Source organism: Burkholderia sp. F1, assembly GCF_050813845.1.
Taxonomy (GTDB): domain Bacteria; phylum Pseudomonadota; class Gammaproteobacteria; order Burkholderiales; family Burkholderiaceae; genus Burkholderia; species Burkholderia ubonensis.
Genome location: NZ_CP172421.1, coordinates 3,604,386 through 3,660,317 on the forward strand (window position 1 = coordinate 3,604,386; position 55,932 = coordinate 3,660,317).

The 55,932-nt window shown below is 68.2% G+C and carries 52 protein-coding genes and 1 tRNA gene (2 of these 53 running past the window's edge); 26 read left to right on the forward strand and 27 right to left on the reverse strand.

The genetic code is table 11. The features are described 5' to 3' along the window. The 6 genes from ACFIMZ_RS16990 to ACFIMZ_RS17015 all read left to right on the forward strand — a co-directional run. Positions 1–1,458 carry the 3' portion of an RNA polymerase factor sigma-54 gene (locus ACFIMZ_RS16990; protein WP_431820527.1) on the forward strand. 48 nt of this gene lie to the left of the window's left edge, so 1,458 of the gene's 1,506 nt are visible here — the last part of the coding sequence; its start codon lies beyond the left edge, outside the window; its stop codon occupies positions 1,456–1,458. A gap of 158 nt (positions 1,459–1,616) precedes the next feature. Further along, complete coding sequence (gene hpf / locus ACFIMZ_RS16995; protein WP_010090666.1) at positions 1,617–1,985, forward strand: ribosome hibernation-promoting factor, HPF/YfiA family; 369 nt, start codon at positions 1,617–1,619, stop codon at positions 1,983–1,985. A 189-nt stretch (positions 1,986–2,174) separates the two neighbouring features. Beyond that, positions 2,175–2,687, forward strand: coding sequence for a PTS sugar transporter subunit IIA (locus ACFIMZ_RS17000; protein WP_029226338.1), 513 nt, complete (start codon positions 2,175–2,177; stop codon positions 2,685–2,687). 131 nt (positions 2,688–2,818) lie between these two features. Next, a complete protein-coding gene (gene hprK, locus ACFIMZ_RS17005) occupies positions 2,819–3,787 on the forward strand; it encodes an HPr(Ser) kinase/phosphatase (protein ID WP_010090664.1) in 969 nt (322 codons plus the stop codon). Between the two features lie 76 nt (positions 3,788–3,863). After that, positions 3,864–4,772, forward strand: coding sequence for an RNase adapter RapZ (rapZ, locus tag ACFIMZ_RS17010; RefSeq protein WP_431820528.1), 909 nt, complete (start codon positions 3,864–3,866; stop codon positions 4,770–4,772). Positions 4,773–4,798: 26 nt separating this feature from the next. Continuing rightward, on the forward strand, positions 4,799–5,437 hold the full coding sequence (locus ACFIMZ_RS17015) for an LON peptidase substrate-binding domain-containing protein (protein ID WP_076480349.1): 639 nt from the start codon (positions 4,799–4,801) through the stop codon (positions 5,435–5,437). A 27-nt stretch (positions 5,438–5,464) separates the two neighbouring features. Here ACFIMZ_RS17015 and mutY read toward each other — a convergent pair whose 3' ends face one another. Both mutY and mutM read right to left on the reverse strand, forming a co-directional pair. After that, positions 5,465–6,571, reverse strand: coding sequence for an A/G-specific adenine glycosylase (gene mutY / locus ACFIMZ_RS17020; protein WP_431820529.1), 1,107 nt, complete (start codon positions 6,569–6,571; stop codon positions 5,465–5,467). A gap of 24 nt (positions 6,572–6,595) precedes the next feature. Then, complete coding sequence (gene mutM / locus ACFIMZ_RS17025) at positions 6,596–7,426, reverse strand: bifunctional DNA-formamidopyrimidine glycosylase/DNA-(apurinic or apyrimidinic site) lyase (protein ID WP_431820530.1); 831 nt, start codon at positions 7,424–7,426, stop codon at positions 6,596–6,598. Between the two features lie 87 nt (positions 7,427–7,513). Between mutM and ACFIMZ_RS17030 the strand changes: the two genes are divergently transcribed. The 8 genes from ACFIMZ_RS17030 (at position 7,514) to hisC (ending at position 14,604) form a co-directional block, all read left to right on the forward strand. Next, positions 7,514–9,340 (forward strand): tetratricopeptide repeat protein, encoded by a 1,827-nt coding sequence (locus tag ACFIMZ_RS17030; RefSeq protein WP_431820531.1) that lies wholly within the window; start codon positions 7,514–7,516, stop codon positions 9,338–9,340. Then, on the forward strand, positions 9,340–9,957 hold the full coding sequence (lolB, locus tag ACFIMZ_RS17035; RefSeq protein ID WP_431820532.1) for a lipoprotein insertase outer membrane protein LolB: 618 nt from the start codon (positions 9,340–9,342) through the stop codon (positions 9,955–9,957). Before ACFIMZ_RS17030 ends, lolB begins: the two co-directional genes overlap by 1 nt. 31 nt (positions 9,958–9,988) lie before the next feature. Further along, positions 9,989–10,870, forward strand: coding sequence for a 4-(cytidine 5'-diphospho)-2-C-methyl-D-erythritol kinase (ispE, locus tag ACFIMZ_RS17040; RefSeq protein ID WP_431820533.1), 882 nt, complete (start codon positions 9,989–9,991; stop codon positions 10,868–10,870). Between the two features lie 52 nt (positions 10,871–10,922). Continuing rightward, positions 10,923–10,999, forward strand: a tRNA-Gln gene (locus tag ACFIMZ_RS17045). 45 nt (positions 11,000–11,044) lie between these two features. After that, positions 11,045–12,001: a ribose-phosphate pyrophosphokinase gene (locus ACFIMZ_RS17050; RefSeq protein ID WP_084906715.1), complete on the forward strand. Its 957-nt coding sequence runs from the start codon at positions 11,045–11,047 to the stop codon at positions 11,999–12,001. A 160-nt stretch (positions 12,002–12,161) separates the two neighbouring features. Continuing rightward, positions 12,162–12,767 (forward strand): 50S ribosomal protein L25/general stress protein Ctc, encoded by a 606-nt coding sequence (locus ACFIMZ_RS17055; protein ID WP_431820534.1) that lies wholly within the window; start codon positions 12,162–12,164, stop codon positions 12,765–12,767. 108 nt (positions 12,768–12,875) lie between these two features. Next, positions 12,876–13,478 (forward strand): aminoacyl-tRNA hydrolase, encoded by a 603-nt coding sequence (pth, locus tag ACFIMZ_RS17060; RefSeq protein WP_042586348.1) that lies wholly within the window; start codon positions 12,876–12,878, stop codon positions 13,476–13,478. A gap of 58 nt (positions 13,479–13,536) precedes the next feature. Next, entirely contained in the window at positions 13,537–14,604 is a 1,068-nt protein-coding gene (gene hisC, locus ACFIMZ_RS17065; RefSeq protein WP_431820535.1) for a histidinol-phosphate transaminase, read from the forward strand. Between the two features lie 41 nt (positions 14,605–14,645). On the opposite strand, the gene ACFIMZ_RS17070 is transcribed toward hisC, so the two are convergent. The 3 genes from ACFIMZ_RS17070 to rsmD form a co-directional block, all read right to left on the reverse strand. Continuing rightward, entirely contained in the window at positions 14,646–14,915 is a 270-nt protein-coding gene (locus tag ACFIMZ_RS17070) for a YfhL family 4Fe-4S dicluster ferredoxin (RefSeq protein ID WP_010090650.1), read from the reverse strand. Between the two features lie 59 nt (positions 14,916–14,974). Continuing rightward, the gene (coaD, locus tag ACFIMZ_RS17075; protein ID WP_431820536.1) at positions 14,975–15,475 is read right to left on the reverse strand and encodes a pantetheine-phosphate adenylyltransferase; all 501 of its coding nucleotides are present in this window, start codon (positions 15,473–15,475) and stop codon (positions 14,975–14,977) included. 111 nt (positions 15,476–15,586) lie between these two features. Then, positions 15,587–16,201, reverse strand: a complete 615-nt coding sequence (gene rsmD / locus ACFIMZ_RS17080; protein WP_431820537.1) for a 16S rRNA (guanine(966)-N(2))-methyltransferase RsmD — start codon at positions 16,199–16,201, stop codon at positions 15,587–15,589. 202 nt (positions 16,202–16,403) lie between these two features. Between rsmD and ftsY the strand changes: the two genes are divergently transcribed. Continuing rightward, positions 16,404–17,576: a signal recognition particle-docking protein FtsY gene (gene ftsY, locus ACFIMZ_RS17085; protein WP_431820538.1), complete on the forward strand. Its 1,173-nt coding sequence runs from the start codon at positions 16,404–16,406 to the stop codon at positions 17,574–17,576. Positions 17,577–17,641: 65 nt separating this feature from the next. On the opposite strand, the gene maiA is transcribed toward ftsY, so the two are convergent. After that, positions 17,642–18,286 (reverse strand): maleylacetoacetate isomerase, encoded by a 645-nt coding sequence (gene maiA, locus ACFIMZ_RS17090; protein WP_431820539.1) that lies wholly within the window; start codon positions 18,284–18,286, stop codon positions 17,642–17,644. 237 nt (positions 18,287–18,523) lie between these two features. Here maiA and ybiB point away from each other — a divergent pair, with 237 nt between their 5' ends. Both ybiB and leuA read left to right on the forward strand, forming a co-directional pair. Further along, positions 18,524–19,507, forward strand: coding sequence for a DNA-binding protein YbiB (gene ybiB, locus ACFIMZ_RS17095; protein ID WP_431820540.1), 984 nt, complete (start codon positions 18,524–18,526; stop codon positions 19,505–19,507). 451 nt (positions 19,508–19,958) lie between these two features. Then, positions 19,959–21,605, forward strand: coding sequence for a 2-isopropylmalate synthase (gene leuA, locus ACFIMZ_RS17100; protein ID WP_431820541.1), 1,647 nt, complete (start codon positions 19,959–19,961; stop codon positions 21,603–21,605). 152 nt (positions 21,606–21,757) lie between these two features. Here leuA and ACFIMZ_RS17105 read toward each other — a convergent pair whose 3' ends face one another. Together ACFIMZ_RS17105 and ACFIMZ_RS17110 are read right to left on the reverse strand one after the other, a co-directional pair. Continuing rightward, positions 21,758–22,141, reverse strand: coding sequence for a nuclear transport factor 2 family protein (locus ACFIMZ_RS17105; RefSeq protein WP_431820542.1), 384 nt, complete (start codon positions 22,139–22,141; stop codon positions 21,758–21,760). Positions 22,142–22,186: 45 nt separating this feature from the next. Continuing rightward, positions 22,187–22,753 carry an acyloxyacyl hydrolase gene (locus tag ACFIMZ_RS17110; RefSeq protein ID WP_431820543.1) on the reverse strand — a complete coding sequence of 189 codons (567 nt, stop codon included), beginning with the start codon at positions 22,751–22,753 and terminating at the stop codon, positions 22,187–22,189. Between the two features lie 361 nt (positions 22,754–23,114). On the opposite strand from ACFIMZ_RS17110, the gene rpoH reads away from it, so the two are divergent. From rpoH to ACFIMZ_RS17140, 6 genes are all read left to right on the forward strand, one after another. Then, positions 23,115–24,050 carry an RNA polymerase sigma factor RpoH gene (rpoH, locus tag ACFIMZ_RS17115; RefSeq protein WP_059758635.1) on the forward strand — a complete coding sequence of 312 codons (936 nt, stop codon included), beginning with the start codon at positions 23,115–23,117 and terminating at the stop codon, positions 24,048–24,050. Between the two features lie 302 nt (positions 24,051–24,352). Then, entirely contained in the window at positions 24,353–24,625 is a 273-nt protein-coding gene (cydP, locus tag ACFIMZ_RS17120) for a cytochrome oxidase putative small subunit CydP (protein WP_431820544.1), read from the forward strand. After that, a complete protein-coding gene (locus ACFIMZ_RS17125; protein WP_431820545.1) occupies positions 24,615–26,195 on the forward strand; it encodes a cytochrome ubiquinol oxidase subunit I in 1,581 nt (526 codons plus the stop codon). Before cydP ends, ACFIMZ_RS17125 begins: the two co-directional genes overlap by 11 nt. Positions 26,196–26,226: 31 nt before the next feature. Next, a complete protein-coding gene (cydB, locus tag ACFIMZ_RS17130) occupies positions 26,227–27,363 on the forward strand; it encodes a cytochrome d ubiquinol oxidase subunit II (protein ID WP_431820546.1) in 1,137 nt (378 codons plus the stop codon). A gap of 53 nt (positions 27,364–27,416) precedes the next feature. Next, positions 27,417–27,542, forward strand: coding sequence for a cytochrome bd-I oxidase subunit CydX (cydX, locus tag ACFIMZ_RS17135; RefSeq protein ID WP_431820547.1), 126 nt, complete (start codon positions 27,417–27,419; stop codon positions 27,540–27,542). Positions 27,543–28,114: 572 nt separating this feature from the next. Beyond that, positions 28,115–30,598, forward strand: coding sequence for a family 20 glycosylhydrolase (locus ACFIMZ_RS17140; protein WP_431820548.1), 2,484 nt, complete (start codon positions 28,115–28,117; stop codon positions 30,596–30,598). 162 nt (positions 30,599–30,760) lie between these two features. Here the strand turns inward: ACFIMZ_RS17140 and nagE are convergent, their stop codons facing one another. The 11 genes from nagE to ACFIMZ_RS17195 form a co-directional block, all read right to left on the reverse strand. Then, positions 30,761–32,515 (reverse strand): N-acetylglucosamine-specific PTS transporter subunit IIBC, encoded by a 1,755-nt coding sequence (nagE, locus tag ACFIMZ_RS17145; protein ID WP_431820549.1) that lies wholly within the window; start codon positions 32,513–32,515, stop codon positions 30,761–30,763. Positions 32,516–32,608: 93 nt separating this feature from the next. Beyond that, on the reverse strand, positions 32,609–35,191 hold the full coding sequence (gene ptsP / locus ACFIMZ_RS17150) for a phosphoenolpyruvate--protein phosphotransferase (protein ID WP_431820550.1): 2,583 nt from the start codon (positions 35,189–35,191) through the stop codon (positions 32,609–32,611). 16 nt (positions 35,192–35,207) lie between these two features. Next, on the reverse strand, positions 35,208–36,224 hold the full coding sequence (locus tag ACFIMZ_RS17155) for an SIS domain-containing protein (RefSeq protein WP_431822519.1): 1,017 nt from the start codon (positions 36,222–36,224) through the stop codon (positions 35,208–35,210). Continuing rightward, complete coding sequence (gene nagA, locus ACFIMZ_RS17160) at positions 36,217–37,320, reverse strand: N-acetylglucosamine-6-phosphate deacetylase (protein WP_431820551.1); 1,104 nt, start codon at positions 37,318–37,320, stop codon at positions 36,217–36,219. The genes ACFIMZ_RS17155 and nagA overlap by 8 nt, the downstream gene beginning before the upstream one ends. Positions 37,321–37,420: 100 nt before the next feature. Further along, entirely contained in the window at positions 37,421–38,155 is a 735-nt protein-coding gene (locus ACFIMZ_RS17165; RefSeq protein WP_431820552.1) for a GntR family transcriptional regulator, read from the reverse strand. Between the two features lie 312 nt (positions 38,156–38,467). After that, entirely contained in the window at positions 38,468–41,686 is a 3,219-nt protein-coding gene (locus ACFIMZ_RS17170) for an error-prone DNA polymerase (protein ID WP_431820553.1), read from the reverse strand. A 6-nt stretch (positions 41,687–41,692) separates the two neighbouring features. Beyond that, positions 41,693–43,171, reverse strand: a complete 1,479-nt coding sequence (locus tag ACFIMZ_RS17175; protein ID WP_431820554.1) for a Y-family DNA polymerase — start codon at positions 43,169–43,171, stop codon at positions 41,693–41,695. Beyond that, entirely contained in the window at positions 43,104–43,811 is a 708-nt protein-coding gene (imuA, locus tag ACFIMZ_RS17180; protein WP_431820555.1) for a translesion DNA synthesis-associated protein ImuA, read from the reverse strand. The genes ACFIMZ_RS17175 and imuA overlap by 68 nt, the downstream gene beginning before the upstream one ends. Positions 43,812–44,042: 231 nt before the next feature. Continuing rightward, positions 44,043–44,837, reverse strand: a complete 795-nt coding sequence (locus ACFIMZ_RS17185; protein ID WP_431820556.1) for an ABC transporter ATP-binding protein — start codon at positions 44,835–44,837, stop codon at positions 44,043–44,045. A gap of 1 nt (position 44,838) precedes the next feature. Then, complete coding sequence (locus ACFIMZ_RS17190) at positions 44,839–45,735, reverse strand: ABC transporter permease (RefSeq protein ID WP_431820557.1); 897 nt, start codon at positions 45,733–45,735, stop codon at positions 44,839–44,841. Positions 45,736–45,873: 138 nt separating this feature from the next. Then, positions 45,874–46,839, reverse strand: a complete 966-nt coding sequence (locus ACFIMZ_RS17195) for an ABC transporter substrate-binding protein (RefSeq protein WP_431820558.1) — start codon at positions 46,837–46,839, stop codon at positions 45,874–45,876. A gap of 214 nt (positions 46,840–47,053) precedes the next feature. Between ACFIMZ_RS17195 and ACFIMZ_RS17200 the strand changes: the two genes are divergently transcribed. After that, entirely contained in the window at positions 47,054–47,359 is a 306-nt protein-coding gene (locus ACFIMZ_RS17200; RefSeq protein ID WP_431820559.1) for a VF_A0006 family four-cysteine protein, read from the forward strand. Between the two features lie 84 nt (positions 47,360–47,443). On the opposite strand, the gene ACFIMZ_RS17205 is transcribed toward ACFIMZ_RS17200, so the two are convergent. Further along, positions 47,444–48,259: a MetQ/NlpA family ABC transporter substrate-binding protein gene (locus tag ACFIMZ_RS17205; protein WP_431820560.1), complete on the reverse strand. Its 816-nt coding sequence runs from the start codon at positions 48,257–48,259 to the stop codon at positions 47,444–47,446. A 201-nt stretch (positions 48,260–48,460) separates the two neighbouring features. Further along, positions 48,461–50,086 (reverse strand): methyl-accepting chemotaxis protein, encoded by a 1,626-nt coding sequence (locus ACFIMZ_RS17210; protein WP_431820561.1) that lies wholly within the window; start codon positions 50,084–50,086, stop codon positions 48,461–48,463. 191 nt (positions 50,087–50,277) lie between these two features. Between ACFIMZ_RS17210 and ACFIMZ_RS17215 the strand changes: the two genes are divergently transcribed. Next, positions 50,278–50,568, forward strand: coding sequence for a YciI family protein (locus tag ACFIMZ_RS17215; RefSeq protein ID WP_059719472.1), 291 nt, complete (start codon positions 50,278–50,280; stop codon positions 50,566–50,568). Between the two features lie 104 nt (positions 50,569–50,672). On the opposite strand, the gene ACFIMZ_RS17220 is transcribed toward ACFIMZ_RS17215, so the two are convergent. From ACFIMZ_RS17220 to ACFIMZ_RS17240, 5 genes are all read right to left on the reverse strand, one after another. Further along, on the reverse strand, positions 50,673–51,290 hold the full coding sequence (locus tag ACFIMZ_RS17220; RefSeq protein WP_431820562.1) for an SCO family protein: 618 nt from the start codon (positions 51,288–51,290) through the stop codon (positions 50,673–50,675). A gap of 18 nt (positions 51,291–51,308) precedes the next feature. After that, positions 51,309–52,211: a heme o synthase gene (cyoE, locus tag ACFIMZ_RS17225; RefSeq protein WP_431820563.1), complete on the reverse strand. Its 903-nt coding sequence runs from the start codon at positions 52,209–52,211 to the stop codon at positions 51,309–51,311. Between the two features lie 8 nt (positions 52,212–52,219). Then, positions 52,220–53,332, reverse strand: a complete 1,113-nt coding sequence (locus ACFIMZ_RS17230; RefSeq protein ID WP_431820564.1) for a COX15/CtaA family protein — start codon at positions 53,330–53,332, stop codon at positions 52,220–52,222. A gap of 26 nt (positions 53,333–53,358) precedes the next feature. Continuing rightward, positions 53,359–53,979 (reverse strand): SCO family protein, encoded by a 621-nt coding sequence (locus ACFIMZ_RS17235; protein WP_431822520.1) that lies wholly within the window; start codon positions 53,977–53,979, stop codon positions 53,359–53,361. A 63-nt stretch (positions 53,980–54,042) separates the two neighbouring features. Beyond that, positions 54,043–54,753 carry an SURF1 family protein gene (locus ACFIMZ_RS17240; RefSeq protein WP_431820565.1) on the reverse strand — a complete coding sequence of 237 codons (711 nt, stop codon included), beginning with the start codon at positions 54,751–54,753 and terminating at the stop codon, positions 54,043–54,045. An 84-nt stretch (positions 54,754–54,837) separates the two neighbouring features. Here ACFIMZ_RS17240 and ACFIMZ_RS17245 point away from each other — a divergent pair, with 84 nt between their 5' ends. After that, on the forward strand, positions 54,838–55,047 hold the full coding sequence (locus ACFIMZ_RS17245; RefSeq protein WP_431820566.1) for a twin transmembrane helix small protein: 210 nt from the start codon (positions 54,838–54,840) through the stop codon (positions 55,045–55,047). A 178-nt stretch (positions 55,048–55,225) separates the two neighbouring features. On the opposite strand, the gene ACFIMZ_RS17250 is transcribed toward ACFIMZ_RS17245, so the two are convergent. After that, positions 55,226–55,932: the 3' portion of a cytochrome c oxidase subunit 3 gene (locus tag ACFIMZ_RS17250; protein WP_059612909.1), read on the reverse strand. The gene runs 151 nt beyond the window's last position; 707 of the gene's 858 nt are visible here — the last part of the coding sequence; the start codon falls outside the window, past its right edge; it ends in the stop codon at positions 55,226–55,228.

A 55,932-nucleotide genomic window follows, 5' to 3' on the forward strand; every position in this document is an offset into this window, starting at 1 on the left:
CCGCAACTGCAGCAGTCGATCCGGCTCCTGCAGCTGTCGACGCTCGAACTGCAACAGGAAGTGGCGATGGCGGTCGCCCAGAATCCGCTGCTCGAGAGCGACGACGAATGGATCGCGAGCCCGCTGCGCGTTGCCGCGGATGGTTCGCTGATCGCGCAGACGCCGCCCGCGTCGAACCCCGAGCCGATGGCGGCCACGAACGGCGCCGGCCAGACCGGCGAGCGCACCGAACGCGACGAGCCGGCCGCTGCGGACGACTATGACGGCTACGCGTCCGGCGACAGCGACGGCCCGCAATGGAACCTCGACGAATTCGGCCGCGCGAGCGGCGCGTCAGATGACGACGACCTGCCGCCGCTGCAGGTCCAGGAAGCGGCGACGTCGTTGCGCGACCACCTGTCCGCGCAGCTGCGCGTCACGCAGGCCGGGCCGCGCGACCGCGCGCTCGTGATGTTCCTGATCGAATCGCTCGACGACGACGGCTACCTGACCGCAACGCTCGACGAGGTGCTCGCCGACCTGCCGCCCGAACTCGAAGTCGATTGCGACGAACTGAACGCCGCGCTCGCGCTGCTGCACAGCTTCGACCCGGCCGGGGTCGGGGCCCGCTCGGCGTCCGAGTGCCTGAAGCTGCAGCTGCTGCGGCTCGATCCGTCCCCGACGCGCACGCTCGCGCTCGAGATCGTGTCGCAATATCTCGAGCTGCTCGCCGCGCGCGACTTCACGCGGTTGCGCAAGCACCTGAAGGCGAACGACGACGCGCTGCGCGACGCGCACGCGCTGATCCGCTCGCTGGAGCCGTTCCCCGGCGCCGCGTACGGCAAGGCCGAAGCGGACTACGTCGTGCCCGACATCATCGTGAAGAAGGTCGGCCAGGGCTGGCAGGCGGAGTTGAATCCCGAAGTCGTGCCGCGCCTGCGGATCAACAATCTCTACGCGAACATCCTGCGCAACAGCCGCGGCGATCCGTCCGCGGGTTCGCTCAAGCAGCAGCTGCAGGAAGCGCGCTGGCTGATCAAGAATATCCAGCAGCGGTTCGACACGATCCTGCGAGTTGCACAGGCTATTGTCGAACGTCAGAAGAATTTCTTTGCGCACGGCGAAATCGCCATGCGCCCCTTGGTTTTGCGGGAAATAGCTGATACGCTGGGCCTACACGAGTCGACTGTCAGCCGTGTGACAACCGGGAAGTACATGCTGACCCCGTTCGGGACGCTTGAATTTAAGTACTTCTTCGGATCTCACGTCTCGACCGACACAGGTGGCGCCGCATCGTCGACTGCCATCCGTGCCCTCATCAAGCAACTGATAGGAGCCGAAGACCCAAAATCGCCTCTTTCGGACAGCCGAATTGCCGAACTGCTGGCAGAACAAGGCTTCGTGGTCGCGCGCCGCACGGTTGCCAAGTATCGCGAAGCCCTCAAGATCCCGGCAGTAAATCTGCGCAAGTCTCTTTAAGCCTGCTGCCTGCCCGGCGGCAGGCGTGTTCCGGCCACCGCGCATACGGGGAACTGGCCGGGCGACCTGTCCGCCATCTGCCGCACCGTGCGGCACGGGCATGTCGACCGGAGCGCCGCCTCGATGCGGCCGCGTGGTCACTCGCTTGGAGAAGCACTATGAACCTGAAGATCAGTGGACATCATCTCGAAGTCACGCCTGCAATTCGCGAATACGTGATCACCAAGCTGGACCGGGTGCTACGGCATAGCGATCAGGTGATCGATGGCACTGTGATCCTCTCGGTCGACAACCACAAGGAAAAGGACAAGCAGCAACGCGCGGAAATCAATCTGCATCTGAAGGGCAAGGATATCTTCGTCGAAAGCGCAAACGGCAACCTGTACGCAGCAATCGACCTGCTGATCGACAAGCTGGACCGCCAGGTCGTGAAGCACATGGAGCGCCTGCAAACGCATGCGCATGATCCGATCAAGCTTCAGCCGGCGGTCGAGCAGTTCGAACAGATCGAAGTGCCGCCGCAATAACCTGCCATGCCGCATCGCCACGCCGCCCGGTTCGCCGGGCGGTTTTTTTTGTGTCCGGCGCAGCGCCGCCCGCATCCGCGCCACGCTCGCGCCCGTGTTCTATAATGCTTCGGTTATTGCCGGGGGGCGTTGGGTACGGTCGCCGTGCCTTGCAGGTCTCCATCGCCTAACGCCTTGATATTGCCAAACATGGAAAATCAGTCTGCCGCCGCGAGGAGACCCCAGGCCGCCCTATCGCCTGCCAACATGAATCGCCTAGCCAAAATCCTGCCCCTAGAGAACGTCGTCATCGACCTCTCCGTCACCAGCAAGAAACGCGTCTTCGAACAAGCCGGGCTGATCTTCGAGAATCAGAACGGCATCGCCCGCAGCACCGTCACGGACAACCTGTTCGCGCGCGAGCGCCTCGGCTCGACCGGGCTCGGCGAAGGCGTCGCGATTCCGCACGGGCGCATCAAGGGCCTCAAGCATCCACTCGCCGCGTTCGTGCGGCTCGCCGATCCGATTCCGTTCGAGGCGCCCGACGGCCAGCCCGTTTCGCTCCTGATCTTCCTGCTCGTTCCCGAGCAAGCCACCCAGCAGCATCTCGAGATCCTGTCGGAAATCGCACAGCTGCTGTCCGACCGCGATGCGCGCGAGCGTCTGCACAACGAACCGGATCGCGCCGAGTTGCACAGCCTGCTCACTCAGTGGCAACCTTGAGTTGATCCGGGCGGTACATTTTCCCGAACGAGGCGGCACGCGCCGCCGTCCCGGGCCGCCCGGCGCCGGCCCGGCGTGGCGACGACCGTCGCCGCCACGCGCGCGCACCGGCTCACTGGAGTGACGGACTCATGGATACGTCCAGCATCAACGCCCAGAGCATCTTCGACGACAACGCGGCCACGCTGAAGCTCAGCTGGCTGACGGGGCATGAAGGCTGGGAACGCGGCTTTTCCGCGGATACCGTCGCCAATGCGACGTCGAGCGCCGACCTCGTCGGCCACCTGAACCTGATCCACCCGAACCGGATCCAGGTGCTAGGCGAAGCCGAGATCGACTACTACCAGCGGCAGACCGACGAAGACCGCTCGCGCCACATGGCCGAACTGATCGCCCTCGAGCCGCCGTTCCTCGTCGTCGCCGGCGGCGCCGCGGCGCCGCCCGAACTGGTGCTGCGCTGCACGCGCTCGTCGACGCCGCTGTTCACGACGCCGATGTCCGCCGCCGCGGTGATCGACAGCCTGCGCCTCTACATGTCGCGCATCCTCGCGCCGCGCGCCACGCTGCACGGCGTGTTCCTCGACATCCTCGGGATGGGCGTGCTGCTGACGGGCGACTCGGGCCTCGGCAAGAGCGAACTCGGCCTCGAACTGATCAGCCGCGGTCACGGCCTCGTCGCCGACGACGCGGTCGACTTCGTGCGCCTCGGCCCCGATTTCGTCGAAGGGCGCTGCCCGCCGCTGCTGCAGAACCTGCTCGAAGTGCGCGGCCTCGGCCTGCTCGACATCAAGACGATCTTCGGTGAGACCGCCGTACGGCGGAAAATGAAGCTGAAGCTGATCGTGCAACTGGTGCGGCGCCCCGACGGCGAGTTCCAGCGCCTTCCGCTCGAAAGCCAGACGGTCGACGTGCTCGGCCTGCCGATCAGCAAGGTCACGATCCAGGTCGCGGCCGGCCGCAACCTCGCGGTGCTGGTCGAGGCGGCGGTCCGCAACACGATCCTGCAGTTGCGCGGCATCGACACGCTGCGCGATTTCATGGATCGGCAACGACTCGCGATGCAAGATCCCGATAGCCAGTTCCCCGGCAAGCTCGTGTAACCGGCACCGGTGCGGGCGCGCGGCGCGGGCGCGTCGTGCCGGTGCTATGATGAAACGTCAGGATTTTCTGCTTCCCATGCGCATAGTTCTCATCACCGGCATTTCCGGCTCCGGCAAGTCCGTCGCGCTGAACGCGCTGGAGGACGCGGGCTACTACTGCGTCGACAATCTGCCGCCGCACGTGCTGCCCGAGCTGGCCCGCTACCTGGCCGAGGAAGGCCAGGGGCGGCTCGCGGTCGCGATCGACGCACGCTCGAGCGCGTCGCTCGACGAAATGCCCGGTCTGATCCGCGCGCTGTCGCGCGAGCACGACGTGCGCGTGCTGTTCCTCAACGCGAGCACCCAGGCGCTGATCCAGCGTTTTTCCGAGACGCGCCGCCGCCATCCGCTGTCCGGCTCGCCGTCGCACGACGCCGACGTCGGCCTGCTGTCGTCGCTCGAGGAGGCGATCGAGCGCGAGCGCGACCTGGTCGCGCCGCTCGCCGAATTCGGCCATCAGATCGACACCAGCAACCTGCGCGCGAACGTGCTGCGCAGCTGGGTCAAGCGGTTCATCGAGCAGAAGAACGACGACCTGATGCTGATGTTCGAATCGTTCGGCTTCAAGCGCGGCGTGCCGCTCGACGCGGACCTGATGTTCGACGTGCGCGCGCTGCCGAATCCGTACTACGACCACGAGCTGCGCCCGCTCACCGGGCTCGACCAGCCGGTCATCGCGTTTCTCGACGCACTGCCGATCGTCCACCAGATGATCGACGACATCCATGCGTTTCTCATCAAATGGCTGCCGCACTTCCGCGAAGACAATCGCAGCTACCTGACCGTCGCCATCGGCTGCACGGGCGGGCAGCATCGCTCGGTCTTCATCGCGGAAACGCTCGCCACACGCCTCGCGGCCGAGGCGAACGTGATCGTGCGGCATCGTGACGCACCGGTGGATGTCGGCGCGTCGTCGCGGCTCGTGACCGCGGTCGCAAGACCCTAGCGACGCCGCTTCCCCATCAGCGCGCCATGTCCTCTCTCTCTACCACCCTGCTCGACCTGCCGCTGTTTCCGCTGCATACGGTGCTGTTTCCCGGAGGGCTGCTGCCGCTCAAGGTGTTCGAGGCGCGCTACCTCGACATGTCGCGTGCGTGTCTGCGCGACAACGCGCCGTTCGGCGTCTGCCTGCTGAAGAGCGGACCGGAAGTCGCGCAGGAAGGCGCGGTGTCGGTACCGGAAACGATCGGCTGCATGGCGCGCATCGTCGAATGCGACACCGGCGAATTCGGGATGCTGTTTCTGCAGGCGATCGGCACGCAGCGCTTCGAACTGCTGTCGCACCGCGTCGAGGCGAACGGGCTGCTCGTCGGCATCGCGGAGCCGCTGCCCGACGACATTCCGCTCGAAGGCGAGCAGGCGCTCGCGCAGTTCGGCGCGTGCGCGGAGGTGCTGGAGCGCATCATCGATGCGCTGAAGCAGAAGAACGAGCCGGACAAGCTGCCGTTCTGCGAGCCGTTCCGGCTCGACGATCCGAGCTGGGTGTCGAACCGTCTCGCCGAACTGCTGCCGCTCGATCTGCGCGCGCGGCAAAAGCTGATGGAGTTTCCCGACGTCGGCGCGCGCATCGACGCCGTGCATCATGTGCTGAACCGGCACGGCTGGCTCTGACCGCCCGCCGCACGCGTTCCGCGCGAGTTACAGCAGCGACCCGCTCAACGCGTCGAGCAGCTTGCGCACCGGCGCGGGCACGCCGTACGCGTCGAGTCCGCTCAGCGGCACCCATGCGGTTTGCGCGTCCTGCGCGACGACGGCGCTGTCGCCGCGCCCGCCCATTTCGCTCAGCCGCGGCTCGATCTCGAGCTTGAAATGCGTGAACGTGTGCGTCAGCGACGCGAGCGGCACCGGCCCGCCGCCGCCCAAGCCGCGCGCGCGGTCGGCAAGCGCGGCGTCGCCGTCGGCTTCCGGCAGGCTCCACAACCCGCCCCAGATGCCCGCCGGCGGCCGCCGCTCGAGCAGCACCGCGTCGCCGTCGCGCAGCACGAGCATCCAGGTCTTGCGCGTCGGCACCTTCTTCTTCGGACGCGCGGCCGGCAACTCGCGCTGCCGGCCGGTGGACTGCGCGACGCAATCGCCGGCGAACGGGCAGCGCGCGCAATCCGGCTTGCCGCGTACGCACAGTGTCGCGCCGAGATCCATCAGGCCCTGCGTATACGCGCTCACGTCAGCGGCATTCGCGGCATCGGGCAGCAGCGATTCGGCCAGCGCCCACATGTCGTTCTCGACGCGCTTCTCGCCCGGGAAGCCTTCGACGCCGAACACCCGCGCGAGCACGCGCTTCACGTTGCCGTCGAGAATCGTCGCGTGCGCGCCGAACGCGAACGACGCGATCGCCGCCGCGGTCGAGCGGCCGATGCCGGGCAGTTCGGCGAGCGCGTCCGGCGTCGCCGGGAACGCGCTGCCATGGTCGGCGGCCACCACCTGCGCGCAGCGGTGCAGGTTGCGCGCGCGCGAGTAGTAGCCGAGGCCCGCCCATAGCGCCATCACGTCGTCGGCCGGCGCGGCGGCGAGCGCGGCGACGTCCGGGAAGCGCTCGAGAAAGCGCAGGTAGTACGGCACGACGGTCGACACCTGGGTCTGCTGCAGCATGATTTCCGACAGCCAGATGCGATATGGGTCACGCGTGTTCTGCCACGGCAGGTCGTGGCGTCCGTGCGCGCGCTGCCACGCGATCAGGCGCGTGGCGAACGTGCGGTGCAGCGGCGTGACGGGAAACGGAGCGGGAGCGGTACGGGGCGGCTTCAAGATGAAAAAAAATGGCGAAAGGTTTCAACGCTGGCACGTCGGACAGAAATAGGTGGACCGCTGGCCCTGCACGATCTGCCGGATCGGCGTGCCGCACACGCGGCAAGGCAGGCCCGCGCGATCGTAGACGAAGCAGTCGAGCTGGAAGTAGCCGCTCTCGCCGTTGCTGCCGACGAAATCGCGCAACGTGCTGCCGCCGCGCTCGATCGCGTCGGCGAGCGTCGCGCGCACGGCATCGGCCAGCCGCTCGTAACGCGGCAGCGACACCTTCCCGGCGGCGGTGGTCGGCCGGATGCCGGCGCGGAACAGGCTCTCCGACGCATAGATGTTGCCGACGCCGACGACGATGTCGCCCGCGAGCAGCGCCTGCTTCACCGACACCGTGCGCCCGCGCGTGCGCGCATGGAGCAGCGCGCCGCTGAAGGCCGGCGAGAACGGTTCGACGCCGAGGCTCGCGAGCAGCGGGTGCGCGTGTACGTCGCCGGCCTCGCGCGGATGCCACAGCACGGCGCCGAAGCGGCGCGGATCGCGGTAGCGCAGCACGAATTCATCGAAGATCCAGTCGATGTGGTCGTGCTTCGCGGCGGCGGGCAGCGCGCCGGCGGTCGGCAGCACGCGCAGCGTGCCCGTCATGCCGAGATGCACGATGAACCAGCCGGCGTCGACCTCGAACAGCAGGTACTTGCCGCGCCGCTCGACGCCGAGCACCTCGCGCGCGCGCAACTGCTCCGCGAGCCCGGCCGGCACCGGCCAGCGCAGCATCTCGGTACGGACGTCGACGCGCTCGACGCGCCGCCCCGCGACAAAGGGTTCGATACCCCGGCGCGTCACTTCGACTTCTGGCAACTCTGGCATGTTCTGCGGGTCTCAAGCTGGTAGTCGTGATTGTGCGTGTATTGTAGCGAGCGCGTTACAATCGACCGAAACATCGAACGGATTTCCATGACCCTGCCCTTGAAGCTGCTTCAGAAGCGCCCCGCCGCCGACGCGCGCGGCTTGCGCGCCTTCCCGGTCCGCCGCGTGCTTGGCGCCGCGCTGATCGTCGCATGGACCTTCGCCGCCGTTCCGGCCCATGCGCAGATGCCGGCGCCGGACGACGACGAACCGCAGGGCGCGTTCGACCACGTGTTGCCGGACGAGAAAAAGAATCTCCCGAGCGTGCCGCTGACGAGCCAGATCGTCTACCAGGTGCTGGCCGCCGAAGTGGCGCTCCAGCGCAACCAGCCCGCGCCGGCCTTCCAGACCTATCTCGCGCTCGCGCGCGACACGCGCGACCCGCGCATGGCGCAGCGTGCGACCGAAATCGCGCTCGCCGCGCAGAGCCCCGCCGATGCGCTGTCCGCGGCGAACCTGTGGCGCGAGTACGCGCCGGATTCGAATCGCGCGTCACAGGTCGACGCCGCGCTGCTGGTGCTCGCCGGCAAGCCGGCCGACGCGCAGCCGATGCTCGCGCGCGAACTCGCGCGCGCGACCGGCGACACGCGCGGCCCCGCGATCCTCGCGCTGCAGGCGCTGCTCGCGCGCGGCGCCGACCGCGTCGGCGGCCTCGCGGTGCTGCGGGACATGCTGAAGAACGACATGAACCGCCCGGAAGCGCAACTCGCGATCGCCCGCCAGCAGCTCGCCATCGACGACAAGGACGGCGCCGCGCAATCGCTGAAACAGGCGCTGCAGATCCGGCCGGACTACCTGCCCGCGGCGCTGATGCTGTCGCAGATGGGCCCTGCGGAGCGCGCGGCCGGCATCGCGTCGTTCGAGAAGTATGTTCAGCAGAATCCGAAGTCGCGCGACGCGCGGCTCGCGCTGTCGCAGCTGTATCTCGCGGACGAACGCCTCGACGACGCGCAGAAGCAGTTCGAGACGATGCGCAAGCTCGACTCGAAGGATCCGACGCCGCTGATGGCGCTCGCGCTGATCAAGATCCAGCAGAAGAAGCTCGATGACGCGACGTCCTACCTGAAGCAGTACGTGCAGCTCGGCGGGAAGCAGCCGAACGCCGACGTCGGCCAGGGCTACATCTACCTCGCCCAGATCGCGATCGACCAGGGCAACGACGCGGCCGCGTCGCAATGGCTCGACAAGGTCGACCAGACGAGCCAGCACTACCTGCCCGCGCAGATCACGCGCGCGCAGCTGCTGCAGAAACAGGGCAAGACCGACGAAGCGCGCAAGGTGCTCGACAACCTGCCGGTCAACGATCCGCGCGACGCCGCCGTGATCGCGCGCACCGACGCGTCGATCCTGTTCACCGCGAAGCGCTACGGCGAAGCGGAGACGCGCCTGTCGCGAGCCGTCGACGATTTCCCGGACGATCCGGACCTGCGCTACGACTACGCGATGGCGGCCGAGAAGACCGGCCACTACACGACGATGGAAAAGCAGCTGCGCGAACTGATCCGTACGCAGCCCGACAACCCGCAGGCGTACAACGCGCTCGGCTATTCGCTCGCCGACCGCAACCAGCGCCTGCCGGAAGCCAGCAAGCTGATCGAGAAGGCCGTCGCGCTCGCGCCGAACGACGCGTACATCATGGACAGCCTCGGCTGGGTGAAATTCCGGATGGGCGACACCGCCGGCGCGACGAAGGTTCTGCGGCGCGCGTACGACCTGCAGCCGAACGCCGAAATCGGCGCGCATCTCGGCGAGGTGCTGTGGAAGAGCGGCGCGCAGGACGAGGCACGCACCGCGTGGCGCGCGGCGCAGAAGCTCGAACCGGACAACGACACGCTCGTGCAGACGCTCAAGCGCCTCCAGATCAACGGCCTCTGATGCGGATGGCCCGGATGTTTTCCCTGTCCTCACGCGCGGCGCGCGGCATCGCCGCGGCGGGCGCTGCGCTTGCGCTCGCCGGCTGCGCGAGCACGCCGCCGTCGGCGAGCGCGCCGGGCGGTGTGCTGCAGACCGCCGCGACGCACGCCTATCACGGCCGCTTCGCGGTGCAGTACAACGACCGCCTCGGCAGGCAGCAGAACGTGTACGGCAACTTCGACTGGCAGGAGCGCGGCGACGACGTATCGCTCGAACTGCGCAGCCCGCTCGGCCAGACGCTCGCGATCGTGAAGTCGTCGCCGAGCACGGCGTCGCTCGAGTTGCCGAACCGCCAGCCGCAGTTCGCAACGGACGTCGACCAGCTGATGCAGAACACGCTCGGCTTTTCGCTGCCGCTCGCCGGGCTGCGCTACTGGCTGCAGCCGACGCCCGCCCCCGCCTCGCCGGCCGCGACCGTGCGCGACGCCGAAGACGGCGCCCGCATCAAGCAGATCCGCCAGGACGGCTGGACGATCGATTACCTCTCGTACGCGGATGCGCCGGCCACCGGCGTCAAGCGCGTGAACCTCGTGCGCGCGACGCCGCCGCTCGACATCAAGCTCGTGCTCGACCAGTGAGCACGCGCGCCTAGCCTGACACGACACCAGCATGACCGACTCGACCCGCTCGCTGCGCAATTGCCTTGCGCCCGCGAAACTCAACCTGTTCCTGCACATCACCGGCCGCCGCCCGAACGGTTATCACGACCTGCAGAGCGTGTTCCAGCTGCTGAACTGGGGCGACACGCTGCACTTCACGCTGCGCGACGACGGCAAGGTCGCGCGCGCGACCGACGTGCCGGGCGTGCCCGAGGAAAGCGACCTCGTCGTGCGCGCCGCCAACCTGCTGAAGGCGCACACGGGCACGACGGCCGGCGTCGACATCGAGATCGACAAGCGCTTGCCGATGGGCGCGGGTCTCGGCGGCGGCAGCTCCGACGCGGCGACGACGCTGCTCGCGCTGAACCGTCTGTGGCAGCTGAATCTGCCGCGCGCGGAATTGCAATCGCTCGCGGTGAAACTCGGCGCGGACGTGCCGTTTTTTATTTTTGGAAAAAATGCGTTCGCAGAGGGTATCGGAGAAGAATTAGCTGAGGTACAATTGCCGACTCGCTGGTTCTTGGTTGTGACGCCAAGCGTTCATGTCCCGACCGCTGAAATATTTTCAGATGAGTTGTTGACAAGAGATTCAAAGCCAGTCACAATTACAGACTTTCTTGCACGACAAAGCAGCGACGCAGGATGGCCAGACAGTTTCGGTCGGAATGACATGCAGCAAGTTGTGACAAGTAAGTACGCGGAAGTTGCGCAGGTGGTCAAATGGTTGTATGATGTGACCCCCGCGAGGATGACCGGCTCCGGAGCAAGCGTGTTTGCAGTGTTTCGCAGCAAGCACGAGGCAGAAGCGGTGAAAGCCAAGCTGCCCGCCGGTTGGAACGGTGCAGTTGCCGAGAGCTTGAACGAGCATCCGCTCTTCGCTTTCGCGTCATGAAGTTTTACTTTGTCGGATGACCTACAGTCCGGTGAAGTTATCAGTTAAGTGTAGGGGAGTCGCCAAGTTGGTCAAGGCACCGGATTTTGATTCCGGCATGCGAGGGTTCGAGTCCTTCCTCCCCTGCCAAAAATTTTCCCGCATTTTCCCGCCCAAGCCCGAAGCAGGTGCATGATGAGCAGCCATGACGGCCTGATGGTTTTTACTGGCAACGCGAATCCCGCGCTTGCTCAGGAAGTCGTCAATATCCTTGGTATCCCCCTCGGCAAGGCAATGGTCAGCCGTTTCTCCGACGGCGAGATTCAGGTCGAGATCCAGGAAAACGTGCGCGGCAAGGACGTCTTTGTCCTGCAATCCACGTGCGCGCCGACCAACGACAACCTGATGGAACTGATGATCATGGTCGATGCGCTCAAGCGCGCATCCGCCGGCCGGATCACCGCAGCCATCCCCTACTTCGGCTACGCCCGCCAGGATCGCCGCCCGCGTTCGGCGCGCGTCGCAATCTCGGCGAAGATCGTCGCAAACATGCTGGAAATCGCCGGCGTCGAGCGGATCATCACGATGGATCTGCACGCCGACCAGATTCAGGGCTTCTTCGACATTCCGGTCGACAACATCTACGCGACGCCGATCCTGCTGGGTGACCTGCGCAAGCAGAACTACTCGGATCTGCTCGTCGTGTCGCCGGACGTCGGCGGCGTGGTCCGCGCCCGTGCGCTCGCGAAGCAGCTCAACTGCGATCTCGCGATCATCGACAAGCGTCGCCCGAAGGCGAACGTCGCCGAAGTGATGAACATCATCGGTGAAGTCGAAGGCCGCACCTGCGTGATCATGGACGACATGGTCGACACCGCCGGCACGCTCTGCAAGGCCGCGCAAGTACTGAAGGATCGCGGCGCGAAGCAGGTGTTCGCGTATGCGACGCACCCGGTGCTGTCGGGTGGCGCCGCCGAGCGCATCGCCGCATCGGCGCTCGACGAGCTGGTCGTCACCGACACGATCCCGCTGTCCGCAGAATCGCTGGCCTGCTCGAAGATCCGCTCGCTGACGAGCGCGAGCCTTCTGGCCGAGACGTTCTCGCGGATCCGCCGCGGCGATTCGGTGATGTCGCTGTTCGCGGAATCCTGATCGGGATACCGACAAGCAAAGCATGCGCAGAAAGCGAAGCGGCAGCGCTTCGCTTTTTGCACAATCGGCCGGGACGTACGAAACCCGGCCGTTTCATCAGGGGCTGCCGTTATGACGGCCCGTCTTACTGCCTGGTCGCGGGCAGCACATGGAGAATCACATGAAAGTCGTCGCTTTCGAGCGCCAACAGCAAGGTACGGGTGCGAGCCGCCGCCTGCGCAACGCTGGTAAGACCACGGGTATCGTCTACGGTGGCGAAGCAGCCCCGCAAATGATCGAACTCGATCACAACGCCCTGTGGCACGCGCTGAAGAAGGAAGCCTTCCACTCGTCGATCCTCGACCTCGAAGTGGCCGGCGCATCGCAGCAAGTCCTGCTGCGTGACGTTCAGTATCACCCGTTCAAGCAACTCGTGCTGCACGTGGACTTCCAGCGCGTCGACGCGAAGAAGAAGCTGCACACGAAGGTGCCGGTTCACTTCGTGAACGCCGAAACGAGCCCGGCCGTGAAGCTGGCAAGCGCGATCATCGCGCACGTCGTGACGGAAATCGAAGTCGAGTGCCTGCCGGCCGACCTGCCGGAATTCGTCGAAATCGACCTGTCGAAGATCGAAGCGGGCCAGTCGCTGCACGCAAAGGACATCGTGCTGCCGAAGGGCGTCGCGCTGACCTCGCACGTCGACGCTGAAAACCCGGTCGTCGCGTCGGCAGCTCTGCCGGCTGGCGCCGTGTCGGACGCGGCTGAAGGCGAAACGCCGGCTGCCTAAGCGCCCTTTCGATCCGTTTTCCGAAACGGTCGACGCAACCCGCCGCGGCTTGCCCGGCGGGTTTTTCTTTTTTGCGCCCAGGCGGCTTGCCGCCGCCATCGAAACGTCATGATCAAACTGATCGTCGGCCTCGGCAATCCCGGGGCGGAATACACCGCGACGCGCCACAACGCCGGCTTCTGGCTGATCGACCAGCTGGCCCGCGAAGCGGGCGCCACGCTGCGCGACGAGCGCCGCTTCCACGGCTTCTACGCGAAGGCCCGCCTGCACGGCGAGGAGGTGCATCTGCTCGAGCCGCAGACGTACATGAACCGCTCCGGCCAGTCGGTCGTCGCGCTCGCGCAATTCTTCAAGATCCTGCCCGACCAGATTCTCGTCGCGCACGACGAGCTCGACCTGCCGCCCGGCACCGTCAAGCTGAAGCGCGGCGGCGGCAGCGGCGGCCACAACGGCCTGAAGGACATTTCCGCGCACCTGTCGTCGCAGCAGTACTGGCGGCTGCGGATCGGCATCGGCCACCCGCGCGACCTGATCCCCGAAAGCGCGCGCGCCGGCGCGAAGCCGGACGTCGCGAATTTCGTGCTGAAGCCGCCGCGCCGCGAGGAGCAGGACGTGATCGACGCGTCGATCGAGCGTGCGCTCGCCGTGATGCCGATGGTCGTCAAGGGCGAGCTCGACCGCGCGACGATGCTGCTGCATCGCAACGGCTGAACGCACCGCTTGCCGCGCATGAGGTAATCTCGTCGTTTTACCCGTCAGGAGCCAAGCGGTGAGCCGTTACTGGAGCGACGTCGTTCAGCAACTCGTGCCCTACGTGCCGGGCGAACAGCCCGCACTCGCGCATCCGGTCAAGCTGAACACCAATGAGAATCCCTATCCGCCTTCGCCGCGCGTCGTCGCGGCGATCGCGCACGAACTCGGCGAGACCGGCGACACGCTGCGCCGCTATCCCGATCCGCTCGCGCGCCAGCTGCGCGAGACGGTCGCCGCCCGTCACCGCATCGCGCCGGACCAGGTGTTCGTCGGCAACGGCTCCGACGAAGTGCTCGCGCACACGTTCCAGGCGCTGCTCAAGCACGACCGGCCGCTGCGCTTCCCCGACATCACGTACAGCTTCTATCCGACCTATGCGCGGCTGTACGGCGTGCCATACGCGACACTGCCGCTCGCCGACGATTTCTCGATCCGCGTCGACGACTACCTCGACGACGCGGGCTGCGTGCTGTTCCCGAACCCGAACGCGCCGACGGGCCGCGCACTGCCGCTCGCGGACATCGAGCGGATCGCCGCCGCGAACCCGTCGTCGGCAGTCGTCATCGACGAGGCGTATGTGGATTTCGGCGCGCAGTCGGCAATCTCGCTGATCGACCGCTATCCGAACCTGCTGGTCGTCCATACGACGTCGAAGGCCCGCTCGCTCGCAGGGATGCGGGTCGGCTTCGCGTTCGGCGATGCCGGCCTGATCGACGCGCTCAACCGCGTGAAGGACAGCTTCAACTCGTACCCGCTCGACCGCCTCGCGCAGGTCGCGGCGCGCGCCGCCTACGAGGACGACGCGTACTTCGACGCGACGTGCCGGCGCGTGATCGACAGCCGCACACGGCTCACGCAGGCGCTGGAAGCAATGGGATTCGACGTCGTGCCGTCGGCCGCGAATTTCGTGTTCGCGCGCCATCCGGCGCACGACGCGGCCACGCTGGCGACACGGCTCAAGGAACGGGAGATTTTCGTGCGGCACTTCAAGCTGCCGCGGATCGACCAGCATCTGCGCATCACCGTCGGCACCGATGCCGAGTGCGACGCGCTCGTCGCGGCGCTGCGCGACCTGCTGGGCTGAAAACGGCGCGGGCGGCACGCGCCGCCCGGCCCTTCATTGCGTCACTGCTGCGCGTCGTCGCCCTTCGCGGCGATCAGCGCGTGGTACTTCTCCATCAACTGCGCGTGCGTTTCCGCATGCTGCGGATCGCGCGGGATGCATTCGACCGGACACACCTGCTGGCACTGCGGCTCGTCGAAATGGCCGACGCACTCGGTGCACTTGCCTGGGTCGATCACGTAGATTTCCGGGCCCATCGAAATCGCGCCGTTCGGGCACTCAGGCTCGCACACGTCGCAATTGATGCACTCGTCGGTAATCATCAAAGCCATACTGATCTCACTTGCTCAGGCCAGCGGCCGGCTTCGGGGAGAAACCGGCCGGCGCCGAATCACTCGGCCGGGCCCTGGCCCATTGCGGCCACTTTTTCCGTCAGCCACTTCTCGACCGACGGGAACACGAACTTGCTGACATCTCCACCCAACTGGGCGATTTCGCGCACGATCGTCCCGGAAATGAACTGGTACTGATCGGACGGCGTCATGAACATCGTCTCGACGTCCGGCAGCAGATAGCGGTTCATCCCCGCCATCTGGAATTCGTATTCGAAATCGGACACCGCACGCAGGCCGCGCACGATCACCCGCGCGTTGTTGGTGCGGACGAAATCCTTCAGCAGGCCGGTGAAGCCCATCACCTTCACGTTCGGGTAATGGCCGAGCACCTCGTTCGCAATCTCCAGACGTTCCTCCAGCGAGAAGAACGGCTTTTTCGCGCGGCTGTCGGCGACGCCGACAACCAGCGTATCAAAAATGCTCGACGCGCGCCGCACGAGATCTTCGTGGCCACGCGTCAGCGGATCGAACGTACCCGGATACACGGCGACTACCATGTCGCTCCTCCTGTCATCACGCAAATGGGGGTGCAGCCGTGCGACGCGCACGCCACTGCCGAGATGGGCAAACGTCGCCGTTCCGGCTCGCCGCCTCGCTTGGAACGCGCATTATTCATCATTTTCGCGTCGCAGCAAATGATAGTGCACCGCCCCCGCCTTGCCATGCTTCGCAATCTCCCAGCCGGCGAGCGCGTCGTGCGCGGCGGGGTCGAGTTCCGCGCCCGTCTCGACGTACAGCACGCCGCCCGGCGCCACCAGCGGCGCGGTGAGCGCGATCGCGCGCGCGAGCACGGCGGCGTCGCCGAACGGCGGATCGAGGAACACGACGTCGAACGCGCCCGGCGCAAGGCCGGCCGCGAGCCGCAGCGCATCGGCCTCCGCGACCTCGACCGTGCGCGCGCCGAGCTTGTCCCGGATCGCGCGCAGCTGCTGCGCCGCGCGCGGATGGCGCTCGACCATCACGACGCTCGCCGCGCCGCGCGATGCGGCCTCGAAGCCGAGCGCGCCGGTGCCGGCGAACAGGTCGAGGCAGCGCTGCCCGTCGAGGTCCTGGCCGAGCCAGTTGAACAGCGTCTCGCGGACGCGGTCGGGCGTCGGGCGCAGGCCGTCGAGATCCAGCACCGCGAGCGGCGTGCGTTTCCAGTCGCCGCCGATGATGCGGATCGTATGCGGCTTGCCGCGGCTGGTGGGGGCCGCCGAGCGGCCGGAGGATGAACGGGACATACGGGAGGAATATCGAACGGAGGACCGGGCGCGCGCAGGGCGCGCCGCCAAACAGGCGCACGTTACCACAGCGGCGGCGCGCGCTGGCGCGAGCACCGCGCTGCGCCTGATAAAATGCGACGTTTCGGCTGTCGCGCGCGGCAGCCCGCACGCAGTCCGCGCCTTCAGCGGCGACGGACCGCCCTCTTCCCGACGCCAGACCATGTTCAGTTTCTTCAAACGATTCAAGAAAACGCAGGAGCCGACGCCCGCGGAAGCGCCGTCGGCCGCCGAGCCGCAGGCGGACGCGCAGCCCGCCGATGCACCCGCGCCGCAGCCGGCGCCGGCCCCGCGCGAATCCGCGCCCCCGACCAGCGGCGCGGCGCCGCAACCGGCCGCGCCCGCTGTCGTGATGACGGTCACCCCGGCCGACGGCGGCCGCGGCGAGGTCGTCGAGACGGTCGAGATCGTCCCGCCGCCCGTGGCGGAGCCCAACGCGAAGAAATCGTGGCTCGCGCGCCTGAAGTCCGGGCTCGCGAAGACCAGCTCGAGCATCACCGGCGTGTTCGTCAGCACGAAGATCGACGAGGACCTGTACGAGGAGCTCGAGACCGCGCTGCTGATGTCCGACGCGGGCGTCGACGCGACCGAATACCTGCTCGACGCGCTGCGCGAGAAAGTGCGCACGAACCGGCTCACCGATCCGCAGCAGGTCAAGACCGCGCTGCACGACCTGCTCGTCGACCTGCTGAAGCCGCTCGAGAAATCGCTGATGCTCGGCCGCGCGCAGCCGCTCGTGATGATGATCGCGGGCGTCAACGGCGCCGGCAAGACGACCAGCATCGGCAAGCTCGCCAAGCACCTGCAGAGCTTCGACCAGTCGGTGCTGCTGGCCGCGGGCGACACGTTCCGCGCGGCCGCCCGCGAACAGCTGACGATCTGGGGCGAGCGCAACAACGTGACGGTCGTGCAGCAGGAAAGCGGCGATCCGGCCGCAGTGATCTTCGACGCGGTCAGCGCCGCGCGCGCGCGCGGCATCGACGTGATGATGGCCGACACCGCCGGCCGCCTGCCGACGCAGCTGCACCTGATGGAAGAGCTGAAGAAGGTGAAGCGCGTGATCTCGAAGGCGCACGACGGCGCGCCGCACGAAGTGCTGCTCGTGATCGACGCGAACACGGGCCAGAACGCGCTCACGCAGGTGAAGGCGTTCGACGACGCGCTCGGCCTGACCGGCCTCATCGTCACGAAGCTCGACGGCACCGCGAAGGGCGGCATCCTCGCCGCGATCGCGCGGCAGCGCCCGGTGCCCGTCTACTTCATCGGCGTCGGCGAGAAGGTCGAGGACCTGCAGCCGTTCAGCGCAGTGGAATTCGCCGACGCGCTGCTCGGCTGAACGCCGCGCACCGTCCCGTACAAAGGGCGCCCTCGGGCGCTCTTTTTCATGCGGCCGGCATTACCTCACTCGGCGTCGGGCTGCGCGCCGGGCGCAGCCGCCTTGAACGCGTCGAGCGTCATCGCATGATCGTGGATCCGCTGGATCGTCGGGAAGCGCGACGTGTCGATCGCGAAGCGATTCGCGTTGAACACCTGCGGCACGACGCAGATGTCGGCGAGCGTCGGCGTGTCGCCGAAGCACAGCTTGCCGGTGCGCGGATCGTTCGCGAGGCGCGCTTCCAGCGTCTCGAACCCAGCCTCGATCCAGTGGCGGTACCAGTCGTTCTTCGCCTCTTCCGGCACCTGGAGCATGTGCTTCAGGTACTTCAGCACGCGCAGGTTGTTGAGCGGGTGGATCTCGCACGCGATCTGCAGCGCGATCGACCGCACGTACGCGCGGTCGATCGGCTCTTTCGGCAGCAGCGGCGGCTCGGGGTGGGTCTCGTCCAGGTACTCGACGATCGCGAGCGACTGCTGCAGCGCCGCGTCGCCGTCGACGAGCGTCGGCACCAGCGAATCCGGGCTCAGCGTGCGATATTCGTCCTTCAGTTGCTGGCCGCCGTCGCGCAGCAGGTGCACCGGCATGTAGTCGAACGGCAGCTGCTTCAGGTGCAGCGCGATCCGCACGCGATACGACGCGGAACTGCGGAAATAGCTGTAAAGCTTCATCGGATGTCTCTCGTTGTCATGATCGGCCGGCGAACGCGCAGGCCGGAAACCGGCGTGCGCGGCACGGGCAGCACGCAGCGGGCCGGCCGCCAGGGGCCGACGCACGCGGCGCCGGATGCATCAGTGTAGCGCGCGGCGCCGCGCCCCCGCGCTTGCCGGATCCGCGCACATGCGATACTGGGAAGGTTCCTCACATCAGATGCGCGGCCCCGACGCCGGCCGCCCCACCCCGCTTCGATGACCGCTTCCCACGATCCCGCCGCACGCCCGGCCGAGCCGTTCCACAGCGCCCGCTTCATCAAGGAAATCGGGCGCGGCCCGCATGGTGCGCGCGCACTGTCCGCCGAAGACACCTTCGAGCTGTATCGGGCGATGCTGGACGCGCGCGTGTCGGACCTCGAACTCGGCGCGATCCTGATCGCGTATCGCCTGAAGGGCGAGACCGCCGACGAGCTGGCCGCGATGCTGGCCGCCGCGCACGCGTCGTTCGAGCCCGTGCACGCGCGCGACGGCGCGTTCCGCGCGGTGTCGATCCCGAGCTACAACGGCGCACGCAAGCAGCCGAACCTCGTGCCGCTGCTCGCGCTCCTGCTCGCGCGCGAAGGCGTGCCGGTGCTCGTGCACGGCGTCACGCGCGACCCGGGCCGCGTGACGAGCGCCGAGATCTTCGATGCGCTGTCGATCGCGCCGTCGGCGTCGCACGACGGAATCGAGGACATGCTCGCCGAACGCCGCGTCGCGTTCGCGCCGATCGACACGCTCGCGCCGCAGCTCGCGCGCCTGCTGGCGATGCGCAGCGTGCTCGGCGTGCGCAACTCGACGCATACGCTCGTGAAGATCCTGCAGCCGTTCGCGCCCGCCGGCCTGCGGCTCGTCAACTACACGCATCCGCCGTACCGCGACAGTCTCGCGCAGCTGTTCCGCGACCATCCGGACGCGGCGCTGGGCGGCGCGTTGCTCGCACGCGGCACCGAAGGCGAGGCGGTCGCCGACACGCGGCGCCAGGTGCAGGTCGACTGGCTGCATGACGGCGTCTGCGACACGCTGATCGAAGCGGAGCGCTCGTCGGCCGACGCGCCGCCCGTCGCGCTGCCGGAATCGCGCGACGCAGCCACGACCGCGGCCTGGACGGACGCCGTGCTGCGCGGCGAGATGCCGGTGCCTGATACGGTCGCGCGGCAGGTTGACACGATCGTGCGGATCGCGCGCATCGGCGCGTGAGTCCGTGCCTGCGCCTCGGCGCGCGGCTTCGTGCCGGCGCGCCGGGCGCGTGGCGCCACCGCCGCCCCCGAATACGTCCGTTCTGTAACGCCCCGTGAAACGGCCCATTTGACAGGCGCAGGCGACTTCGCATAGAGTTGTCCTCATGCGTTCCTTTCCGAACACCCTCCGAATTACCTCCGGCCGCCTAGCGCGGCCGCTATCGCTACGACTAGCCTAAGGCTGTCGTAGCGCCGTGTGCTGTCCGCACGGTCCCTCCCAGCAGTTCCTCGCAGTACCCCTCTCGCAGTTTTTACAACCGAAGTCGTCAGCTTTCGTCCGTCTATCCGTCGGCCGATTCGCGAAGATCATCCGCATCCGCAGCGCGTTTTGGCGCCACGGTGCGAGGCCGCGTCAACCGACGTTCATGCTGCCCGTCTTCGCTCGCGACTTGAGACCCGAGGTCCCGAAGATGAAGCGCAACCCGCAAGAAAAGTACCGACCGTTCGAACCCGTCCGCATCAACGGGCGCAAGTGGCCGACCCGCACGATCGAGCGCGCGCCGGTCTGGATGAGCACCGATCTGCGCGACGGCAACCAGTCGCTGATCGAGCCGATGAGCATCGAGCAGAAGCTCGAGTTCTTCGAGATGCTCGTCGCGATCGGCTTCAAGGAGATCGAAGTCGGTTTTCCGTCGGCGTCGCAAACCGACTTCGATTTCGTGCGCAGGCTGATCGACGAGAAGCGCATTCCCGACGACGTGACGATCGAAGTGCTCGTGCAATCGCGCGAAGACCTGATCGCCCGCACGTTCGATGCGCTCGAAGGCGTGCCGCGCGCGATCGTGCACCTGTACAACGCGATCTGCCCGTCGTTCCGCCGCATCGTGTTCGGGATGTCGAAGGATGACGTGAAGGCGCTCGCGGTCGAGGGAACGCGTGTCATCAAGGCATACGCGGCGGCGCGCCCGGACACGCACTGGACCTACCAGTACTCGCCCGAGACCTTCAGCATGACCGAGCTGTCGTTCGCGCGCGAAGTGTGCGACGCAGTCGCGCAGACCTGGCGGCCGACCCGCGACCACAAGATGATCGTCAACCTGCCGGCGACCGTCGAAGCCGCGACGCCGAACGTGTTCGCCGACCAGATCGAATGGATGGACCGCAACCTCGGCTATCGCGACAGCATCGTGCTGTCCGTGCATCCGCACAACGATCGCGGCACCGCCGTCGCCGCCGCCGAGCTCGCGCTGCTCGCGGGCGCCGACCGCATCGAAGGCTGCCTGTTCGGCAACGGCGAGCGCACCGGCAACGTCGATCTCGTCACGCTCGCGCTGAACCTCTACACGCAGGGCATCGATCCGGGCCTCGACTTTTCCGACATTGACGCGGTGCGCCGCGTCGTCGAGCGCTGCAACCAGATTCCCGTGCATCCGCGCCACCCGTATGCGGGCGACCTCGTGTTCACCGCGTTCTCCGGCTCGCACCAGGACGCGATCCGCAAGGGCTTCGCGCGGCAGCAGCCCGACGCGATCTGGGAGGTGCCGTACCTGCCGATCGATCCGGCCGACCTCGGCCGCAGCTACGACGCGGTGATCCGCGTGAACAGCCAGTCCGGCAAGGGCGGCGCGACGTTCCTGCTCGAGCGCGGAATGGGCTTCACGCCGCCGCGCCGCGTGCAGATCGAGTTCAGCCACGCGGTGCAGACGCTCGCCGACGCATCCGGCGAGGAAGTGACCGGCGACGCGATCTGCGCGCTGTTCGCACGCGAATTCTTCGACACCGACGGCCCGGCCGCGCGCAACGGCGGCAGCGCACGCTGGCAGAACCGCGACGTCGCCGGCGCAAGTGCAGCCGGCGCAACGCCCGAAGAGGCGGCGCGGTGCGCAGCGGCGGCCTTCGCGGCCGCTGCGGGCGTCGCGGTCGACGTCGCGTCGTGCGAACACGCGCGCACGGTCGACGGACACATCGCGGTATCGGTCGGCTGCCGGGTCGGCGACGCGCCGCCGCGGCACGGCGTCGGCGTGCACGCCGATGCGGCGAGCGCCGCGCTCGACGCGGTCGTCAGCGCGATCAACCGCTCGGCGTGGCACTGCGCCGACCGTCGTGCGGCGGCTTGACTGCTTGAATCAGGGTTCGGATCAGGGTTTGAAGAAGACCAGCGAGCGGTGCGAGACCGCCCGCGCAGCGTGCGATCCACGCTGCGCGGGCCGGCGAGAAGCGGCCCATGAGGCTGCTTCGCACGGGACACGAAACGGAGCGCCACGCGCGTTCATGTGTCGGTCGCACACCGCGTCGCCTGCCACGCGAGCAGGCGCCAGCGCCCCTGCTCCTGCGTCTGCACCGCGGTGTACGCAATCGGAAACACGAGGCCGCCGTTGTTCGTTTCCATCTCGATCAGCGCGCGCCCGGTGACGAGGCAGGTATCGTCGCCCACGGGCAGCACGTCCTGCGACTGGATTTCGATCTGGCGATAGCGGCGGCGACCGGCGGCGATGGCGTCGATGAACTGCTGCTTGGTTTCCCGTTTGCCGTTGGTGTGCACGTAGAACACCTTGTCCGACAGCAGCGCGTCGAGCACTTCGCCGTCGGCGTCCACCATCGCCCGGAACCGATCGCGCTCGAGCGCGCGGATCGCATCGACCACCTTCGCCATCGCCTGACTCCTCGGCAACGCGCACGCCGTGCGCAGGCGTGCGAATCAGAAGTTGTACTGCAGATAGAACTGGTGGAAATTTATACCAGGATTCGGCTCTTTGATACCCGCGTTAGACACATGTTGAAAGCGGTAGCCGACCTGGTATTGTTGCCGCTGCCCGAACTGCAGGCCGACGCCCGCCATTTCGGTGAACTGGAACGCGGTCGACATCGAGAGATCCGTTGCAATCGTCGGATGAGACAGCACGCGGATGCCCGCGCCGCCTTCGACGTACGGCCGGACCTCGCCCGCTCCCTTGATGAAGCGGAACACCGGCGTCGCGCCGACCTCCCAGATGCTCGTGTGAATGTTGCCGTTCGTATGCCAGTAGCCGACGTTGCCCTCCATCACGAACGTGAAGTGCCAGCCGCCGATTTCCCACCAGGTCCAGCCCGGATCCCAGACCACGCCGAGATTGCCCTTGTCGATACTGTGGCGATCGGAGAACCCGCCGCCCGCCTGGATCCCCCAGCGATCCGCCAGCGCTGCCCCTGAACCGCCCAGCAGCGACGCCGCCAGGACCACGTGCAACGCAAGCCGGCTCCGCCGCCGACCGTTCTTATTGTTCATCTGACACTCCAACTTTGTGGGTTGAACGGAGCCAGCCGCCAGACGACTGGACTCGAGCGAACAGAATGGTATGGTAAAGGACTTTTCGGATCGGCATCATAAAGCGAAATGGTTTGCTGCCGAAACTACAAAAATCGGAATCGTCTACTGATTCTCATGAAAAACAACGGGTTACGGAACTTGCGAACATTCGAGCGGTCACGCCTAATGCTATCGATATCGCCGGATCGATAGAAATCCGGGAACTCCAAAGCCCGCACCCTCTCTAAGGAATTAGCACTCAGTTGGCGGGAGTGCTAAGATTGACCGCGGAATCATCCGAGACCGGGGTTCATCCCTGATTCCAAAGGAGTTTTCTTAAGTGAGCAACGCACTGACCCTTCCGAACACCCTGAGCCCGGCGTCCGCTAAGGCCGAATCGGCAGGCTCGCTGGCGCTCGCAACCCATTCGATGTTGCCGGGCCAGCTGGGCAACATCGACGCCTATATCCAGGCAGTCAATCGTATCCCGTTGCTGACGGCCGAGGAAGAACGCCAGTACGCCACCGAGTTCCGCGAGCAGAACAACCTCGATGCGGCCCGCCGCCTCGTGCTGTCGCACCTGCGGCTCGTCGTGTCGATCGCGCGCAACTATCTCGGCTACGGCCTGCCGCACGGCGACCTGATCCAGGAGGGCAACATCGGCCTGATGAAGGCCGTGAAGCGCTTCGATCCGGCGCAGAACGTGCGCCTCGTGTCCTATGCGATCCACTGGATCAAGGCCGAGATCCACGAATACATCCTGCGCAACTGGCGCATGGTGAAGGTCGCGACGACGAAGGCGCAGCGCAAGCTGTTCTTCAACCTGCGCAGCCACAAGAAGGGCATGCAGGCGATGACGCCCGAGGAAATCGACGGCCTCGCGCAGGAACTCAACGTCAAGCGCGAGGAAGTCACCGAGATGGAGACCCGCCTGTCCGGCGGCGACATCGCGCTCGAGGGGCAGGTCGAGGACGGCGAGGAAAGCTACGCGCCGATCGCGTATCTCGCCGATTCGCACAACGAGCCGACCGCCGTGCTCGCCGCGCGTCAGCGCGACATGCTGCAGACGGACGGCATCGCGCAGGCGCTCGACGCGCTCGACGCGCGCAGCCGCCGCATCATCGAGGCGCGCTGGCTGCACGTCGACGACGACGGCTCGGGCGGCTCGACGCTGCACGATCTGGCCGCCGAATTCGGCGTGTCGGCGGAGCGCATCCGCCAGATCGAAGCGAGCGCGATGAAGAAAATGCGCACGGCCCTCGCCGCCTATGCGTAAATCCCGCTGATTCAAAACGCTTCATCAAAAACCGCTGCCCGCCCGGCAGCGGTTTTTTTTCGCCCATAAATTGACCAATTCAATCGGGTATTCACCAAAACGCCGCCTGTTCCGCTGATGCTTGATCTGGCTCAAGTTTCGACGATCCCTTCGCGACGGTCCGCCGCAGTGCGGCACTCCGCACGTCGCGAGCGTCCTCTTAAAATTGATGCGTCAGGCGCAATAGGATTAAAAACTGCTTAACGGCCGTCATCAATCCGACGTAGAGTCGCCCCAAACCTGCTTAAAACCGATTCAGGATAATGGCCTTGATCTCGATCGATAAAAAGCCCGCGCCCACGACCGGCGCGACCGGCTGGCGCGGTCGCCTCGCCGCGTGGGCCCGCGGCCCGACCCTCGCCCGCGACATCACCATCGTGCTGCTTGTCAAGCTGGCACTGCTGATGGCGCTCAAATACGCATTTTTCAATCACCCGCAGGCCAAGCACATGTCGTTGCCGCCTGCCGCCGTCGCCGAGAAGCTGCTCTCGGTGCCGGCCACCGCCTCTACCGAGGGAGACCACCATGATAAGTAGCGAAGTCGTCGATCTGTCGCGTCTGCAGTTCGGCATCACAGCGCTCTACCACTTCCTGTTCGTTCCGCTGACCCTCGGCCTGTCCTGGCTGCTCGTCGTCATGGAAGCCGTCTACGTGATGACCGGCAAGCAGGTGTACAAGGACATGACCCAGTTCTGGGGCAAGCTGTTCGGCATCAATTTCGCGATGGGCGTGACGACCGGCATCACGCTCGAATTCCAGTTCGGCACGAACTGGTCGTACTACTCGCACTACGTCGGTGACATCTTCGGCGTGCCGCTCGCGGTCGAAGGCCTGATGGCGTTCTTCCTCGAATCGACATTCGTCGGCCTGTTCTTCTTCGGCTGGAACCGCCTGTCGAAGGTCAAGCACCTGATGGTGACGTTCCTCGTCGCGCTCGGCTCGAACCTGTCCGCGCTGTGGATCCTCGTCGCGAACGGCTGGATGAACAACCCGGTCGGCGCCGAGTTCAACTACCAGACGATGCGGATGGAAATGACGAACCTGTTCGACGTGGTGTTCAACCCGGTCGCGCAGGTGAAGTTCGTGCACACCGTGTCGGCCGGCTACGTGTCGGCGGCGATGTTCGTGCTCGGCGTGTCGTCGTGGTATCTGCTGAAGAAGCGCGACACCGATTTCGCGCTGCGCTCGTTCGCGGTCGCGGCCGGCTTCGGCCTCGCGTCGACGCTCTGCGTGATCGTGCTCGGCGACGAATCCGGCTATACGACCGGCGAAGTGCAGAAGATGAAGCTCGCCGCGATCGAATCCGAATGGGAGACCGCACCGGCGCCGGCGGCATTCACGCTGATCGGGCTGCCCAACCAGAAGGAAGAACGCACCGACTACGCAATCAAGATCCCGTATGCGCTCGGCCTGATCGTGACGCGCTCGATCGACGAGCCGGTGATCGGCCTGCGTGATCTCGCGAAGCGCAGCGAAGAGCACATCCAGAGCGGGATGATCGCGTACGGCGCGCTGCAGAAGATCAAGGAAGGCGACACCAGCGCCGCGACCCACGAGCTGTTCGACAAGCACAAGGAATATCTCGGCTACGGGCTGATGCTCAAGCAGTTCACGCCGAAGGTCACCGACGCGACGCCGGAGCAGATCAAGGCCGCCGCGAAGAAGACCATCCCGCCTGTCGCGCCGGTGTTCTTCTCGTTCCGGATCATGGTGTTCCTCGGCTTCCTGTTCCTTGCGACGTTCGTCGCCGCGTTCTGGTTCTGCGCGCGCCGCGAGCTGCTGCAGGACAACCGCCGCTGGTTCCTGCGCTATGCGGTGTGGGCGATCCCGCTGCCGTGGATCGCGATCGAATTCGGCTGGGTCGTCGCCGAACTGGGCCGCCAGCCGTGGACGATCGCGGGCATCCTGCCGACGCACCTGTCTGCGTCGAGCCTGACGCCGACCGACCTGTACCTGAGCCTGGCCGGCTTCATCCTGTTCTACACGGTGCTCTTCATCATCGAGATCACGCTGATGTTCAAGTACGCGCGCCTCGGCCCGTCGTCGCTGCATACCGGCCGCTATCACCACGAGCTGGCGGCCGCCACCGAGCGCGCCCCGGCCTGAGCCCGGCCCAGATACCGAACAAGGAATCGCTATGGACTACGCAACTCTCAAGCTGATCTGGTGGCTGCTCGTCGGCGTGCTGCTGATCGGCTTCGCCGTCACCGACGGCTTCGACATGGGCGCGACCGCGCTGCTGCCGTTCCTCGGCAAGACCGACGAGGAGCGCCGCATCATCGTCAACACGGTCGGCGCGACCTGGGAAGGCAACCAGGTGTGGCTCATCACCGCCGGCGGCGCGATGTTCGCCGCGTGGCCGCTCGTCTATGCGGCATCGTTCTCCGGCTTCTACTTCGCGATGCTGCTCGTGCTGTTCGCGCTGTTCTTCCGGCCGGTCGGCTTCGACTACCGCAGCAAGCGGCCGGACCCGCGCTGGCGCGCGGGCTGGGACTGGGGCCTCTTCGTCGGCGGCTTCGTGCCGGCGCTGGTGTTCGGCGTCGCGTTCGGCAACCTGCTGCAGGGCGTGCCGTTCCAGTTCGACACCGACCTGCGCGTCAGCTACCACGGCAGCTTCTGGGCGCTCTTGAACCCGTTCGCGCTGCTCTGCGGCCTCGTCAGCCTGACGATGCTGGTCGCGCACGGCGCCGCGTTCATCAAGATGAAGACGGACGGCGTGATCGCGCGCCGCGCGTCGGTCGCGCTGCGCGTGTCGGCGTTCCTCGCCGTCGTGCTGTTCGTGCTCGCGGGCGTGCTGATCGCGTCGTATGTCGGCGGCTATCACATCACGCACGCGGCGCCCACCGACACGGTCGCGAACCCGCTGCTGAAGGACGTCGCCGCGGGCTCGGGCCTGTGGCTCGCGAACTACGGCGAGTATCCGTGGATGGTCGCGGCGCCGGTCGTCGGCATCGCCGGCGGCGTGCTCGCGCTGCTGCTCGCGGGCTCGCGCCTCGAGAAGACCGCGTTCTTCTGCACGGGCCTGATGATCGTCGGCGTGATCCTGACCGCGGGCTTCTCGATGTTCCCGTTCATCATGCCGTCGTCGCTCGACCCGAAGAGCAGCCTGACCGTGTGGGACTCGACGTCGAGCCACATGACGCTGCAGGTGATGCTGTTCGCCGTGATCGTGTTCCTGCCGCTCATCCTGCTCTACACGAGCTGGGTCTACCGCGTGATGCGCGGCAAGGTCACGCGCGAGGCGCTCGAGGAAAACAAGCACTCGATGTATTGAACCCGGCGGGGCGCGCACGCGCCCTTGCCCCACGTTTCGCAAGGAGTCGGATCATGTGGTACTTCAGCTGGATTCTCGGTATCGGCGTCGCGCTCGCGTTCGGCATCGTCAACGCAATGTGGCTCGAAGCGCAGCCGAAGCGCTTCGCGCCGGCCGGCGCGAAAACCGACCGGGCCTAGCGCCGCGGCGGCAGCCGCCGCGCACGCCCGGACGACATGCGCCGGGCGCGCCGGACGGATCGTCCGTCCCGCAGCAGCCAACCTCGCCTCGTGCGAGGTTTTTTTTCGCCTGCGGCCCGCTGCCTCGCGCCGCCCCATCTCGAAATTCAATGCCATTCTGGAACCAAATTAATACCACTTGAATACCACCCAAAGGTTTCATATGATCTTTCACGCGGCCGTCCACAGGCCGCGTCCACTTGGGTGGAGGAGACATGAAAGATCACCGCTTGGGCCCCTGCGGCGCCACGCCGAGCCGTGAGCGTCCGAAGTCCGGCCGCGCCGCCGCGCCCGTCGACGCGCGCCGCTCATGAAAGCGCACGGCCGGCGCGCGTGCCGCGAACCTGATCCGTAGCGCTCGGCCCCGCGCGCCTTATGCACGGCCTTATGCACGCCTCTTGCACGCCTTGCGCACTTCGTGCCCCCTCGCCCGCGCGCGGCCCCCAGCCTTCCCCGCAGCCTCCTTGAAAGACCCGATCGCAGCGACGTAATCCCACGGCGTCGTATCGCCGAACTTTTTTTGAGGAATCCCCATGAATCGAATCCTGCATTCCCTGTGCGCCGGCGCGCTGATCGCGGCGGCGCTGTCGCCGGCCGCGTCGCCTGCGCAGACGCCCGCGCGCGCGGCGCCCGGCGCGACCGCGAACGCCGCCCCGCCGACGCCCGCCGGGCTCGCGACGCTGCTGTCGAACGGCCTCGCGTTGCGCGTCGCCGTCGACAACAATCACGCGGCGTCGGCCGGCGTGCCGTGCGCCGATCTCGGCGCGGACTGGGCGAGCTGCGCGACGGGCCGCCTGATCCTGCAGAACCGCGGCCACCAGCCGATCGCCGACGGCGGCTGGCGGCTCTACCTGCACAGCATCCGCCGCCTGCTGCGGATCGACCGGCCGGGCTTCGCGCTGCGCCGCCTGACGGGCGACCTGTACGAACTGACGCCGCAGCCGGGTTCGCTCAGGCTCGCGCCGGGCGAGCGCATCGAGCTGCCGGTCGTCGCCGAATACTGGCTGCGCCGCTACAGCGACGTGATTCCGCGGCCCTACGTGGTCGTCGACGGCGCGCCGCCCGCGGTGCTGCGCTACAACGACACCGACGACGAGCTGCGCTATGTCGAATCGTTGCCCGCCGACGCGCAGAACAACTCACCCGGCAACGCACCGCCCGTCGCCGCGCGGCCGGACGCCAGCCGCGCGCTGCCGAGCGTGAAGCGGCAGCGCACGCTGGGCGGCACGCTCGAGCTGCGCGGGGTCGACCTGACGCTGCCGGAGCTCCCGTCCGCGCAAGTGGCGGCGTTGCGCGAGCGCGCCGGCACACTCGGGCTCGACGGCGCGCGCGTGCCGGTGTGGGGCGTCGTCGCACCGCGCCGGCTGCCGGCCGATATCGCGACGCCCGGCGGCTACCGGCTCGCGATCGGGCCGCGCGGCGCGTTCATCGAGGCCTACGATCGCGCCGGCCTCTACTACGGCGTGCAGACCCTGTTCTCGCTCGCGCCGGTCGGCGGCGGCACGCTTCCCGCGATGCTCGTCGAGGACGCGCCGCGCTTCGTCCATCGCGGCATGCACGTCGACCTCGCGCGCAACTTCAAGCATCCGGCGACGCTGCGCCGCCTGATCGACCAGATGAGCGCGTACAAGCTCAACCGGCTGCACCTGCACCTGTCCGACGACGAGGGCTGGCGCATCGAGATTCCCGGCCTGCCGGAGCTGACCGACGTCGGCGCGCGCCGCTGCCACGATCCGTCCGAAACGCGCTGCCTGCTGCCGCAGCTCGGCTCGGGGCCCAACGACCAGTCGGGCGGCGGCTACCTGACGCGCGCCGATTACGTGGCGCTGCTGCGCTACGCAGCCGACCGCTACGTCGAGGTGATTCCCGAAATCGACATGCCCGCGCACTCTCGCGCGGCCGTCGTGTCGATGGAGGCGCGCTATCGCCGCCTGCACGCGGCGGGCCGCGAGCAGGACGCGAACGCGTACCGCCTGCTCGATCCGCAGGACACGTCGAACCTGCTGACGGTGCAGTTCTACGACCGGCGCAGCGACCTGAACCCGTGCGTGCCCGGCGCGCTCAACTTCGCGACGAAGGTGATCCGCGAAATCGCGTCGATGCACGCGGACGCGCAAGTGCCGCTGCGCACCTGGCACTACGGTGGCGACGAGGCGAAGAACATCCTGCTCGGCGCGGGCTTCCAGCCGCTCAACGGCGCCGATCCGGGCAAGGGCCGCATCGATCTCGCCGCGCAGGACAAGCCGTGGGCGCGCTCGCCGGCGTGCACCGCGCTGCTGCAACGGGGCGAGGTCAAGTCGATCGACGAGCTGCCGACCCGCTTCGCGAAGCAGGTCAGCGCGGTCGTGAACGCGAACGGGATCGGCACGATGGCCGCGTGGCAGGACGGCATCAAGCACGCGAACGGTCCGCAGGACTTCAGCACGCGCAACGTGATGGTGTCGCTGTGGGACACGATCTTCTGGGGCGCGTCGGACAGCGCGCGCGACCTGAGCGCGAAGGGATACCGGACGGTGCTCGCGCTGCCCGACTACCTGTATTTCGATTTCCCGTACACGCTCAATCCGCGCGAGCGCGGCTATTACTGGGGCTCGCATGCGACCGACGAGTACAAGGTGTTCTCGCTCGCGCCGGAGAACCTGCCGCAGAACGCGGAAGTCATCGGCGACCGCGACGGCAATCCGTTCGAGGTGACGAGCGCCGGCCCCGCCCCGCGCCTCGAAGGGATCCAGGGGCAAGCGTGGGGCGAAGTGATGCGCAACGACCGGCTGCTCGAATACATGGTGTATCCGCGGCTGCTCGCGCTCGCCGAGCGCGCATGGCACAAGGCCGACTGGGAGCTGCCGTACGCGGCGGGCGTGCGCTACAAGCTCGGCGACACGCATCACGTCGACACGGCCGCGCTGCAGCGCGACTGGGCGGGCTTCGCGACGCTGCTCCAGCAGCGCGAACTGCCGAAGCTCGAACGCGCGGGGATCGGCTATCGGAAGCCGACGTTCACGCTGACGAACGAGTGAGCGACGGCCGGGTGCGCGCTTCGCGCGCGCCCCCGGTACGCTGGCGCCCGCAATCGCGCCCAACCCGCCTCAAACAAAAACGGCTTGCGATCATCGCAAGCCGTTTTTTGTTTCCCGGCCGGCGCGAACCCGTCACCGGGATTCACGCCGGCGCCGGTCGCACTACGCGGGCTGGGCCGCCGCGCTACCGCCCGCCGAAGGCAGACGCGCCGCCAGCAGCTGCGCATAACGCGACGCCGACGAACCGCAGACGATGTGGAACGTATCGGCCCCGACCCACGCGACGTCGAGCGACGCGAGCCGCTCGCGATCGACCGCCGACGGATCGAGCACCGCGACGCGCAGCCGCGTGGTCGCCACCGCGCCGAGCGACGCGACGTTGGTCGCGCCGCCGAACACCGCGAGCCAGCGCGCCGGATCGGGATCGAGCGGACCCGCCGCGCCGTCTGCCGTCGCGGCCGGCGCCACGGCGGCGCCGGTCGATGCCGTCGCCGTCGCGCCACCGCCGATCGCCGCGCGCATTTCGTCGGCGATGATGTCCGCCTCGGGCCCGATGATCACCTGCACGCTGTTGCCGCCGCGCTTGAGCACGCCGCGCGCGCCGATCGCCTTCAGGTCCGGTTCCGACACCTTGTCGGGATCGGCGACGGTCAGCCGCAGGCGCGTCGTGCACGCGTCGACGACCGTCAGGTTGCCCGCGCCGCCGAGCGCGGCGATGTAGCGCTGCGCGCGCGGCGCCGCGGCGCCCGCGGGCGCGACGTAGCCGCCGGATTCATACGACTCGGCCGCAGCTTCGGCCGTCGCCGGCTCGCGGCCCGGCGTCGCCATGTTGAACTTGCGGATGAAGAAGCGGAACAGCCCGTAGTACGCGATGCCGTACGCGATGCCGAGCGGAATCGCGACCCAGCCCTTCGTCGACAACCCGTAGTTCAGCACGTAGTCGATGCCGCCCGCCGAGAACGTGAAGCCGAGCTTCACGCCGAGCAGCTGGCAGATCGCGAGCGACAGCCCCGTCAGCACCGCGTGGATCACGTACAGCACCGGCGCGAGGAACATGAAGCTGAATTCGATCGGCTCGGTCACGCCGGTCAGGAACGACGTGAGCGCCATCGAGAACAGCAGGCCGCCGACCACCGCGCGGCGTTCCTTCGGCGCTTCGTGCAGCATCGCGAGGCACGCGGCCGGCAGGCCGAACATCATGATCGGGAAGAAGCCGGCCATGAAGGTGCCCGCGCTCGGGTCGCCCGCGAAGAAGCGGTGCAGGTCGCCGTGCACGAGCTCGCCGCCGGCCGGCGGCGTGAAGTTGCCGAACACGAACCACGCGAGCGAGTTGATGATGTGGTGCAGGCCCGTGACGAGCAGCAGCCGGTTCAGGAAGCCGAACACGAACGCGCCGATCGCGCCCGCGGTCGTCAGCCACTGGCCGGCCGCGTCGATCGCATGCTGGACCGGCTGCCACACGTAGCCGAACACGATGCCGAGCATCACGCACGCGAGGCCGGTGGCGATCGGCACGAAGCGCTTGCCGCCGAAGAACGCGAGGTAGTCGGGCAGCTTGATGTCCTTGTAGCGGTTGTACAGCAAGCCCGCGACCACGCCCGCGATGATCCCGGACAGCACGCCCATGTTCAGCTTGGGATCGATGTCCTTCATGATCGCGGTTTCGATCAGGTAGCCGATCGCGCCCGCGAGCGCCGCGACGCCGTTGTTGTCCTTCGCGAAGCCGACCGCCACGCCGATCGCGAACAGCAGCGGCAGGTTGTCGAAGATCGCGCCGCCCGCGTCGGCGATCATCTTGATGTTGAACACGTCCGGCTGGCCGAGCCGCAGCAGGATGCCGGCGACCGGCAGCACCGCGATCGGCAGCATCAGCGCCCTTCCCAGGCTCTGTATCTTCAGAAACGGATTCCCGTCCATTCAGTCCTCCAATCCTTGTCTCTTCGTTGACCTGATTGCTTTCGTAGTGAATTTGCGTTGCTGCTGAAACCGCACGCGAGTCCCCGCCGACGCTCAGTCGAGCGGCCAGATCTCGCGGCTTGCTGCCCTTACCGCCTGCGCCGAGTCGAGCGCGAGCAGATCCTGCGCGCGCTGGCGGCACAGCTGGTAATCGAGTCGGCGCACGCGCGCCTTGATGCCCGGCACCGACACCGGATCGACCGACAGCTCGGTCACGCCGAGGCCGACGAGGATCGGCACCGCGAGCGGATCGCCGCCGAGCGCGCCGCACACGCCGACCCACTTGCCGTGCTTCTGCGCGCCGCGCACCGCGATGTCGACCAGGCGCAGCACGGCCGGATGCAGGCCGTCCGCCTGCGCGGCCAGATCGGCCTGGCAGCGGTCCATCGCGAGCGTGTACTGGGTGAGGTCGTTGGTGCCGATCGACAGGAAGTCCGCATGCTGCGCGAGCTGGTCGGCCAACAGCGCCGCCGACGGCACCTCGATCATCACGCCGACCTCGATCGGCTCGGCGCGCCCCTGCGCGCGAGCGAACTCGTCGATGCGCCTTTTCAGCCGCACGAGCTCGCCCGCGTCGGTCACCATCGGCAGCAGGATGCGCACCGCGCCGAACGGCTTCACCGCGAGCAGGCCCTGCAGCTGGTCGTCGAGCAGATCGGGGCGCACCTGCGCGAGGCGGATGCCGCGCAGGCCGAGCGCCGGGTTCGGCTCGGGCGGCAGCGTCAGGTAGTCGACTTCCTTGTCCGCGCCGACGTCGAGCGTGCGGATGATCGCGGTGCGGCCCTGCAGCGCGTCGACGATCGACTGGTAGCTCTGCTGGTGCTCGACGGTCGTCGGCGCCGACTGGCGATGGATGAACATCAGCTCGGTGCGCAGCAGGCCGACCGCGTCCGCGCCGTTGTCGACCGCGGTGTTCGCGTCGTCGAGCGTCGCGATGTTCGCGGCGACCTCGATCGCGCGGCCGTCGGCGGTCGCGGCGGCTTCGCCCGCGGTCTGGCGGTTCGCTTCGCGCACGCCGGCGAGACGCTGGCGCTCATGCCGCGCACGCTCGACGTCGAGCGCGGTCGGCGCGTGTTCGAGACGGCCCGCGCTCGCGTCGACAACGACCTGCGTGCCGTCCGGAATCGCGTACAGCGCGTCGCCGACCGCGACGAGCGCCGGAATGCCGAGCTGGCGCGCGATGATCGCCGCGTGCGACGTCGCGCCGCCGCGCGCCATCACGAGCGCGGTCACGCGTTCGCGATCGAGCGACGACAGGTCCGACGGCGTGAATTCCTCGGCCGCGAGCACGGCCTCGTCGGGCAGCGCACGCGCCGCGCCGTTCGTGTGGCCGAGCGCGCGCAGCACGCGCTTCTCGATGTCGCGCAGGTCGGCCGCGCGCTCGGCGAGCAGCGCGTCGTCGAGCTTCGACAGCGTGTCGATCTGCGCGCGGATCGTCGCGCGCCACGCGAAGCCCGCGCTCTTGCCGAGGCTGATCAGGTCGCGCGCCGCGTCGATCAGCGTCGGGTCTTCGAGCAGCACGCGATGCACCGCGAAGATCCCCGCCTCGCCAACCGCGCCGCGCGCCGATGCGTTGCGCACGGTGACGTCGAGTTCGGCGTCGACGGCCTTCAGCGCCTGGTCGAGCTGGCGGCTTTCCGATGCGGGCGTGCCGCTCGCCTGCTCGGGCGGCGTGAGGTCCGCATCGTCGAGGCGCACCAGCGTGCCGACCGCGATGCCGGGCGCCGCGCACACGCCTGCGAGCGTGTTCGGATCCAGCGATGCGCCGGCGCTGCGCACGACCGCCTGCGGCGCGGGCGACAGCGTGCGCGCCGGCTTCTCCTCGACTTCGCCGTGCGCCTCGCGCAGCAGCTCGTGCGCGACCGCGTCGACCGCCTGCTGCGCCTGCGCGCCGCGGCCGACCAGCTCGATCGTCGCCTGTTCGCCGGCGCCGAGGCCGAGCAGCCCGACCACGCTTTCGATCGGCGCCTTGCGGCCGTCGAAATGCACGTCGACATGCGCGTCGAGCCCGCGCGCCGCCTCGCGCGCCCGCGCGGCCGGCCGCGCATGCAGGCCGCCCGGCTGCGTCAGCTGAATCGCGCGGCGCGCCTCGTTCATCGCCGCGGCGCCGGCCGCGGCCGCCTGCACGGCGGCGTTACCCTTGCCGCGCAGCGTGAGGAGCGGCGTCTCGCCCGCCGTCGCGAACCCTTGCGCGCGGTCGATCACGTCGAACGCATCGGAATTCGCGATCGCGATCACCGACACGAGCGAATGCGCGCTGCGCGCGACCGCGTCCTGGTCGAACTCGATCAGCAGGTCGCCCGCCTCGACGCGCGCGCCGGCCTCGACGCGCGCGGTAAAGCCCTGCCCGTTCAGCTCGACGGTGTCGATGCCGATGTGCAGCAGCACTTCCGCACCCTGCGGCGTCGTGATCGTCACCGCGTGGCCGGTGCGCGCGAGATGCGACACGATGCCGGCGCACGGCGCGACGAGCTTGCCGGCGAGCGGGTCGATGCCGATGCCGTCGCCGAACATCCCGCCGGAGAACACCGGATCGGGCACATCGGCCAGCGGAACGATCGGCCCCGTCAACGGGGCAAGCAGAACGATCTGATCGTGGGTGGGGCTCTTCAACTGGGACTCCTCGGCGCGTCTCATCGGCGTTCTCGGCTCATCAATGCGTTTCGGTGACTTTGTTCAGGTGGCGCGGCGTATCGGGATTGCGGCCGCGCGCGACGGCGAGATCCGCCGCCATCACGTAGAACGACAGAATGGCGGCGATCGGGTCGAGCGCCGCATGGGCGGACTGCGCGAGCGGCAACACCGTGCCTGACAGGCCGGGCGTGCCGGCCGGCGCGGCGAGCAGCACCGCGGCGCCGCGCGCGCGCATGTCGGCCGCGAGCTGCAGGAGGCCCGCCTGCTCCGGCCCCGGCGGCGCGAACACGAGCAGCGGGTAGTCGCGGTCGATCAGCTCCATCGGGCCGTGACGCACCTCGGCGCTCGAGAACGCCTCGGCCTGGATGCCGGAGGTTTCCTTCAGCTTCAGCGCGGCTTCCTGCGCGATCGCGAGGCCGAGGCCGCGGCCGATCACGATCATCCGCTCGACGTCGGCAAGCGCGGCGACGGCCGGCGACCAGTCGAGCGAACCCGCCTGCGCGAGCACGTCGGGCAGCCCGCGCAGCGCGGTCACGAGCGCCGCGTCGCGCTGCCAGAACGCAACGATCTGCGCGGACAGCGACAGGATCGCGATATAGCTCTTCGTGGCCGCGACCGACAGCTCCGGGCCGGCCAGCAGCGGCAGCTGGTGCTCGCATGCGTCGGCGAGCGGCGACGGCAGCACGTTGACCGCCGCGACGGTGCGCGCGCCGGCTTCGCGCAGCGCGGCCATCGTGTTGACGAGATCGGGGCTCTTGCCCGACTGGGAGAACGCGATCGCAAGCTGGTCCCGCACCTTCAGCGGTGCCTGCTGCAGCGTCGCGACCGACATCGGCAGCGACGCGACCGGCACACCGAGGCGGCTCATCGTCAGGCTTGCGAAATAACTGGCGGCGTGATCCGAGCTGCCGCGCGCGACCGTCAGCGCGACGGCCGGCGGATGATCCTGCAACTGGCCGGCGAGCGCTTCGACGCGCGCGGTGTCGGCGAGCTGCGCGGCGACGACCTGGGCGGACTCGCGCGCTTCCTTAAGCATATTCGACAATCGATTCTCCTTCGACGTAGGTCGCGGTGAGGTTCAGGTCGCGATCGAACACGGCGACGTCGGCCCATGCGCCGCGCGCGAGGCGGCCGCGATCGGCGATGCCGAGATAGTCGGCCGCGTAGCGCGACATCCGGTTCGACACGTCGGCGATCGGCAGGCCGAGCGACACGAGATTGCGCAGCGCCTGGTCCATCGTCAGCGTGCTGCCGGCGAGCGTGCCGTCGGCGAGCCGCACGCCGCCGAGGCACTTCGTCACGTGCTGGCTGCCGAGCCGGTATTCGCCGTCGGGCATGCCGGTCGCCGACGTGCTGTCGGTCACGACGTACAGGCGCGGGATCGCGCGCAGCGCCGCGCGGATCGCGCCCGGATGCACGTGCAGCAGGTCGGGGATGATCTCCGCGTATTCGGCATGCGCGAGCGCCGCGCCGACGAGGCCCGGGTTGCGGTGATGCAGCGGCGACATCGCGTTGAACAGGTGCGTGAAGCCGCACGCGCCGTGCTTGAGCGCGGCGACCGCGTCGTCGTAGGTCGCGAGCGAGTGGCCGAGCTGCACGCGCACGCCGCGCGCGGCCATCTCGCCGATGATCTCGATGTGGCCGGCGATTTCCGGCGCGAGCGTGACGACGCGGATCGGCGCGATCGACAGGTACTTCAGCACTTCGTCGAGCACGGCCGACACGGCCGCGTCCGGCTGCGCGCCGAGCTTGCCCGGGTTGATGTACGGCCCTTCGAGGTGCACGCCGAGCACGCGCGCGCCGCCCGGCGTGCGGGTGCGCGCGACGCTGCCGAGGTTGCCGACGACCTTCATCAGCTCGTCGCGCGGCGCGGTCATCGTCGTCGCGAGCAGGCTCGTCGTGCCGTACTGCGCGTGCGTGCGGGCGATCGTCTCGATCGCGTCGCCGCCTTCCATCACGTCGGCGCCGCCGCCGCCGTGCACGTGCAGGTCGATGAAGCCGGGCAGGATGTACGGCGCGTCGTTCTTCGCGGGATCGGCAGGGGCGCCGTCGAGCGCCGTGATGCGCCCGTTCTCGCAATCGAGCGAACCGTGAATCCAGCCGTCGGGGGTGAGGATGTTTCCAGTCAGCATGACATTCTCTTGATGATCTGGTGACGCGGCGAGCCCCGCGTCGCGATGTGCAAAATCCGCAGGGTGCGCCGGTCGTCGCGCGCCGGTGCAGTCTCCCGCGTCAGCGTTTCAGTTCGGCGACGAAGTCGTAGTAATCGTCGCGGCAATACGTTTCGGTCATTTCGATCGCGCGCTCGTCGGCGCCGTAGCCGATGCGCGTGATCACGAGGAGCGCCGCGCCCGGCGCCACCGCCATCCATTTCGCGATGTCGCGCGTCGCGTTCACCGCGCGAAAGTGCTGCAGCGCGCGCACCACGACCTTGCCGCGCGCTTCGAGGTGCTCGTACAGCGACGCGCCGAGCGCGTGCGGATCGGGCACCACCGCGGCCGGCAGCGTCGAGTGCTCGACCGCCATCACGATGCCGTCCGCGCGGCGCAGCCGCTCGAGCCGCGCGACCAGCGCGCCGGGCGCCAGGCCGAGATGCGTGATCTCGTCGCGGCTCGCGGCGCGCAGCTTGCGCGACAGCCACACCGAATCCGGCGCGAAGCCGCGCTGGCGCATCTTCGCGGTGAAGCCGACCAGGCGCGACAGCGGATCGGTGACGCGCGGCGTGATGAAGGTGCCCGCGCCGCGCGCCCGCGTGACCAGGCCCTGCTCGACCAGCAGCGCCAGCGCGCGCCGCGCGGTGATCCGCGACACGCCGACCGACGCCGACAGCACCCGCTCCGACGGCAGCGCCTCGCCGGCCTGCCATGCGCCGTCGTGGATCGCGCTCGCCAGATTGCGCGCGAGCTGCAGATAGAGCGGCGTATCGCGGTGAGGATCGGGCGCCAGTTCGGAACAGCCGGTTTCCATGAGCCTCCGGGGAGTCGGACGACGGACGCGGGCCGTCGGAAAGTGAACGCATTATATAACCACAATAATACCAGTCAACGAACTGGTATTAGTGTCGTGAAAATCGCCGGAAGCCTTGCCACGCAAGCGTTTTAGTCGCGGCAAAGCCTTTGTTTACAATGCGATACGGGGTAGGGATTTACCCGAGGTGGTATGCAATGGGATGGTTTCTCGATGCCGCCGGACGGGAGAATCGCGACGGAAATGAGACCGGAATAGAACCAGTTACGCGTACTGGTATGCATCGCGCAACGGGGCGAGGGCGGCGGATGCTCAGTGGAATTCGCGGCTCGACGTGCGCAGGCCGCCGAGCAGCGGCGTCAGGTCCTCGAAATGCTGCGCGACGAGGTGCCGCACGTCGCTCACGACCTGCCAGACGCCCGACGCCGCGAGCAGCCGCGAATCGAGCGTCTCGCGGCGCTGCCGCGCGAGCAGCTCGGGCCGGACGATCAGGTTCACGCAACCCGTTTCGTCCTCGAGCGTCATGAACATCACGCCCTTCGCGGTGCCCGGCATCTGCCGCGCGATCACGAGCCCGCAGGCGCGCGCGAGCCGGCCGTCGGGACGGTCGCGCAGCTCGGCCGCGGACGACAGCCGCCGCGCGCGCAGCACGGGCCGCAGCAGCGCGACGGGGTGGCGGTTCAGCGTGAGGCCCGTCGTGTGGTAATCGGCGAGGATGTCGTCGGCCTCCGACGGCGCGCCGAGCGCGGGCATCTCCGGTTCGTCGATCGGCGCGGCCGCGAGCAGGTCGCGCTCCGGCGCCGCGGCGACGGCCTGCCACAACGCATCGCGACGATGGCCGGCGAGCGTCGCGAGCGCGTTCGCGGCGGCGAGCGCCTCGAGGTCGCGGCGCTCGAGCTGCGCGCGCCGCGCGAGCGCGTCGACGCGCTCGAACGGCCCTGCCGCGCGCGCGGCCTCGATCCGCCGCGCGGCCGCCTCGCCGAGGCCGCGCACGAGCGACAGGCCGAGCCGCACCGCGGGCCGTCCGTGCGGCGGCGCGTCGCCGGGCAGCGCTTCGAGCGATGCTTCCCAGCCGCTGTGCGTCGCATCGACCGGCAACACCGTCACGCCGTGGCGCTTCGCGTCCTGCACGAGCTGCGCGGGCGCGTAGAAGCCCATCGGCTGGCTGTTCAGCAGCGCGGTGAGGAAGATTTCGGGCTCGTGGCATTTGAGCCAGCTGCTCGCGTACACGAGATGCGCGAAGCTCGCCGCGTGGCTCTCCGGAAAACCGTAGTCGCCGAAGCCCTTGATCTGCTCGAAGATCTGCTCGGCGAATTCGGGCGGATAGTCGCGCTCCCGCATGCCGTCGACGATCTTGCGGTGATATTGCTCGAGATTGCCCTTGCGCTTCCACGCGGCCATCGCGCGCCGCAGCTCGTCGGCCTCGCCGGGCGTGAAGCCGGCCGCGATCATCGCGATCTGCATCACCTGCTCCTGGAAGATCGGCACGCCTTTCGTGCGTTCGAGCGCGGGCTTCAGGTCCTCCTTCGGATAGCTGACTTTCTCGATCCCCTGCCGCCGCTTCAGGTACGGGTGCACGGCGCCGCCCTGGATCGGCCCCGGCCGCACGATCGCGACCTCGATCACGAGGTCGTAATAGTTGCGCGGCCTCAGGCGCGGCAGCATCGACATCTGCGCGCGCGATTCGATCTGGAACACGCCGACCGTGTCGGCGCGACAGATCATGTCGTAGGTCGCTTCGTCATCCTGCGGAATGTCGTCCATCCCGAACGGCCTGTCGTCGCCGGGCCGGCCGGCCCGCTTCGGTGGCCCGCGCCACGCGGTGACCATGTCGAACGCGCGATGCAGCGCCGACAGCATGCCGAGCGCCAGCACGTCGACCTTCATCAGCCCGAGCGCTTCGAGGTCGTCCTTGTCCCACTGGATCACGCGCCGCCCGTCCATCGCCGCGTTCTCGACCGGCACGAGTCGCGTGAGCTTGCCGCGGCTGATCACGAAACCGCCCGAGTGCTGCGACAGATGGCGCGGAAAATTGAGCAGTCGCGCGGCAAGATCGGCCCACGCGCGGATCAGCGGCGTATCGGGATCGAGCCCGACCGTCGCGAACTGCTGAAGCAGATCGCGACTGCCGTCGAACCAGCGATGCCCCTTCGCGACGCGGTCGATCAGCATCGGATCGACACCGAGCGCCTTGCCGGTCTCGCGCAGCACGCCGCGCGGACGATACGTCGATACGGCGGCCGCGAGCGCCGCGCGGTCCTTGCCGTATTTCTCGTACAGGTACTGGATGACTTCCTCGCGCCGCTGGTGCTCGAAGTCGACGTCGATGTCGGGCGGCTCGCCGCGCTCGCGGCTGATGAAGCGCTCGAACAGCAGCGTGCTGCGCTCCGGGTCCACCTCGGTGACGCCGAGGCAGTAGCAGACCACCGAATTCGCCGCCGAGCCGCGCCCCTGGCACAGGATGTCCCGGCTGCGCGCATAGGTGACGACGTCGTAGACCGTCAGGAAGAACGGCTCGTAGTGCAGATCCTCGATCAGCCCGAGTTCGTGCTCGATCAGCTTCACCACCTTCTCCGGCACGCCGTGCGGATAACGCCGGTGCGCCCCCGCCCAAACCTCCTGGCTGAGGTAGCTGGCCGGCGTATGCCCCTCCGGCACGAGTTCGAGTGGATATTCGTAGTGCAGGTCACCTAGCGAGAAACCGCATGCGTCGAGAATCGCGCACGTCTCCTCGATCTCGTCCGACGAGAACAGCTTCGCGATCCGGTTCCGCGCGCGCAGATGCTGCTCCGCATTCGGCGCGAGCGCATAGCCGCATTCCGAGACCGGCATCCCGATCCGGATCGCCGTCATCACGTCCTGCAGCGGCTTGCACGAACGCTTGTGCATCGTCACGTCGCCGAGCGCGACGATGCGCACGCCGCGCCGCTCGCCCGCCGCACGAATCTCCTCGCGTTGCGCGCCGTCCAGCGCTCGCTGCAACTGCACGAGCCCGAGCCGCGCACGCTCGCCGAACGTTGCACGAAACCATGCGACCTGCGCATCGAGCACGTTCGCGCGAACCGGATATGCCGGCACGAGGATCGCGAAGCAGTCGGGCATCCCGCGCAAGTGCGCGAATTTCGCGGGAGGCGCCGACAACATCCGCGGCGTCAGTCGATACGTACCCTTCGGCGCTTCCATCCGCCGCCACGAAATCAGTTCGGACAGGTTGCCGTAGCCTTCGCGGTTCTGCGCTAGCAGCACGAGCCCGAACGCGCCGGGGCCCGGATCGTGGCCGGGTGGAACATCATCCGGCGTCACCTCGAAGTACGCGCCGACGATCAGCGGCAGCCCTTTCGCCTGCGCCGCGACATGCATCCGCGGCGCGCCCGCGAGCGAGCATTCGTCGGTGATCGCGATCCCGCGATAGCCGAGCTCGACCGCGCGCTCGACCAGCTCCTCCGCATGCGACGCGCCATGCAGGAACGAAAAGTTCGAACGGCAGAACAGCTCCGCGTAATCGGGCAGCAACTTGAATTCCGCAACCATCACCACTCACCCGAACAGGCCGTGCAGGAACCAGCGCGGTTCGGACTCGCTCCCCGACCGCTCCTTGAATACCCAGTAACACGCGCCGGCCTCGTCCTGCGCAACGCAGTAATCGCGTGCAGCCAGCTGACCGTCGAACCACCCCGCCTCGATCCGCTCGGGCGACGACATCATCCTGAGCGGCGTATGGAACACCGGCCGGTTCTCGCGCATCAGCAGCGGCTGCGGCTCGGCCAGCAGCCACACGGGACGCGGCGGCGCGGCCGGCGGCCCGGCAGCCGGCTTGCCGGCCTGCGCGTCGAGCGGCAGCCAGCGGTTCGCGGCCTCGGGCCGGTGATCGGCGACGGGCGCCGCGCGCAATACGTTCTCCGCGCCAAGCCGCGCGACCAGCAGCTCGATGAGCCGCGCACGCGTCTCGCGCGTGCCGCCCGGCTCGGGAAACAGGTCATCGGCCGGCGGCGCGACTGACTCGACACGCGTGGCCGTCAGGCGCACCGCGATCACCGCGGCGGGCAGCTCGACGCGGGCAAGCCGCTCGCCGAGCAGCCGCATGAAGTGCGCCTCGTCGCGCACGGGCGACGCGAACGCGAGTTCGAGCGGGGTCGGCGGCACGGCCTGGCGGCCGCGCTCGTGCTCGAGACCGAACGTCATCGCGGCCAGCGACAGCTGCCGCGCGGACAGCCAGCCGCACAGCTGCACGACGAGTCGCCGCGCGGCGAACAGCACGGCCTCCGCGTATTCGACGCGCTCCGGCAATTCGAGCCGCACGTCGAACACGGGCGGCACCGGCATCCACGCCAGCGGCTCGACCGCATCGCCGTATGCGCGGTCGAGCGCGGCCAGCAGCGCGGGACCGCAGCGGCGCTGCAGCCCCGCGCGCGGCAGGCCGCGCAGGTCGGCCAGCGTGCGGCAGCCGAGGCCGTCGAACCAGTCCGCATACGGACGCGCGTCGGGCAGCAGCACGCACGGCAGAGCGTCGAGCGCGCGGACGAGCGACGCATGGCCGGCCACCCGGCGCCGGCTGCGCGAGCGGGCCGACGCGCGCGCGAGCAGCCACGCGCCGCGCCCGGTCGGCGCGGCGGACAGGCACGCTGCATAGCCGAGCGCCGCGAGCGTCGCGCGCACCTGGCGGCACAGCGACGGCAGGCCGCCGAACAGGCGCAGGCTCGGGCCGACATCGACGACGAGCGTCGCTTCGTCGTCGAGCGCGACGCACGGCGAGAAGCGCAGCAGCGCGAGCGCGACCGCGCGCAGCGCATCGGCCTCGCGCGCCGGGTCGCGCTCGACGAGCTGCGTGTGCGGCGCGAGCGTCAGCACGCCGCCGCGCTTCATGCCCGCGCGCACGCCCTGCCGGTGCGCGGCCGCGTCGGCGATCAGCACGACGCCCTGCTCGAGCACCGCACAGCCGGCCTCGCCGTCAGACGGCGGCGGGGCGCGCACGTCGAGCGGCAGGCGCGGCAGATGGATGCCGAGCAAGACGCGCATAGCGGCTCTCCACGATGGGCGACGGCAGGTCGAGCACGAGCGGCTCGCTGCGTGCGGGGCCGCGACGCTTGACGATGTCGATCGACACGCCGCCCGGCACCGGATGCAGCGCGACGCGCAGCACGGCCGGCGACGGCTGCCGCGCGGCCGGCAGCGGGCGCAGCATCACGAACAGCGTGTCGCCCGTGCGCGCGGCCGCGAGATGCAGGCGCCGCAGCGCATCGGGCCGCGCGTCCTGCCAGAGCAGCAGCGCACCGCAGCAGCCTGTCTTGAGCGCCTGCTCGGCGGCCCACAGCGCGTCCGTGCGGCTGCCGGCGCGCAGCCACAGCAGCGCGTCGGCCGGCACGCCGAGACCGGCGAGCGCGGTCGCATGCGGCGACTGCGGCGGCGCGACGAGCGCGAGCGGCCGCCGGGCGCTGACGGTGTGCGCGAGCGCGGGCGCGAGCAGCCGCATCTCGCCGCAGCCCGGCTGCGCGGCCAGCAGTTCGACGAGCCCGCCGACCGGCCAGCCGCCGCCCGGCAACTCGGCGGACAGCGACGCGAAACCCGTGTCGATCGTGCGCGGACCGCCGCGCGCGAGCTGCGAGCCGCGCCATAGCGACGGATGAAGGGATTCAGGAGAAATGGAGGATGCGAGCATGACGCCACCCACAACTGTATGGATATACAGTATATGGCAATGCGCTCGCGTCGCACAGCGCCGGTGCGAAACCGGCTTTTCATCAGACGAAGGACGGGGAGCAAGCCGGGCCGGGCGTCACGAGGCGACGCGCCCGGTCAGGTTCGGCCCGGCCAGGTTCGGCCCGGCTTGATCAACCGACTCGGAGCGACCGGCCGGCGCGGCTGTGCCGGCCGGCCCACGCGCCGCGCATCAGCCAAGCAGCAGCGCATCGTCGTCGAGCTGCTCGTGCCGCACCCTCTCGAACATCTGCAGCAGGTCCGGCACGTCGAGCCCCTTGCGCGCGTCGCCCGACACGTCGAGCACGACCTGCCCCTGGTGCAGCATCACCGTGCGGTCGCCGTAGTCGAGCGCCTGCCGCATGCTGTGCGTGACCATCATCGTCGTCAGCCGGCTCTCGGCGACGATGCGCGCGGTCAGCTCCAGCACGAACGCGGCCGTCTTCGGGTCGAGCGCGGCCGTATGCTCGTCGAGCAGCAGGATCCGCGACGGCCGCAGCGACGCCATCAGCAGGCTCACGGCCTGCCGCTGGCCGCCCGACAGCAGCCCGATCCGGTCGGTCAGCCGGTTCTCGAGGCCGAGATTGAGCAGCCGCAGCTTGTCGCGAAACAGCTCGCGCGACGGCCGATCGAGCGCGGCCTTGAAGCCGCGCCGCCCGCCCCGCGCCATCGCGAGCGCCATGTTCTCCTCGATCGTCAGCGCCTCGCAGGTGCCGGCCATCGGGTCCTGGAACACGCGCGCGACGAGGTGCGCGCGGTCCCACGCGGGCTGGCGCGTGACGTCCGCGCCGTCGATCGCGATGCGGCCCGCATCGACCGCCTGGTCGCCGCTGATCGCGTTGAGGAAGGTCGACTTGCCCGCGCCGTTCGAGCCGATCACCGCGACGAACTGGCCGTCCGGAATATCGAGCGACAGCCCGCGCAGCGCACGCGTCTCGATCGGCGTGCCGGGATTGAACGTGAGTTTCAGGTCTTGTGCGGACAGCATGTCATGCCCCTCCGTTCTTGCGCGCGAACAGCTTCTTGCGCGTCGCCGGCAGCACCAGCGCGATCGTGACGAGCGCGGCGGTCACCAGGTTCAGGTCCTGCGCCTTCAGGCCGATGAATTCGCTGTTCAGCGCGAGCGCGATGAAGAAGCGGTAGACGATCGCGCCGAGCACGACCGCGAGCGTCGTCAGCACCAGCCGGCGCGCGGGCAGCAGCGTCTCGCCGATGATCACCGCGGCCAGCCCGATCACGATCGTGCCGATCCCCATCGAGATGTCCGCGCCGCCCTGCGTCTGCGCGAAGAGGGCCCCCGCGAGCGCGACGAGCGCGTTCGACAGCGCCATCCCGGCGAGCGTCGCGCGGCCGGTGGCGATGCCCTGCGCGCGCGCCATCCGCGGGTTCGCGCCGGTCGCGCGCATCGCGAGGCCGAGCTGCGACGAGAAGAACCAGTCGAGGCCGAGCTTCGCGACCACGACGACGACGGCGAGCAGCGCCGGGCGCAGCACGTAGTCGGGCAGCCAGTCCGGCTGCAGCACGGTGAAGAGCGTCGGCTCGGTGATGAGCGGCACGTTCGGCCGGCCCATGATCCGCAGGTTCACCGAATAGAGCGCGATCATCATCAGGATGCTGGCGAGCAGATCCATGATCTTCAGGCGCACGTTGAGCCAGCCGGTGACGAAGCCGGCCACGGCGCCCGCGACGATCGCGAAGCCGGTCGCCGCGAACGGGTCGAAGCCGGCCGAGATCAGCGTCGCGGCCACGGCACCGCCGAGCGGGAAGCTGCCGTCGACGGTCAGGTCGGGAAAGTTGAGGATGCGGAACGAGATCAGCACCCCGAGCGCGACGAGGCTGAAGATCAGGCCGATCTCCAGTGCGCCCAGAAACGAGAACAGAGACATGGTGGGGAAATCCTGTTGCTTCCCGGCCGGACGGGTGCGGCCGGGCGAAGCGAACGAGCGGCCCCGGTAAGGGCCGAGCGTCCGGCGGTTTCGTTCAGGCCCGGATCGGGGCCTTCAAGCGCGGCGGCCGGCAGCGGCTTACTTGATGACCGTCTTCGCGTCCTTGACGAGATCCTGCGACAGCGTCACGCCCTGCTTCGCGGCCGCGCCCGTGTTCACGAACAGCTCGAGGTTGCTGCTCGTCTCCGACGCGATCGCGCCCGGCTTCTCGCCCTTCAGGATGCGCGCGACGACCTTGCCGGTCTGCCGGCCGAGATCGCCGTAGTTGATGCCGAGCGCCGCGATGCCGCCGCGCTTCACGCTGTCGGTGTCGCCCGCGACGAGCGGGATCTTCGCTTCGTTCGCGACCTTCACGAGCGCTTCGTACGCGGACACGACGTTGTTGTCGGTGTTCGTGTAGATCACGTCGACCTTGCCGATCAGGCTCTTCGCGGCCGGGCCGATGTCGACGGTGCGCGGCGCGGCCGCTTCCTTGAGCGTCATCCCCTGCTTCGCGAGGATCTCCTTGAGCTCCTTCACGACGACGACCGAATTCGCTTCGCCCGGGTTGTAGACCATGCCGACCGTCTTCGCCTTCGGCACCACGCGCTTGATCAGCGCGACCTGGCGGTCGAGCGGCAGCTTGTCGGACACGCCCGTCACGTTGGCGCCCGCCGGGCCCCAGCCCTTCACGAGCTGCGCGGCGACCGGATCGGTCACGCCCGAGTAGACGACCGGCACGCTCTTCGTCGACGCGACGACCGCCTGCGCGGCCGGCGTCGCGATCGCGACGATCACGTCGGGCTGGTCGCCGACGAACTTGCGCGCGATCTGCGCGGCGGTGCCCGTGTTGCCCTGCGCGCTCTGGTATTCCCACTTGAGCTTGTCGTCGCCGTAGCCTTCGGCCTTCAGTTCCGCGCGCACGCCGTCGCGGATCGCGTCGAGCGCCGGGTGATCGACGATCGACAGCACCTTGACGGTCTGCGCCTGCACGGCGCCGGCCAGCGCCAGCGCGGCAACGCCGGCCGTGATCGAACGGATCGCGAAAGTCTTGAAACGCTTCATGGGTGTGTCTCCCCGTATTCTCGGTTCTGGTTGATGGTGTCTCCGCTGCGGCGGCGCACCTGCAACGGTGCGCGGCGGCGAAAGCGAGCATACCATTTCCGCAGACCACTTCCTGACCGTCCGCTTACGCGCGCCGGGGCGGCGTGACCCGCCGGATGAACCACCGCGGATGCACTATGCTGGTTGCAGCACAATCCAACCGACTGGAGCCAACATGTCGTGGGCTGTCCGCTCGATCGCGAGCGTCATGCTGGCGGTGATGCCGGTCGCCGCGTCCGCGCTGACCGACGGTTACGCGCAATACGACGAATGCGTGCTGCTGTCGCTGCGCGACAGCTGGAACCCCGCGGCGGCGCGCCTGATCCGACAGTCCTGCGATGCGCTCTATCTCAACAACGCGATGCTGCTGCCGCGCGAAAGGCGATATCACGAATGCATACTGCAGTCGCTGCCCGGCGTCCGGGACAACGTCGCGATCCGGGAGATCCTGACGATCTGCTCGCGGCGCGGCGACATGTAGCGCGCATCGCCCGATGCGCCGCGCAAGAAAAAAGGGCCTGCTTGCGCAGGCCCCGTTCGGCATTCCGGAGTCGATCCGGCGCGTTCAGAACGACGCGACCATCGAGCCCTTGAACTGCTTCTTGATGAATTCCTTCACTTCCGGCGACTGGTACGCCTTGACCAGCTTCTTCACCCACGGCTGGTCCTTGTCCTTCGCGCGCACCGCGATCAGGTTCGCGTACGGGCTCGTCAGCGATTCGAGCGCGATCGCGTCCTTCGTCGGCTGCAGGTTCGCGGCGATCGCGTAGTTCGTGTTGATCACGGCCGCGTCGACGTCCGACAGCACGCGCGGCAGTTGCGCCGCGTCCAGCTCGGAGATCTTCAGCTTCTTCGGGTTGTCGGCGATGTCGAGCACCGTCGCGTTGTTGCCGCCCGTGCCCGCGCCGGCCTTCAGCTTGATCACGCCCTGCGCCTGCAGCAGCAGCAGCGCGCGGTTCTCGTTCGACGGATCGTTCGGCACCGCGAGCTTCGCGCCTTGCGGCAGGTCCTTCAGCGCCTTGAACTTCTTCGAGTAGACGCCGATCGGCGAGATGTAGGTCAGGCCCGCGCTGACGAGCTTGTAGCCGCGCTGCTTCACCTGGCTGTCGAGGTACGGCTGGTGCTGGAAGCTGTTCGCGTCGAGGTCGCCCGCGTCGAGCGCCGCGTTCGGCTGCACGTAGTCGTTGAACTCGATGACCTTCACGTTCAGGCCTTCCTTCTCCTTCGCGACCTTCTGCACGACCTGCCACACTTCCGCGTCCGGACCGGCCACCGTGCCGACCTTGACCACCTTGTCGTCGGCATGCGCACCCGCCGACATCGTCAGCGCGGCGCCGGTTGCCAGCACGGAAAACACTTTCAGGAGACTGCGACGCTTCATCTGTTTCTCGCTTTCTTGCTAACTATAAAAGGGCGCGATGCGGGTATGTCCCGGCTCGCGGGAAAGGGGCAAATGGTGTCACAGGATCGGCGGGAAGTGAAATACATCCCGCTCATATGGGTATGCGTTGCGCGGGGGACGGCGGGACAGGCCGTTAGTTGCATTAATCTGCGCTGCCCGTCGGTCCGCGCCGCCCCCACGTCACGCGGGCGTCGCTTCGACCGCCGTCTCTTCGCGGAACACCGGCGCGGCCGCCGGCCGGGCGCGCGCCGCGCCGGCGCCGACGACCCGGAACGCCCCCACTGCGTCGCGCAGCCGCGCCGCCTGCTCCTGCAGCGACGCGGCGGCCGCGGTCGCTTCCTCGACGAGCGCCGCGTTCTGCTGCGTCACCTGGTCCATCTGCGTGACCGCGCGGCCGACCTGCGTGATGCCGCTCGCCTGCTCCTCGGACGCCGCCGCGATCTCGCCCATGATGTCCGTCACGCGCGCGACCGCCTGCAGGATCTCGCCCATCGTCGTGCCGGCCTGGCCGACCAGCGTCGACCCGTTGCGCACCCGGTCGACCGAATCGACGATCAGCGCGCGAATCTCCTTCGCGGCCGTGGCGCTGCGCTGCGCGAGCGAGCGCACCTCGCCCGCGACGACCGCGAAGCCGCGGCCCTGCTCGCCCGCGCGCGCCGCCTCGACCGCAGCGTTCAGCGCCAGGATGTTGGTCTGGAACGCGATGCCCTCGATCACGCCGATGATGTCGGCGATCTTGCGCGAACTGTCGTCGATCTCGCCCATCGTGCCGATCACGCGGTTCACGACGTCGTGCCCGGCGCGCGCGATCTCCGATGCGTTGTTCGCGAGCCCGCTCGCCTGCCGCGCGTTGTCGGCGTTCTGCTTCACGGTCGCGGTCAGCTGCTCCATGCTCGCCGCCGTCTCCTCCAGCGACGCCGCCTGCTCCTCCGTGCGCTGCGACAGGTCGTCGTTGCCGGATGCGATCTGGCGGCTCGCCGACGCGATCGATTCGGCCGACTGGCGGATGCCACTGATCGTCGCCTGCAGGCGATCCTGCATCGTGTGCATCGCCGCCATCATGCTCGTGCGGTCGCCCGCACGCACCGGCACCGGCTGCGTCAGGTCGCCCCCCGCGATGCGCGCCGCAAGCGCCGCGGCTTCGTCCGGCTCGCCGCCGAGGCTGCCGCGCACGTTGCGGATGATCACGACCATCGCCGCGGTGATCACGAGGCCGATCACGAGCACCACGGCGAGGTGGCCGAGCAGCGTCTCGTAGTAGACCGTATCGATGTCCTTCACGTACACGCCGCTCGAGATGTTCCAGTCCCACGGCGCGAAGCGCGTGACGTAGCTGATCTTCGGCACCGCGGTCTCGCTGTGCGGCAGGCGCCCGCGATATTCGGCGAAACCGCTGCCGGTGGCCTTCGCGGCGTTCAGGATCGTCACGAACAGCGGCTTGCCGTCCGGGTCCTTGTAGTCGCCGACCTGCGTGCCGACCAGCTTCGGCAGCGTCGGGTGCATCAGCACGACCGGCTTCGAATCCATCACGAACACGTAGCCCGACTCGCCGTAGCGCATCGCGGCGAGGCTCGCGAGCGCATCGCGCTTCGCGTCGGCCTCGGGCAGCGTGCCGGCCTGCGCGAGCGCGTGGTACGACTTCGCGATGCCGGCCGCCGCCTCGACGAGGTTGGCCATGCCCTCCTTGCGCTCCGCGAGCATCGTCGCGCGCGTCTCGAACGCGCTCCATGCGCCGACGCCCAGCAGGCCGATCCATACCAGCGCCAGTGCGAGCCACAGCTTGCGGTTCAAACTCATTCTGCTCATCGTCCGTGCCTTGTTATCGATGTCGATGGGTGACGCAACGCGCGCGCGAACGGCCCGCCGCGCGCAATCGATTGCACACGTAATGACGGCAGCGACGCTTACAACTTGAATGCAACGCGACACGCAGGGCGGCCTGTGCTACAAGATTGCCTGCCGGCGCACCGCGTCCCGGCGACATTCCGAGGCCACCCATGTACGTCATCGACATTCACTACACCGCGCCGCTCGATCGCATCGACGACGCGCTCGAGCGCCATCGCGCATATCTGCAGCCGCTGCTGGACAAGGGGATTTTCATCGCGGCGGGGCCGAAGGTGCCGCGCGACGGCGGCATGATCCTCGCGGCGCGCATCGATCGCGACGAACTGGAAGCGATCCTGCAGACCGATCCGTTCGTCACCGAAGGCCTCGCTAACTACCGCGTGACCGAATTCCGGATGACGCGCGCGGCGCCGGGCGTCGTGCTGCCGGCACTGCCGTGACGTGACGCGCCGGCGCCTGCCGGGCGACGGCCTGCGCATGCGAAACGGAGAACAGGCGGGAAAAGAGAATGCGCGGAACGGCGCGCGCCGCCCCGCCCTGCGGCTCAGCCGAGCAGCAGTTTCAGGTCGTGCACCCACGGGCCGGGGCCCTGGCCGTCGCGCACGAAGAGGCGCAGCTTGCCGTTCGTGTCGAACACGTAGCTCGCGGCGGTGTGATCCATCGTGTAGCTGCCGGGCGCCTTGCCCGGCACTTTCGCGTAATAGACGCGGAAATCCTTCGTCACCTTCTTCAGCTGCGCTTCGTCCGCGGGCCGCAGGCCGATGAACGACGGATCGAACGCCGGCACGTACTGGCCGAGCAGCGCGGCCGTGTCGCGCTCCGGATCGATGGTGACGAACAGCACCTGCACGCGCTTCGCGGCGTCCGGCCCGAGCTGCTTGAGCGCTTCGGACAGCTCGGCCATCGTCGTCGGGCAGACGTCCGGGCAATGCGTATAGCCGAAGAACACCACGACCGCGCGGCCCTTGAAGTCGCCGAGCGTGCGCACCTTGCCGGCCGTGTCGGGCAGCGCGAAATCGCTGCCGAACTGCGTGTTGCCGGTGATGTCGAGATTCTGGAATTTCGGCGCGTTGTCGCACGCCGCGAGCAGCATCGCAGCCGCGAATGCGCACCCGAGCATCCAGCCTTGGCGCGCGCGGCGCCCGAACCATGAACGAAGCATCGTATTCAAACCGTGCGGTTACACGCCGAGCAGCGGGCGTGCATAGTGGTCGACGAGCAGCGCCGCGAACAGCAGCGACAGGTAGACGATCGAGTAGCGGAAGGCCTTGCGGGCCAGTTCGTCCGAGTACTCGCGGTGGATCTTCCACGCGTACGCGAGGAACACCGCGCCGAGCAGCACCGCGCTCGTCAGGTAAACGGCCCCGCTCATCCCCGAGATGAACGGCATCATCGTGACCGCGAACAGGATCACCGTGTAGAGCAGGATGTGCAGCCGCGTGAACTTCTCGCCGTGCGTGACGGGCAGCATCGGCAGGCCCGCGTTCTCGTAGTCCTTGCGGCGGTACAGCGCGAGCACCCAGAAATGCGGCGGGGTCCACACGAAGATGATCAGCACGAGGATCCACGCGTCGCCGGGCACCGCGCCCGTCACCGCGGCCCAGCCGAGCGCCGGCGGCATCGCGCCCGACGCGCCGCCGATCACGATGTTCTGCGGCGTCATCGGCTTCAGCAACAGCGTGTAGATCACCGCGTAGCCGACGAACGTCGCGATCGTCAGCCACATCGTCAGCGCGTTCGTGAACGTGTAGAGCGTCCATGCGCCGAGGCTGCCGAGCACGCCCGAGAACAGCAGGATCTGCACGGTCGTGATCTCGCCGCGCGCGGACGGACGCCACGCGGTGCGGCGCATCATCGCGTCGATCTTCTGCTCGACGAGGCAGTTGATCGCGAACGCCGAGCCCGCCAGCAGCCAGATGCCGATGGTGCCGCCGATCAGCACCCGCCACGGCACCATGCCCGGCGTCGCGAGGAACATGCCGATCACCGCGCAGAACACGGCGAGCTGCGTGACACGCGGCTTCGTCAGCGCCATGTACTGGGAAAACCGGCTACCGGGCGATTGGGAAAGGGTGCTTTGCATGGGGACGGTCACGCCGGGGCGGCGTCGCGCGCAGGCAGCGCGACACGGCCGGGGCGGCTTGAAAGGATGCGAAAGTTTAACATGACGACGAGCAGCAGCAGGATCGCGGCACCCCCGTTATGGACCACCGCGACCGGCAAAGGCCACTGTAATACGATATTCGTCAAACCCGTCACGAACTGCAGCACGACCACCAGCAGCACGCCGTTCGCCGGCCGCCGCAGCGATTCGAAGCGGCGCATCCTCAGCGCGAACGCGACCAGGTACGCGACGACGACGAACGCGAACGTGCGGTGCGTCCAGTGGATCGCGACGAGCGCGTCCTGCGTGATCGCCTCGCCGTCCTTCGTCATCCCGAGCGCGCGCCACAGATGGAAGCCGTGCCCGAAATCCATCGGCGGAATCCACTGGCCGTTGCAGGTCGGGAAGTCGGTGCACGCGAGCACCGCGTAGTTGGTGCTGACCCAGCCGCCGAGCGCGATCTGGACGACCAGCAGCACGAGCGCCGCGAGCGCCGTCGCGCGATAGCGCCCGGCCTGCGGATCGTACGCGGGCAGCGGCGTCTGCCGCGCCGCGAGCCAGCCGAGCGTGCCGAGCAGCGTCAGGCCGAGCAGCAGGTGGATCGTGACGATCACCGGCTGCAGCTTCATCGTCACCGTCCACGCGCCGAACGCGCCCTGCACGAGGATCAGCAGCAGCAGGCTCGTCGGCCACCACGGCGACACATGCAGCGGCCGGCGGCGCAGCCGCGCGGCCCACGCGATCACCGTCTGCGCGATGATCAGCACGCCGATCGCCATCGCGAAATAGCGGTGGATCATCTCGATCCACGCCTTCGTCATGCTGACGGGGCCGCTCGGCATCGCCTGGTGCGCGGCCGTGATCGCCGCATGCGCGATGAACGGCGACGACGTGCCATAGCAGCCGGGCCAGTCCGGACAGCCGAGGCCCGAATCGGTCAGCCGCGTGAAGCCGCCGAACATCACGAGATCGAGGGTCAGGAATGTGGTGATCCACACGAGCTTGCGGAACTTGTCGTCGTCGGCTTTCACCCACACGTACGACAGCGGCAGCAGCGCGATGCACAAGCCGATCAGGCCGAGTTGCAGTAGATACGACATCGGATTTTTGCCTCGTTAGTCTCGCGTCAGCCGATGCTCGACCACTTCAGCAGCTTCGTGACGTCGGCCTTGATCTTGCTGGGGTTCGGGTCCTTCGGGAAGCGCATCATCAGGTTGCCGTTCGGGTCGACCAGGTAGAGGTGGTCGGTATCCTGCGTGCCGGCGTCGGCCGGCAGCCACCTGGCGACCGCGGCCGGATCGGCGACGAGCCTGCGCGTGTCCGGGTACGCGGCGGTGACCTTGTCCGGAACCGCGCCCGCATCGCTGCGCAGCCACACCATCGTGACCCGGTGCCGTTCGCCGGCCTGCGTCACGCGCACCTGGCGCATGAAATAAAGCTTCTTCGCGCACGCTTCGTCGCACGCGCTGCGGTCGGTCATCACGAACAGCCACACGCCGCGCAGCGACGCGAGCGGCATGGTCTTGCCGGTTTCGTCGGTGACCGTCAGGTCCGGCGGAATCGGCCGCTGCGGCTCGATCAGCGTGCCGTAGTTGGTCGAGCCGCCCTTCGGCTTGATCACGTAATAGGTGAAGTACGACGCGATCATCGGCGCCGCGCAGACGAGCCCGAGCAGCACGAGCGTCCAGCGGCCACGCTTTCTGGCGGCCGGCGAGACGGGCGCCGCGCCCTGACGGGAAGATTGGATGGACAAATCAGACCTCTCGAAACGTACTCGCGGCGTCACCGCCGCGCACGGGCATCGCGCCGCTCATGCGCCGGACGGCTTCTTCGCCGCGCGCCGCGCCGCGTACAAGCCGAAACCGAGCGCGGCCGCCGCCATGCCCCACCACTGAAACATGTAACCGTAATTGCGCTCGACGCCGGTCGTCGGCGCCGGCCAGTCGCGCACCAGCTTGTCGCCGTCGTCGCTCGTCTGCTGGATCACGAACGGCTGCAGCGGCAGGCCGGTTTCCTTCGCGAACGCGGCGACGTCCAGGTTCTGTCGAATCTTCTGGTGCGGCGCCGAGCCGCCTTCGCCGAGCTCGAACGCGCGCGTCGCGTCGGCGCGCGCGATGCCGTCGAGCTCGACGTCGCCCGCCGGCGTCGCGAACGGCGCGATCGCGGTGCGCTCGGCCATATTGCGCGGCAGCCAGCCGCGATTGACGAGCACGTAGCCGCCGCCCGTGAGTTTAAACGGCATCACGACGTAAAAGCCCGGCTGGTCGTTATACGGCCGATTGTCGAGAAACACCGCGAGCTCCGGCATGAAGCGCCCGGTCGCGCGCACCCGATGGAACTCGATCGACGCGAGCGGAATCGGCTGCGCGCCGATCTCGACGGGCGCCGCGTGCTCGTAGCGCACGATGCTCGCCTGCAGCGCCTCCTTCTGGTGCGCGCGGTCGCGCTGCCAGAAACCGAGCCGGATCGTGACCGCGACCACCGCCAGCACGAGCAGCGCGGGAAGCCAGCGGATCTTCATCGTGCCGCCTCGCAGAGGCTGTCGCGAAAGCGAAGTGCGATAATTATCCTCTTCCTTTCGAATTGCCGTCGTCCGGTTCGCTCCATGCACATCCTCGTCCCTGTCGCCTTCGTCCTCATCATTGCCAGCATGGTCTCGGCACTCTATTTCATGATGCACGACCGCGGCCACACGAAGCGCATGGTCTGGTCGCTCGCCACCCGCGTCGGCCTGTCGATCTCGCTGTTCCTGTTCATCCTGTTCGCGAACTGGATGGGCTGGATCCATTCGACCGGCATTCCGATCGGGCGCTGACGCGGTTTCCGCCGCGGCCGATGCGGCATTTCGCCACACGGCCGGGCCACCAAGCAAAAGCGCCGCCTGACAAAGTCGCGGCGGCGCCTGGGTGCTGCTGGCTGCCGGTAGCGCGCTCGCGCCGTCCGGCGGCCTCAATACAAACGGCCCGCGCATCGCTGCGCGGGCCGCATTTCATTTACAGCCAGTAGACGACGACGTACAGGCCGAGCCAGACGACGTCGACGAAGTGCCAGTACCACGCGGCGCCTTCGAACGCGAAGTGGTGTTCCGGCTTGAAGTGGCCGCGGATCATCCGCACCAGCACCACCGCGAGCATCGTGCCGCCGAGGAACACGTGGAAGCCGTGGAAGCCCGTCAGCAGGAAGAACGTCGAACCGTAGATGCCCGAGCCGAGCGTCAGGTTCAGTTCGTTGTACGCGTGGAAATATTCGAAGCCCTGCGTGAACAGGAAGCAGACGCCGAGCACGAGGGTCGCGGCCAGCCACGCGATCGCCTTCCGGCGGTGATCGTCGCGCAGCGCGTGGTGCGAAATCGTCAGCGTCGCGCCCGACGACAGCAGCAGCGCGGTGTTCAGCGTCGGGATCGGCCACGGGCCCATCGTCTTGAAGTGGCCGGCGAGCGCGGCCGGGCCTTCGTTCGGCCATACGGCGGAGAAATCCGGCCAGATCAGCTTGTAGTCGAGGCTGCCGAGCTGATGCAGCGCGATTTCACGCGCATAGAACAGCGCGCCGAAGAACGCGCCGAAGAACATCACTTCGGAGAAGATGAACCAGCTCATGCTCCAGCGATACGACACGTCGACCCGCTTGCCGTACATCCCGCCTTCGGACTCGGCGATCGCATCGCCAAACCAGTGGTACAGCGTGAAGAGGAACCACAGCA

Coding starts and splice junctions, on each gene's coding strand:
- leuA (WP_431820541.1), top strand. CDS start 19,959: ATGAAGCGCAACCCGCAAGAAAAGTACCGACCGTTCGAACCCGTCCGC.
- ACFIMZ_RS17230 (WP_431820564.1), bottom strand. CDS start 53,332: ATGTCGTATCTACTGCAACTCGGCCTGATCGGCTTGTGCATCGCGCTG.
- ybiB (WP_431820540.1), top strand. CDS start 18,524: ATGACCGCTTCCCACGATCCCGCCGCACGCCCGGCCGAGCCGTTCCAC.
- cydX (WP_431820547.1), top strand. CDS start 27,417: ATGTGGTACTTCAGCTGGATTCTCGGTATCGGCGTCGCGCTCGCGTTC.
- ACFIMZ_RS17245 (WP_431820566.1), top strand. CDS start 54,838: ATGCACATCCTCGTCCCTGTCGCCTTCGTCCTCATCATTGCCAGCATG.
- hpf (WP_010090666.1), top strand. CDS start 1,617: ATGAACCTGAAGATCAGTGGACATCATCTCGAAGTCACGCCTGCAATT.
- pth (WP_042586348.1), top strand. CDS start 12,876: ATGATCAAACTGATCGTCGGCCTCGGCAATCCCGGGGCGGAATACACC.
- ACFIMZ_RS17240 (WP_431820565.1), bottom strand. CDS start 54,753: ATGAAGATCCGCTGGCTTCCCGCGCTGCTCGTGCTGGCGGTGGTCGCG.
- imuA (WP_431820555.1), bottom strand. CDS start 43,811: ATGCTCGCATCCTCCATTTCTCCTGAATCCCTTCATCCGTCGCTATGG.
- ispE (WP_431820533.1), top strand. CDS start 9,989: ATGACCGACTCGACCCGCTCGCTGCGCAATTGCCTTGCGCCCGCGAAA.
- nagA (WP_431820551.1), bottom strand. CDS start 37,320: ATGCTGACTGGAAACATCCTCACCCCCGACGGCTGGATTCACGGTTCG.
- cyoE (WP_431820563.1), bottom strand. CDS start 52,211: ATGCAAAGCACCCTTTCCCAATCGCCCGGTAGCCGGTTTTCCCAGTAC.
- ptsP (WP_431820550.1), bottom strand. CDS start 35,191: ATGAGACGCGCCGAGGAGTCCCAGTTGAAGAGCCCCACCCACGATCAG.
- ACFIMZ_RS17000 (WP_029226338.1), top strand. CDS start 2,175: ATGGAAAATCAGTCTGCCGCCGCGAGGAGACCCCAGGCCGCCCTATCG.
- rapZ (WP_431820528.1), top strand. CDS start 3,864: ATGCGCATAGTTCTCATCACCGGCATTTCCGGCTCCGGCAAGTCCGTC.
- ACFIMZ_RS17050 (WP_084906715.1), top strand. CDS start 11,045: ATGAGCAGCCATGACGGCCTGATGGTTTTTACTGGCAACGCGAATCCC.
- lolB (WP_431820532.1), top strand. CDS start 9,340: ATGCGGATGGCCCGGATGTTTTCCCTGTCCTCACGCGCGGCGCGCGGC.
- mutM (WP_431820530.1), bottom strand. CDS start 7,426: ATGCCAGAGTTGCCAGAAGTCGAAGTGACGCGCCGGGGTATCGAACCC.
- ACFIMZ_RS17200 (WP_431820559.1), top strand. CDS start 47,054: ATGTCGTGGGCTGTCCGCTCGATCGCGAGCGTCATGCTGGCGGTGATG.
- ACFIMZ_RS17105 (WP_431820542.1), bottom strand. CDS start 22,141: ATGGCGAAGGTGGTCGATGCGATCCGCGCGCTCGAGCGCGATCGGTTC.
- ACFIMZ_RS17205 (WP_431820560.1), bottom strand. CDS start 48,259: ATGAAGCGTCGCAGTCTCCTGAAAGTGTTTTCCGTGCTGGCAACCGGC.
- ACFIMZ_RS17015 (WP_076480349.1), top strand. CDS start 4,799: ATGTCCTCTCTCTCTACCACCCTGCTCGACCTGCCGCTGTTTCCGCTG.
- ACFIMZ_RS17030 (WP_431820531.1), top strand. CDS start 7,514: ATGACCCTGCCCTTGAAGCTGCTTCAGAAGCGCCCCGCCGCCGACGCG.
- ACFIMZ_RS17210 (WP_431820561.1), bottom strand. CDS start 50,086: ATGAGCAGAATGAGTTTGAACCGCAAGCTGTGGCTCGCACTGGCGCTG.
- ACFIMZ_RS17190 (WP_431820557.1), bottom strand. CDS start 45,735: ATGTCTCTGTTCTCGTTTCTGGGCGCACTGGAGATCGGCCTGATCTTC.
- ACFIMZ_RS17215 (WP_059719472.1), top strand. CDS start 50,278: ATGTACGTCATCGACATTCACTACACCGCGCCGCTCGATCGCATCGAC.
- ACFIMZ_RS17185 (WP_431820556.1), bottom strand. CDS start 44,837: ATGCTGTCCGCACAAGACCTGAAACTCACGTTCAATCCCGGCACGCCG.
- ACFIMZ_RS17140 (WP_431820548.1), top strand. CDS start 28,115: ATGAATCGAATCCTGCATTCCCTGTGCGCCGGCGCGCTGATCGCGGCG.
- cydP (WP_431820544.1), top strand. CDS start 24,353: ATGGCCTTGATCTCGATCGATAAAAAGCCCGCGCCCACGACCGGCGCG.
- hprK (WP_010090664.1), top strand. CDS start 2,819: ATGGATACGTCCAGCATCAACGCCCAGAGCATCTTCGACGACAACGCG.
- ACFIMZ_RS17220 (WP_431820562.1), bottom strand. CDS start 51,290: ATGCTTCGTTCATGGTTCGGGCGCCGCGCGCGCCAAGGCTGGATGCTC.
- ACFIMZ_RS17165 (WP_431820552.1), bottom strand. CDS start 38,155: ATGGAAACCGGCTGTTCCGAACTGGCGCCCGATCCTCACCGCGATACG.
- ACFIMZ_RS17110 (WP_431820543.1), bottom strand. CDS start 22,753: ATGAACAATAAGAACGGTCGGCGGCGGAGCCGGCTTGCGTTGCACGTG.
- coaD (WP_431820536.1), bottom strand. CDS start 15,475: ATGGTAGTCGCCGTGTATCCGGGTACGTTCGATCCGCTGACGCGTGGC.
- ftsY (WP_431820538.1), top strand. CDS start 16,404: ATGTTCAGTTTCTTCAAACGATTCAAGAAAACGCAGGAGCCGACGCCC.
- nagE (WP_431820549.1), bottom strand. CDS start 32,515: ATGGACGGGAATCCGTTTCTGAAGATACAGAGCCTGGGAAGGGCGCTG.
- ACFIMZ_RS17170 (WP_431820553.1), bottom strand. CDS start 41,686: ATGGTTGCGGAATTCAAGTTGCTGCCCGATTACGCGGAGCTGTTCTGC.
- ACFIMZ_RS17195 (WP_431820558.1), bottom strand. CDS start 46,839: ATGAAGCGTTTCAAGACTTTCGCGATCCGTTCGATCACGGCCGGCGTT.
- ACFIMZ_RS17070 (WP_010090650.1), bottom strand. CDS start 14,915: ATGGCTTTGATGATTACCGACGAGTGCATCAATTGCGACGTGTGCGAG.
- ACFIMZ_RS17055 (WP_431820534.1), top strand. CDS start 12,162: ATGAAAGTCGTCGCTTTCGAGCGCCAACAGCAAGGTACGGGTGCGAGC.
- maiA (WP_431820539.1), bottom strand. CDS start 18,286: ATGAAGCTTTACAGCTATTTCCGCAGTTCCGCGTCGTATCGCGTGCGG.
- ACFIMZ_RS17175 (WP_431820554.1), bottom strand. CDS start 43,171: ATGCGCGTCTTGCTCGGCATCCATCTGCCGCGCCTGCCGCTCGACGTG.
- ACFIMZ_RS17125 (WP_431820545.1), top strand. CDS start 24,615: ATGATAAGTAGCGAAGTCGTCGATCTGTCGCGTCTGCAGTTCGGCATC.
- rsmD (WP_431820537.1), bottom strand. CDS start 16,201: ATGTCCCGTTCATCCTCCGGCCGCTCGGCGGCCCCCACCAGCCGCGGC.
- ACFIMZ_RS17155 (WP_431822519.1), bottom strand. CDS start 36,224: ATGCTTAAGGAAGCGCGCGAGTCCGCCCAGGTCGTCGCCGCGCAGCTC.
- cydB (WP_431820546.1), top strand. CDS start 26,227: ATGGACTACGCAACTCTCAAGCTGATCTGGTGGCTGCTCGTCGGCGTG.